Genomic DNA, 54855 nt, shown 5'->3' on the forward strand with positions numbered 1-54855 from the left:
GCTGCGACACAGGTGGGTCCGGTGATCGCCGGCTCGCCCGAGGCGCAGGTGCAGGCGATGTTCGATTATGGCGATGCGCTGGGGATCTGCTTCCAGATCGTCGACGATTACCTTGATTACGGCGGGGGCGGCGGCGGCATCGAGGCGAAGACCGAGGCCAGCGCCTGAACCGATCCGGCTTTCTCCCAGCCGGCCATGCCCTGCGTCCAGACCATCGTGTCGCGGTCGAACTGACCCTGCGCCATCATCTGCTGCAGCTGCGACGTGCCGAAGGGCCCGGTCGTCTGGCCATTCACCGCGACATGGAATTGCGCGGCGGCGGGCGGCGGCGGCGGAGGGGGCGGTGCGGCAGCAGCGGGCTGCTGCGTCTGGGCGTTCATATTGCCCATCGCATTGGCCACCTGCTGGGCCATGCCCATGCCCATGCCCATCCCCATGCCGGCGCCCATGGCGCTGTCGCCGCCGGCACCGGCCGCGGTCTGCATCGCCTGCGCAGCCGAGAACTGGGTGTATTTGTTCAGATCGCCCACGATGCCCATGGACGAACGCTGGTCGAGCACCTTCTCAACCTCGGGCGGCAGCGAGATGTTCTCGATATAGAGCTCGGGGATGCCGAGGCCGTACTCGGTCAGCGTCGGCGAGATCGCCTCCGAGACGATCTTCGACAGATCGCCGGTATTCGCGGCCATATCGAGGGCCGGGATGCCCGAGGCCGCCAGCGACTGGCTGACCTTCTGCACGACGATGTTGCGGATCTGGCCCGAGATCTCGTCCTCGGTGAATTCGCCATCCGTGCCGACGATCTCGGTCATGAACTTCGCGGGGTCGGTCACGCGGATCGTGTAGCTGCCGAAGGCCCGCAGGCGCAGCGCGCCGAATTCCGGGTCGCGCAGCATGATCGGGTTCTGCGTGCCCCATTTCAGGCCGGGGAAGCGGCGGGTGTTGACGAAATAGACTTCGGATTTGAAGGGCGAGTTGAAGCCATGCGACCAGCTTTGCAGCGCGGTCATGATCGGCATGTTGTTGGTCTCAAGCTCGTAGAGACCCGGACCGAACACATCGGCCATCTGCCCTTCGTGGATGAACACCGCCGCCTGGCCCTCGCGGACCGTCAGCTTGGCACCCATCATGATGTTGTTGCCGTAACGCTCAAATCGATAGACCAAGGTGTCCCGGCTGTCGTCGAGCCATTCGATGACGTCGATGAACTGGCCCTTGAGGAAATTGAAGACCATGGGTCACTCCTGCTGAAAAATAGTCTCGTAAAGATGGGCGTTAACTTGCACCCGCCACAAGCTCTGACGCAATGGTAAAAACCACGGGCCGGGCTTCACGTTCTGTCATGCCGGGCTGCAGACGCGGATCGTAATGGATCTGCAGCATCAGCAGGTCCATCGCGGTCAGGAAGGCGAATTGCTGGTCGTCGTTGAAAATCGACGGCCGCGCCCGGTCGCTGTCCGACGCCAGCCCGAGGCCCTGCGCCAGCTCTTCGTGATAGCAGGCCTCACGCGTGAGATCCGGGTGTTCGGCGCGGATCACCGCGACGGCCTCGGTGTAGCGGGCCGAACCATCGCGCGAGAAGGCGAGGGCGATACAGAAGGTGTCGCGCGGCATGTCGGTGATCAGGCGCACCGCGCCGTCGTCGATGCCGGGGATCAGCGCGCGCAGCCGGTCGCCGGCGCCGCGGCGCTCGGATTCCGACAGCACGAGGACATGGAAATTGCCATCCGTCTGCCCCAGCGGCGTGACGGACACGGAATGCCCGGTCGCCGTGGCCAGTTGCGAGGCCAGACGGCGCACGCGGCGATAATCGTCGACGCGCATCTGCCGACCGCTGGAGGCCCCGAATTCGAGGCTGTAGCGTACCGGCGACTCCCAGCGACGCAGCAGGCTGGCCCGGCCCGAGCGGCGGCCAGAGCTGGCGTGTTCCTCGTGCAAGGCGATGTCGATATAGGTCTCGGCCAGACGCGCGGGCGTGAGGGTCACATCCTCGGACCCGTCGTCCGTGCGCATCAGCCGGCCTTCGACGCGGCGCTCTTCGATCTCTTCGTAATAGGCGCGCAGATCCGCCGACAGCGGATCAACCGGCAAGACCTCGGCCGGGCGGGCCGGGGCGGCCTGCGGCACCGGACGCGGATCGCCCACGCCCAGCGAGGTACAGCCGGCCGCCGCCAGAGCCGTCAGCCCCAGCGCCGCCAGCGTGCGGATGGTCATGAGAGGTCGCGCCTCACGCCGCCGGGGATGGAGCGTTTTCACGAGCCTTTGCCGCTGCGAGAGAGTCCCGCAATTCGGCCTCCATCTTCTGAAGTTCCTGTTCGGCGGCGGCGCGCTTGGCCTTGCCCTCGTCGGCGATCTGCAGGCTGTCCTGAATGGTGCCGATCAGCGCGTCGTTGGCTTGCTTGACGGCTTCGATGTCGAAGACACCGCGTTCCATCTGCTCGCGCACCGTGCGGTTCGTCTCACGCAGGTTCTCGGCGTTGCGGGTCAGCAGCTCGTTGGTCAAGTCATTGGCCGCCTTGATCGATTCCGCCGCTTCCTTCGAGCGTTGGATGGTCAGCGCCTGCGCCAGCTGGGTCTCCCACAGCGGCACGGTGTTGACCAGCGTCGAGTTGATCTTGGTGACCAGCGACTTGTCGTTCTCCTGCACCAACCGGATCGAGGGCAGCGACTGCATCGTCACCTGCCGAGTCAGTTTCAGGTCATGCACCCGGCGCTCCAGATCGTCGCGGGCGGCGCGCAGGTCGCGCAATTCCTGCGCGACGACGATCTTCTGATCCTCGGGCGCGGCATCGGCTTCGGCCTGCTTGGCAGGGATGGTGACCGCGTCCAGTTCCTTCAGCTTTTCCTCGCCGGCGGCGATGTAGAGCGCCAGCTCCTGATAGAAATCGAGCGTCTTCTCATAGAGCAGATCGAGCGACTTGATGTCCTTCAGCAGCACAGTCTCATGGCCCAGCAGGGTCTCGGTGATCTTGTCGATCTGGCCCTGCACGGTCTCATAGCGCGCCATGAAATTGGCCAGCGGCGCTGCCTTGCCGGTCAGACGCTCCCACCAGCTGCGCTCGCGGCGGGTGTCCAGCTCGCTGACCGAGAAGCCACGGATCGTGGTGACGATCTGGCGCAGGCTGTCGCCGGCCGGGCCCACGTCCTTGTTGCGCACGTCGTTCAGCATCGCTTGGCTGATCGTCTGCAGCTCCATCTGCGCCCGCGCGCCGAAGCCGATGATCGACGAGGTCTCGGTCATGTCGATCTCGGACATGCGCGAGCGGATCTCGGCGGCGACCGGCGCCTCGGCCTGCTCAAGCGGCACAAGCTCGCCCACGGGATCGGGCAGTCGCACCAGCGCGGCCTCTTCGACGGCGGTGGTCAGTTCGTTGGCCTGTTGGCGAACCTGCTCGGACATCGGGGCATCCTTTCTGGAATGAGTTCTCAAAATATCGGGTCAGGAGGTCGGGGTCACGGGCAGCGCAGGACGCAGCCCCTCACGTTCAAGGCGCTCGCGCAGGACGTCGATCTCGATCTCCAGCTCTTGCCGGTCGGAATCGCGCAACGTCTCGGTACGCAGCATGAAATTCTGTTCCAGATCGTCCAGCAGCGCGACGTATTCCACGCGGGCCTGGGCATCTTTCTCGCGCTCGTAGATCTCGACGAACTTGACCGTCGCATCGCGCGCGCCCTGCAGATAGACGCTGAGATAGCGCCGGGCCGAGGTCAGGTTCTGCGGGTCGTCCTCGACGACACGCAGCAGGTCGCGAACGTGGGTCTGGAACTCCTGCAGACGGGCCTCCAGCTTGCGGTCACGCGCGCGGAGCATGGCGTCGGACATCGCCGAGAGATAGGCCTCGGCTCCCTCGACGGCACGGGCAACGCGGTCGGTCTGGAACTCGTCAACGCCTTCCATCCCCTTGTCACGCAAGGGATCGGGGCCGAAGGACAGGAAGTGCAGGACCGCGCCGAGGCCACCGAAGATCACCGGCACGGCCATGCCGCCGTCCGCACCGAAGCCGGCCAGCGCCAGGCCCAAGCCCATCGCCACAGAGCCGAAGATCTTGCGCGGGATCGCGGGGCGGCGGGCGACGCGGCGTTGGTCATAGGCGTCTTGGGCGATCACCCCTTCGCGCGTCATCCAGGCCGAGAACAGCAGCACGGCGAAGACGCCCAGATGCTGCGCCATGCCGGCGGGATCGCGGAAGAAGGCGCTGAAGGCCCAGAGGAACGGCAGCATGAACAACAGGTTCACGCGCGCGCCCACGGGGCTGACCCGCTTTACCGCGCGGCGCTTGCGCGGGCTGGTCGAGGTGTCGGGGCGAGGGTCGCCACCGGGGGAATTCGGTCCACCGAAACGCCGTGCCATGCCTCAGCCCCCCACGAACCAAGTGTAAAGGATCAATCCCAGCAGGATCAGATAGGCGATATTCTGCAAGCCACGCGTTGTCACTGTCACATCCCTGTCGGCGCCCGGACTTGGGGCCCTCCGTCATCCCCGATATCGGGGCGCCCCCAGCATATAGGAGCGAATGTCGAAACTATAAGACAGGTGCGTCGGGATTGGAAAGCACCGAGGGCCGATCAATCGCGCGGCTTGCCGCGTCCGGGCCGTCCCTTGGGCAAGTCCTTGCCCGGTGTGCCGGATTTCGCGCCGCCGGGGCTGACCATGGTGCCGCGCGCCGACTTGCTGCCCCAGCTCTTGGGCTTGGCCGTCTCGCCATCCGGGCCCTTGCGCGGGCCGCCATGGCTGCGCATGCCCCAGGACTTGCGACCGGGCTTGTCCTCGGCCTCGGGCGTGGCTGCCGGGCCGCCGGGCTTTCGCGGGGTGCGCGGGGGCATCTTCTGCGCCAGCGGTGCCGCGCGCCCCTCGGCCACCTCGTCCGAGGCAAGGCCCAACTGATCCTTCAGCACGCGCGGACGCAGCTCCTCGACCGCGCCGGAGGCCAGATTGCCCAGCTGGAACGGGCCATAGGCCGTGCGGATCAGGCGGTTCACGGTCAGGCCGACGCTATCCATGGCGCGACGGATCTCGCGGTTCTTGCCTTCACGGATGCCGACGGTCAGCCAAGCGTTCGCGCCCTGCTGCCGGTCAACGGTCACCAGCATCGGCTGGAAACGCTCGCCATCGATGACCACGCCTTGCTTCAGGGGGGCCAGAATCGCCTCGGTCGGCGTGCCGTTCACGCGGACACGGTACTTGCGCAGCCACCCGGTCGAGGGCAGCTCCAGCCGCCGCTTCAACTCGCCATCGTTGGTCAGCAGCAACAGACCTTCGGAATTGAGGTCAAGCCGACCGACCGACATCACCCGCGGCATGCCTTCGGGCAGGTTGTCGAACACCGTCTCGCGGCCCTTCTCGTCGCGCTCGGAGGTCACGAGGCCCAGCGGCTTGTGATAGAGCCAGACGCGCGTCGGCTCCTTCGCACCCAAAGGCTTGCCGTCCACCGTGACCTTGTCGCGGGGCGTGACGTTCAGCGCGGGGCTGTCGATCACCGTGCCGTTCACCGCCACGCGGCCCTCGGCGATCATCGTCTCGGCCGAACGACGCGAGGCGACACCGGCGCGGGCCAGCACCTTGGCAATCCGCTCGCCGGCGCGGGTCTCGCCGGTCTTCACGGGCGTCGTGGTCGGGCGCTTGGTCGAGCTGGGGCGGCTGGGCGGTTTGGTCATCGGAACAATCGTTGAGAGGCGAGGGGAAGGGCAGGGGCCTTGCGCGGCGGGGCACAAGAGGGCATCCAGTCCCATCAACCGTTTCTGGCCGCCCATGTCAATGAAGCCCGCCTTTTCCGACAGCCCGATGCAGCTGGCCCTCGCCGAGGCGCGGGCGGCCGCGGCGCGTGGCGAGGTGCCGGTCGGCGCGGTGATCACCGATCCCTCGGGCGCGGTCGTGGCGCAGGCCGGCAACCGCACGCGCGAGCTGAACGACCCCACCGCCCATGCCGAGATACTGGCCCTGCGCGCCGCCTGCGCCGCGGCGGGTTCCGAGCGTCTGCCCGGCCACGCGCTGTGGGTGACGCTGGAGCCCTGTCCGATGTGCGCCGCGGCGATCGGCTTCGCCCGGGTCGCCCGGCTCTATTACGGGGCGTCCGATCCCAAGTCGGGCGGGGTGGCACAGCCGCCCCGAGTCTACACCCATCCGCAATGCCATCACGCGCCCGAGGTCTACGATGGCATCGCCGAGGACGAGGCCGCGGCAATGCTGAGGCAGTTCTTCGCGGCGTTGCGCAAATAGCGCAGTGTCACTCAACCCATGGGTGAAAATGTCAGGCAATGGCGGCGCAAGCTATGCCCTCATTCCGCGCGCAGGGCGCAAATTATGCCCGTTTGCGCTCGCAACGGGCCCTTTCGGGCTATCCAGGCGGGTTAGGCCCTTGGCCTTGGGGATAAAACGGATTGCGTGAAAGCGGCGTTTTCAGTAAATTCCAAACAAAAGAATAACCGAGGCATAGACCGCGGCACAGGCAGGAACACGGGACGGACCGGGCATCGGTGCAGGCATCAAGACCTGCCGTCAGGACCCCGTCGGGTTAAGGCCCGTGCCGTAGGGCAACGGCAGAGCAGGCATTATGATTGGTAGGTTTCGGGCTCATGGCCCTTTCCGTCGCGTTGCGACGACTCGCAAGGTTGCGCCCGGACTTCTGGCGGCGCTGACAGGGCTGGCCGTTCTGGCGGGCTGCAGCCAGCAACAAAGCGACATGACCGCAGGCGGCATCTACCGCTTCATGGGGTCGACGCGAAATCCTGACATGGAAACGCTTGAGAACACGGTGGAATACACTGTCGTTCCGTCCTCGCGCGCCATGGTCAGCGCGCCTCAGGCGCTGGTGGTCTTCGAGCGCAACCTCGGTGGCGCGATGGAGCAGCGGATCATCCTGCCCAACGACACCGCCGTGCGGGGCGACAACGTCATGCATATCCGCGCGCAGACGTCGCGCAGTGCGGAACTCAACAGCTTCGATTTCGACGAGATCGCCGCGCGCTTCGGAGCGATGCCGGCCCCGTTCGAGCGGGTGAACGCCTCCAGCCTGCAATCCGGCACCGACAGCCTTGGCACCTATGTCTACGCCCGCGAAACGGTCGGCGCGAATACGCTCTGTGTGCTGGTTCTGCGCCGCCTCGGCGTGGGCGCGCGCCCGCTGCCGCGTGGCACTCAGGCGCTGGACGTCGTGATGCGCAACTGCGTCGCGGGTTCGATGGAGCAGGCGCTGGCCCCGATGAGCGACCGCTCGCTGGGTGTGACCGGGGCGCAGGGGACGGTCTACACCATGTCCCCCCACGCCGCGCCGCGCGGGTGACCCAAGGGTTAGCCGCGACGCAGCATCGCGCGGAAATCGCCATGCTGCGCCGCAGGATTGACGCAATGCTGACGAGTTCGCCGTTCAGGTTAACGATAAGTAAAGAGTAGAGACAGGGATACGGGCGATGATCAGAATGATTGGCACACGGGCACTGACGCCCAGCAACAAGGTGACCTTGTTGCTGTGGCTGATGCTTCTCGTGTTGGTGGCTGGCCTTGTAAGCGTGCCGACCTCCATTCAGGTGCAGGCCACGCTGGGCATCGCCGCGGTGATCGCCGTCGCGGTGCTGAAGCCCATCGCCATGGAGAACATGGTCGCCCGCTTCGCGATGATGGCCATCGCCTCGACGCTGGTGCTGCGCTACTGGGCGTGGCGCGTGACCGAGACGTTGCCGGCGGCCTCGGACCTTGTGTCCTTCATCCCGGCGATGATCCTGTTCACCGTGGAAACCTACGCCATCGGCGTGTTCTTCCTCTCGGCCTTCATGACCGCCGACCCGGTGAAGCGGCACCTGCCGCCGCGGGTGGCCGCCAAGGACCTGCCGACGGTCGACATCCTTGTGCCGTCCTACAACGAACCGATCGAGATGCTGGCCGTGACCCTGTCCGCGGCCAAGAACATGCACTACCCCGAGCACAAGCGCACCGTCGTTCTGTGCGATGACGGCGGCACCGATCAGCGCTGCAACAGCGACGATCCCGAACTGGCCGAGAAGGCCCGCAAGCGCCGCCGCGACCTGATCCAGCTCTGCAACGAGCTGGGTGTGATGTATTCGACCCGGGCCAAGAACATCCACGCCAAGGCCGGCAACATGTCGGCCGCGCTGGAGAAACTGGACGGCGACATCGTCGTGGTGTTCGACGCCGACCACGTTCCTTCGCGCGATTTTCTGGCCCGCACCGTGGGCTATTTCGTCGAGGACCCGAAACTCTTCCTCGTGCAGACGCCGCACTTCTTCCTCAACCCCGATCCGATCGACCGGAACGTGGGTTTTGCCGATGATTGCCCGCCGGAAAACGAGATGTTCTACCACCTGTCCCACCGCGGTCTCGACCGTTGGGGCGGGGCGTTCTTCTGCGGCTCGGCGGCGCTTCTGCGCCGTCGCGCGCTGGATGAGGCCGGTGGCTTCGCCGGCGACACCATCACCGAGGACGCCGAGACCGCGCTGGGCATCCACGCCCGCGGCTGGAAGTCGCTCTATGTCGATCACGCGATGATCGCTGGTCTGCAGCCCGAAACCTTCGTGTCCTTCATCGAACAGCGCGGCCGCTGGGCGACGGGCATGATGCAGCTTCTGATCCTGAAGAACCCGCTGAAATACCGCGGTCTCAGCCTGACGCAGAAGCTGTGCTACCTGAACTCGATGACCTTCTGGCTGTTCCCGCTGGTGCGGATGACCTTCATCCTCGCGCCGCTGGCCTATCTGTTCTTCGGCCTGCAGATCTTCGTCGCCACGATCGAGGAAGTCGCGGTCTACATGACCAGCTACATGGCCGTGAACTTCATGATCCAGAACGCGCTTTACGGTCGCGTCCGCTGGCCGCTGGTCTCCGAGATCTACGAGACGGCGCAGGCGCCGTACCTGTCCTCGGCCATCTTCAAGACGATCTGGAACCCGCGCGGCGCCAAGTTCAACGTGACCGCGAAGGACGAGATCCTCGAAGAGGATTTCGTCTCGCCGATCTTCAAGCCGCTCCTGTTCATCTTCGCGCTGACCCTGCTGGGCGTCGTCGCCGCGGCAACGCGTTGGGTGATGTTCCCGGGCGACCAGAACATCATCTTGGTCGTGGGCGGCTGGGCTGTGTACAACTTCCTGCTGGTGGGCGCCGCGATCCGCTCGATCGCCGAGCGCCAGCAGCGCCGCGCCGTGCCCCGCGTGCCGGTGAACGTGCCGGCCACCGTGGCCTTCGGCGTGGAGCGTCCGGTCTTCATGAACGCTGCCGTGGTCGATGCCTCGACCTCGGGCTGCCGGATGATCGTACGCACCCGCACCGGTGCCGATGGCATGCCGATCGGTCTGCCCAAGGAAGGCGACACCTTCTACTTCACGCCGGAATTCCCCAAGTCGCCGCATCTGGAGAACGCCGTGCGCGTGCAGGTGAAATCGGTGGTGCGAGAGGGCGATACGGCTTCGCTGGGCGTGAAATACGACCCCGATCAGCCGATGCTGGTGCGCGAGACCGTGGCCCATATGATCTTCGGCGACTCGGCCTCGTGGGAGACCATCCGCGCCACGCGTCACAAGAAGATGGGCCTGCTGCGCGGCATGTATTACGTGCTGAAGCTCTCGCTGGGCGGCATCTATCACACGATGAAGGCCCTCGCGGCCGAGCCGGCCCGCCTGCAGCGTGCCAAGGCGCGGGAGAATCAGGTCGTGGTGGTGGAGCAGAAGCCCGCGCACCTGCTGGCCTTCGGCGAGACCTTCGATCCGCCGCAGGCCGAGCGTCCGATCTCGTTGCTGCAAGCCGCGCTGGCCCAGAACGCCACCCGCTTCAGCGCCGAGGACACCGTTCAAGGCGGGGAGGCCTATTGATGCGCCTCTTTCTCCTGACACCCCGTCCCCTCGTGCTGGCCGCTGCGCTGACGGCGCTCGGTGGGGCCATGATCCCCGGCCTGCCGGCCGTGGCGCAAAACAACGGGCAAGGCTTCATCCCGCTGCCCTTGGGCGACGACAACGCCACGCCCGAGGCGCTGGCGGATTTCGAGCGCCTGAACGCCGAACGCCTTGAGGCCGAGCGTCACCGCGGCAACTTCGTCGAGCCCGCCTCGGCTGATCCGCGCATTGTCAGCCCGCTGCGCCCGATCGAGGCACGGGGCCGTCCCGCCGGCAGCGCCATCCGCTTCGACGGCGAACGCCGGACGCTGCAATTCGCGCTCTTCGTGCCGCAGCCCGATCAGGCGCAGGCGCTGCGCCTCTCGACGCTGTCGTCGATCAACGTCCTGCCCGAACGCTCGCATTACCGCGTCTTCGTCAACGACACGCTGGTGGGGCAGGGGCAGCTGGAGAACTTCACCGAGTTCGGCACCGTCGACTTCCCGCTGGGGCCGGCCTCGTTGCTGCCCGGCATGAACAACGTCCGCATCGAGCTGGTGCAATACCACCGGATCTATTGCGGACCGGAAGCCTCGTTCGCGCTGTGGTCGGATATCGACCTCGCAAATTCGGGCGCCGTGCTGGCCTCGTCCGAGGGGATCTCGGGGCCGGACGGCTTCCTGATGGGCCTTGCCGCGGCCTCGGCCACCGGCTCGGGGATCGAGATCCGTGGCGCGGAAGGTCTGGGCGACTACCGCGAGGAATGGGTGTCCGGCATCACCCAACGCATCTCGTCCGCGCTGGGCGGCGATCCGATCCCGTTCCGCTTCACCGATTACTGGTCGGTGCAGGGCGCCGCGCGCTCGGCCTCGCGCATCACCTTCCTGCCGTCGACGCAAAACCGCCTGTCGTTCCGCGTGGCCGGTGACGGCGCGCAGGTGATGGTCGTCGAGTTCATCCCCGGCGAGCGCCCGCATGCCCTGCCGGAATTCGAGACCGTCCTGCCGCAGGTGGCTGAGCGCGCCGCGCCGCATCTGATCGCGACCGAGGTGCCGGTGCCGTTCTCGGACTTCGGCTTCACCGGGACCGAGATCTACGACCACTACACCCGCATCGACACGCGCTTCCGTCTGCCCGACGATTATGTCGTGCTGACCAACGCCAAGGCCGAGATCGCGCTGGATTACATCTTCGTGCAGGGCCTGCCGGATCAGTCGATGCTGCTGGTGCATATCAACGGCGAGAACGTCCGCCTGCTGCCCCTGTGGCGCGAGGGCGGCGAGCTGATCGAGCAGTTCCCGGTCCGGTTCGAGGCCAAGCTGCTGCGCTCGGGCATCAATACCATCAGCTTCGAAGTGCTGATCCCCGGCAACCCGGCGGATATGCCCTGCGCCTTCAACGACACGCCGATCCTCGGGATTGGCGAGGGCTCGACCCTGACGGTGCCGTTCAGCCCGTCGATGTACCTGCCCGATATGCACATCGCCTTCGCCGGCCTGACCCCGTCGAGCGTGATGACCAACGAGATGACCCAGCGCGCCTATGACGCCGACGACGTGGTGACCCTGCGTGCGGCCCTCAGCGGCGGCGAGCGTCCGGACGCGGTCGCGCTGAACTCGCGGCTGCATCTTCTGTCGCTCGATGACCTCGGCTCGGTGCCGACCGGGGGCTATCAGTTGAGCCGCCGCGCGCTTGACGCGGCGCTGATCGACCACGGCCAGACCGCCGCCGCGCAACTGGCGGCCGAACAGCCCGCCCATGCGTTGCTGCGCCGTCGTGAAGGAGCGGACAGCACCGCTGCGCTGTCGCGTGGCTGGGCTTGGCTGGAAGATGGCTTCTACCGGGCGCTGCAATGGCTGCAGCCGCAGACCGGCATGCGCCTCGACCAATGGCTCGAGCAGCAGGACGCGCAGGCGGTGCTGATCCAGCTCGACCCGTCGCGGCCCAACCAGCTGTGGATGGTCCGCGCACCCGACAGCGACATCAGCGCGATTGCGTCGGCCGTCGTCGCGGCCCGCACCACGGCCGAGGGCCCGCGCGGTCAGGTCTCGGTGCTGGACCGCAACGGCCAGTGGGACAGCTGGACGGCGCCGGATCGGCAACCCGTCCTGCTTGAGCCGCTGGGACCGGGCAACATCCGCCATGTCGTCGGCAACTTCGTCTCGGCTATGCCGATCCGCTATGTCGCGGGCCTGTTTTTCCTTGCCCTTGTCTCGGCGCTGTTCGCGCTGAAACTGGTCATCGCCACGCGGGAGCACAATTCATGAACCGGCGCGATTTCATGACCCTTCTGGGCGCCATGCCCGTCTTCGCCGCCTGCACCCATGGCGCCGGCGCGCAGGGCCTCCTGACCACGGGCCAGTTGTCCGAAAGCGCCGCCCCCGTCTGGGCCGCGTGGAAAGAGGCCTATCTGCAACCCGATGGCCGCGTGGTCGACGGGGTGCAGAACAACGCCAGCCACTCGGAAGGGCAGGGCTATGGCGCCCTGCTGGCCACCGAATTCGGCGACGAGGAAGCCTTCACGCGCATCGTCTCGTGGACGGAATCGACGCTGGCGATCCGGGGTGACGGCCTTCTGGCCTGGCGCTATCTGCCTGAGCAGTCGAACCCGGTGCCGGATCTCAACAACGCCTCGGACGGCGATCTGTTCTACGCCTGGGCCATGGTCCGCGCGAGCCAGCGTTTCGCCAACCGTAACTACCTTCAGCGCGCCCAGCAGATCGCCGCCGCGCTGGCCGATCACTGCATCGTGCCGTCGCGCGCCGATGCCGCCGAGATGATCTTCCTGCCCGCCGCGCAGGGCTTCGTCCACGAGGACCGCGTGGTCTTCAACCCCAGCTACATCATGCCGCTGGCGATGCGCGAGGTTGCCTCGGCCACGGGCGTCATCGAACTGGCGCAGACCGCCCAGCACGCCGAGGGCATCCTGCTGCGGCTGGCCGATGCCGGCCCGGTGCCCGACTGGATCGAGGTCACGGCGCAGGGCATGACGCCCGCCAACGGCTTCTCGAACGACGCCGGCTACGAGGCGATGCGCGTGCCGCTGTACCTCGTGTGGTCGGGCCTCAACCGCCATCCTGCGGTGACGCAGATGATGCGGGTCTATGACCGCACCGTGCAGCCCGGCGTGCCGGTGCCGACGCGGATCGACCCGGCCTCGGGCTCGGTGCTGGAGGCCTCGAACGATCCCGGATACCGCGCTCTGGCGGCGCTGGTGTCTTGCGCGGGCACGACCGGGGCCGTCGGCTCGGATATGCCGGCCTTCGATCCCCGCCAGCCCTATTACCCGGCGACATTGCAGATGTTCGCGATGATTGCCGCCAACCAGGTGAGTCCCGAATGCGTGCCGATCTGATGAAAACCGCCCTTCGTCCCCTGCTGGCCGCCACCGCGACCGCGCTGGCCCTGACCCTGACCCTGCCGGCCCCTGCCATGGCGCAGGAGCCCGGTGCCGAGGATCTGCGCGCGCTGATCTATTACCTCGACCATGACGACCAGCGCTCGGTTCAGGCCGAGATGCGGCGCCTGCGCTCGCAATTCCCGCGCTGGACGCCGCCCGCCGATGTGACCGAGCTGCGCGCCCGCACCCAGACGGCAACCGCCACGGTCGATGTGCAGCCGATCTGGGGCCGCATCGAGCGTCAGGATTATGCCGGCGCCCGCTCGCTGATTGCCGAAGCCCGCGCCCGCGTGCCCTCGTGGTCGCCCGATGCCGAGATGCTGCGGGTTCTGGAAACCAACGAGCAGCAGGCCGCTTTCGACGCCGCCTATCAGCGTCGTGATCCGGCGGCCGCGCTCGCCGCGGTGCGCCGGGTGCCCGCGCTGATGCGCTGTGACAGGATCAACAACGCCTGGCGTCTGGCCGAGCTGTACCAACAGGCCGATCAGGCCTCGAGCGCGGTGGCCACCTATCGCGGTGTGCTGTCGTCCTGCTCGCGGTCCAGCGACGTAATCCCGACGCTGGAGAAGGCCAATGACGTCGCCAGCTGGGACCAGATGACCGAGCTGTTCGCGCTGGCCCGTCAGACCGGGCCGGGCAATGCCGGTCAGCTGGATACGCTGGAAACCCGCCTGCGCGCCGGCCGCGGCGGCCGGGTCGCCACCACCGCCCGGACCTCGACGACCACCGCAGCGGCCGCGCCCGCCGCCGCCCCGGCGCCGCGCGCCAGTGCCGCCCCGGCGGCGCCCGTCGCCAGCGCCGGCAGCGCGATTGCCGCCGCACCCGTCAACACCGGCAGCCTGCCCCTGCGCGGCGATGGCCGCATCGCCCGTGTCCGCGCGCTGAAGGAACAGGGCAACTGGGGCGCGTGCCTTGCGGAATCGGCCAACCCGCGCTCGATCGAGATCCTGTATGAGCGGTCGTGGTGCGCCTATTCGCTGGAGCGCACCGGCGAGGCCCTGTCGGGTTTCACCACCACCGTGCAGCGCGGTCAGGGTCTGGGGGCCGAGGTCGGTCGTGACGCCCGGTTCGGCATGACGCTGGCCTATCTCAACATGAACATGACCGAGGAGGCTGCGCGCATCGCCGCCGCGACGAACCTCACCCAGACCCAGCGGGTCGAGGTGGAATCGACGATCCTCGACCAGCGTGGCGTGCGGGCCTTCCACCAGCGCGAATACACGCAATCGATCGCCTATCTCACCGCGCTGGAGCAGCTGACCGGCACCCTGCGTCGCGATCTGGCGATGCTGCGCGGCTATGCCTATCTGCGCAACGATCAGCCGCAGCAGGCGTTGTCCGAGTTCCAGCGGCTCGATGGCCAGCTGTCGACGGATGAAACCCGCTCCGCCATCGCCTCGGTGCGTGGCATCCTGAGCGGGGGCTGAGGCGGCCATGCGGCTCGTCCTCCATATCGGCGCCCATGGGACCGACGGGGGACAGATCGCCGGCTGGATCGACAGAAATCGCGGGGCGCTGGAGGCCGACGGGATCGTCGCTCCGGCGCCTCGTCTGTTTCTGGGCCGCCTGTCCGAGGTTCTGGACCAGCAGCGCGACGCCGACCCCTTGGCCCGCGAGGAGGCGCTGTTGCGCGGGCTCGGCGCCTCGGGGCAGCGGCGGCATATGTGCGTCAGCACGCCGGGGCTTCTGGGCAGCGTCAGCGATGTCCTCTCGGACGAGGGGTTCTACCGCCGCGGCGTCGTCCCGCGCCTGCAGGGCCTGTCTGCGCTGTTCCCGCGCACCCGCCTGCGGCTGTTGTTGTCCCTCCGCGCCGCGCGGGGGTTGATACCCGCACTTTTGCCCGATGAGCCGGGCGCGGCCGAGGCGATCCTGCCCCTCATCCCCGACGACACGCTGCCTTGGTCGCGGCTGGTCGGCAGCCTGCGCCGTCATTTGCCCCGCGCCGAACTGGTGGTCTGGCGGCACGAGGATCTGCCCACGGTCTGGCCGCAGGTCTTGTCCGAGATCCTCGGCCCCAATGCCGCGCTGCCGCCGCAGGGTCTTCTGGATTTCGCGCAGGCCGGTCTTGGCCACGAGGCACGGCTACGGATGCGGCGCTATCTGGCCGAGGCCTCGGCCCCGCCAGCCAATGCCGGGCAGCTGCGCCGCATCGCCGAGGCCTTCGCCCATCGCTACGGCACCGTCGCCACGCCCGAGCCGGTCACCCGATTACCCGGCTGGATCCGCAGTCGGCTTGAGGATCTGGACGCGGGCTATGACACCGAATGGGCGGATCTGGCGGCGCAGCAAGGGGTTCGTGTCCTGCTGCCGCCGGGCACGAATAGCGGCGCCAGTCGCTCATAGCGGCCGGTCGATCCCGTCATAGACCGCCTGCAGGGCTTCGATCCGGCTGCGATAGGCTTCCGTCAGGCAGGGGACATCCGCACCGCAAGCCTGTCGTTCTGACAGCCAGGCGCGTTGGTCATCGGCCATCGCGCCACGCCGTCCCATCATGAACAGCCCGCGCAGGAAGCGGTACATCGTCGCCATTTCCACATCCATGTCGTTGAGGCTGCGGCTGTCGCAGATGGCCTGTTCATCGGCGGCAAGGCCGGTTTGCGCGCAGTCGAAGCTGGCGGCCGCCGCCGGGGGCACAAAGCCGACGAGGCACAGGATGATGGCAGGAAGGGCAGGGCGGCGCATCGGACGACTCCGGTGGTTGATGCCTTCAGCCTAGCCCTGGGTTGCGCCGCGCGATAGCGGGCTCACGAAACCTTGCAGAAAGTCCTTGATCCTCCAGTGACTGGAGGATTTATCCAAAGAGCGCCCCAATCGGAGACGCCTCATGGAAGACCTCGCCCCCACCGTAGCGCAACCGGACGTGCTGCTGGCCCGCACGCCCCTACTGGATTTCGACCACCCGTCGATCACGGCGCTGATCGCCCGGCGCGGCTGGACGGGTCTCACGCGCTACGACCGCATCGGCGCCGCCTATGCCTTCGTGCGCGACGAGATCGCCTTCGGCTACAACCGCGACGACGCGATCCCGGCCTCCGAGGTTCTGTCGGACGGGATCGGCCAGTGCAACACCAAGGCGACCCTGCTGATGGCCTTGCTGCGCGCCTTGGACATCCCCTGCCGTCTGCACGGCTTCACCATCCACAAATCGCTGCAACAGGGCGTGGTCCCGCCGCTGGTCTACCCCATCGCCCCCGACAACATCCTGCATTCCTGGATCGAGCTGGAACACGACGGCACGTGGCTGGATCTGGAGGGCTTCATCCTCGACGCGCGCTATCTCTCGGCGCTGCAATCGACATTCGGCGACGGGGCCCTGTGTGGCTACGGGGCGGGGACGGAATGCCTCGGCCAGCCCGAGGTCGCCTGGAAGGGCACCAGCACCTATATCCAGCGCACCGGGATCAACGCGGACCTCGGGCTGTGGGACAGCCCGGATGCGTTCTACGCGCGCCATGAACAGGCCTTCGGACGCCTGCGCGGTTGGCTCTACCGCAACCTGATCCGTCATTGGATGAACGCAAGGGTCCGAAAGCTGCGGCGCCGGGCGGCGTAAGGGCCGGAACGGGGGCGTCGCGGCGGGCATGCGGCGCCTCTTCGCGGGGGATCCGAGTTATCCCCAACTATTTCGGGATTCCTCGGCATATCGCCGCTTGTCCACAGGAAATTAAGCTTTACAGGGTTTCGCAACTCGCCCACCATATCTAGTAAGAAAGGCGACACAGATCGCCGCAAATTGCCAAGACCCACAGCAATAGTGGGCGCGGCGCCTGTTGAGGCTAGAACAGGAAAGTCCAGGACATGCCCCTGTCCGAGCACGATTTTTTGACGGATGAAGTCCATCCGATCGATATTGTCGAAACACTGGCTGAACACCACGCCTGGGAATTCGATCGCGTCGGCGACGACCAGATCGCCATGGCAGTCGAAGGCCAGTGGCGCAGCTATTCGCTGACCCTCGCCTGGTCCCATCCCGACGAGACCCTCCGCCTGATCTGCACCTTCGAGATGGAGCCGCCGGCCGACCGCATGCCCGCGCTCTATGAGGTGCTGAACCTCGCCAATGACATGGTCTGGTCGGGCAATTTCACCCATTGGGGTCCGCAGAACCTGATGGTCTGGCGCTATGGGCTGGCCCTCACCGGCGGGCAGACGGCCACCACCGAGCAGATCGACGCGATGATCCAGTCGGCGGTCAGCGCCTGCGAGCGGTTCTACCCGGCGTTCCAGCTTGTGGCCTGGGCCGACCGCGCGCCCGAGGACGCGCTGAAGCTGGCGATCTCGAAAGCCTACGGCCGGGCCTGACGGCCCTTTCCCCTGCCGGTCGCGCTCGCTAGGGTGCGGACAACAATGGGGGTTCTGGCATGAACATGGATGATATCGCCGCGCGCGGCCTGGTGCTTCTGGGCTGCGGCAAGATGGGCTCGGCGCTGCTGGAGGGCTGGCTGAAACAGGGCCTGCCCGCCACCTCGGTGCATGTGCTGGAGCCCCGGCCCTCCGATTGGCTGAAGGCCACGGGCGTTGCGATCAACCAAGGCGTCCCGTCCGATCCCGCCGTCGCGCTGCTGGCCGTGAAGCCGCAGATGATGGGCGAGGCGCTGCCGTCGCTGCAGGCTTTGGGCGGCGGCAAGACGCTGTTCATTTCGATCGCCGCCGGGACCTCGCTGCAGACGCTGGAGGACAGCCTCGGCGCCGGCACGCCCATCGTCCGCGTCATGCCCAATACCCCCGCCGCCGTGGCGCGTGGGATCAGCGCGCTCATCGGCAACGCCCATGCGACCGAGGCGCATGAGGCCCTCGCCGGCAGCCTGATGGCCGCCGTGGGCGAGGTGGTCACGCTGGAGAATGAGGGTCAGATGGATGCCGTCACCGGCGTCTCCGGCTCGGGTCCGGCCTATGTCTTCCACATGATCGAGGCACTCGCCGCCGCCGGTGAGGCGCAAGGCCTGTCGCCCGAGCTGGCGATGAAGCTCGCCCGCGCGACCGTCTGCGGGGCCGGGGAGCTGGCGCATCAGTCACCTGAAAGCGCCGCGCAGCTGCGCGTCAATGTCACCTCGCCGGGCGGCACCACCGCCGCCGGCCTCGCGCAGTTGATGGATGCCGAGAGCGGCCTGCCGCCCCTCATGCGCCGCACCGTCGCCGCCGCCACCGACCGCTCGAAGGAGCTGGGCAAATGACCATCAGTTTCGATGATTTCATGGCCGTCGACATCCGCGTCGGCACGATTATTGAGGTCGAGGATTTCCCTCAGGCCCGCAAACCCGCGTGGAAACTCACCGTCGATTTCGGGCCTGAGATCGGCGTGAAGCGCTCCTCCGCGCAGATCACCGTGCATTACGGCAAGGAGGATCTGTTGGGCCGTCAAGTCATGGGCGTGGTCAATTTCCCGCCGCGCCAGATCGGTCCCTTCATGTCCGAGGTGCTGGTGCTCGGCCTGCATGACGACGCCAATGCCGTGGTCCTGATCGGCCCCGAGCGCAATGTCCCCAACGGCGCGAGGATGTGCTGATGAAACTGTTCATTTCCCGCCCGATGCCGGCCCCGGTGCTGACCGCCGCCGAGACGGCCTTCGACGTCACTTGCCGCGACAGCAATGCGCCGCTCAGCCACGACGAGATGGTCGCCGCGCTCAGCGATTACGACGTGGTGTTGCCGACCTTGGGTGACCTGTTCAAGGCGCCGGTCTTCGAGGCCGTGCCGCAGCCCCGCGCCAAGTTGCTGGCCAATTTCGGCGTCGGCTACAACCATATCGACGTCGCCGCCGCTCGCGCCGCCGGGGTCGAGGTCACCAACACCCCCGGCGCCGTCACCGACGCGACCGCCGATATCGCGCTGACCCTGATGCTGATGTCCGCCCGCCGCGCGGCCGAGGGCGAGCGGCTGGTCCGCTCGGGCCAATGGCAGGGCTGGCACCCGACGCAGATGCTGGGCCTGCACCTGTCGGGCAAGACGCTGGGCGTCGTGGGCATGGGCCGGATCGGGCAAGCGATTGCCAAGCGCGCGATGCACGGCTTTGGCATGAAGATCGCCTATTTCACCCGCTCGCCCAAGGACTTGCCTGACCTGCCGGGCGCGCAGCCGGTCACCGATCTGCACGCGCTGATGGGCCTTTCGGATGTCGTGGTCATCGCCGTCCCCGCCTCGCCGCAGACGCACCACCTGATTGACGCCGCCGCCTTGGCCGCGATGCAGCCGCATGCGCATCTGATCAACATCGCCCGCGGCGATATCGTCGAGGAAGCCGCCCTGATCGCCGCGCTTCAGGCGGGCAAGATCGGCGGCGCCGGCCTCGATGTCTATGAATTCGAGCCCAAGGTGCCCGAGGCCCTGCGCAAACTCGACAATGTCACGCTGCTGCCGCACCTCGGCACTGCCGCGCTGGAGGTCCGGACCGAGATGGGCCTGATGGCCGTCGCCAATGCCGTGGCCTTCAAGGACGGCGAGGCGCTGCCCAATGTCGTCTGAGCCCTCGGCCCTGCGCAAGCTCGGGGCGGCGCTGCTCAACGCGACGCTGATGCTGGCCGCGCTGGTGCTGCTGCTGGCCGTGGTGCTGGTCTGGCAGGTGCGGGGCCTTGCCTCGGACCTGCGCGAGGGGCTCCGGACGGAACTCGTCGCGCTCCAGCCGCAGATGCAGGCGACCCGAGAGGCCGCGCGCGCCGCGCTGGAGGAGCTGCCAGCCACCGCGCCCGCCCGTGAAGACCTCGCCGCCCTCGTCGATCAGCTGGAGGCCCGCCCAACTGCCCCGCAAGACACCGAGTCGCTGCTGCGCCGCATCGCCTTCGCGGTGATCGCCATTGCCGCGCAGGGTGTGCTGGAGGGGCTGATGACGGGTGAAAGCGCGCGCTGATCTCTCACTCTGCCTCAAATACGCGCTTTCCCGCCCCGGCAGAGAGCGCGACACCGGGTCACTCTGGCATTTCCACCGGCAAGGCGTATCCTCAAGGCAAGGAGGATTGCCATGACCATGATGCCCGATCCCGAACCCGGCCTGCCCAAGCTGGTGAAGCTCTACATCCGTCAGATCGGCGTGGGCTTTGCGCTGTCGGCTGTGTTCGTCTCGCTGCTGTTAGGCTTCGACGTGGCCCATCTGCGCAGCCTGATGCTGTCGACGGAGGGGGGCTACATCGCCGCCTTCCTTCTGTTCTTCTTCAACGGTCTGGTCTTCGCGGGCGTGCAGTTCGCCATCAGCATCATGCGGATGGCGGACAAGGATGACCAAGGCCCCCGGGGCGGCCATCGCCAGCGCGTGTACCTCGCCGAGCCGGTGCCGGTGCGCATTGACGCCAGCCGTCGATAACAGCGCCAACGGATAGCGCGGGCCCGCACGCGACCGGCCCGGATAGACAGAAACCCGCCCGCCGAGGCGGGTTTTTCTTTGGCGAAAAGGGAAGGGGTGGCGGGCCCGCAGCGACCGTATCAGGCTGAAATTTCCCGAGAGCCTGACGAATCAGGTGGGCGCCAGATACCGGGACCAGGATCCCGGCAGAGCCAGCCCCCAAGGAAATGCTTATCGGCCACTGGAAAAGTGCCGTCCTCGAGAAGAGCAGAACCCGCCTGTTCCAGATCTAGGGCCGCAGGCCGCCGCCATCAAGGCCCCCTGACACCGGAGGATGCAAAAGACTGGCGTGGCGCATGTTCATGGTTTATTCTCGCGTCCATGCCTGACGACCTCCTTATGCCCGGACAACGGATCGCGCGCGGTGTGTCGCGCCTGTTGCGCAGCCATGATTTCGCCTGCCTTGAGGAGGTGGTGCCGAAGCCGGGCCTGCGCGTCGATGTCATGGGGTTGGGGCCCAAGGGCGAGATCTGGGTCGTGGAATGCAAATCCAGCCGGGTGGATTACACCTCGGACCGGAAATGGCAGGGCTATCTGGAATGGTGCGACCGGTTCTTCTGGGCCGTACCGCCCGATTTCCCGACCGAGATCCTGCCGCTGGAGGAAGGCCCCGGTGCAGGGCTGATCCTCGCCGATGGTTACGGCGGCGAGATCGTGCGGATGGCGCCCGATACTCCGCTGGCCGGGGCGCGCCGCAAGGCAATGACGCTGAAATTCGCGCGGATGGCGGCGCTGAGGCACCACGGGCTGCGCGATCCGGGCCTCTGACGGCCGGGAAAGCGCCGGAACGAAAACGCCCCGCCGGAAGAGGCGGGGCATCTGTTTGTGGTCGAAGAGAGCCTTATTCCGAGGCGGCTTCCTCGGCCGGGCCGACGCTGACCAGATAGGCCCACATATCCTCGGCGCCGCTGTTCAGGCGGAAGGACATGGTGCCGCGGCGCGCGCCTTCACCGCCGTGGTGGCCAAGGAACTCGACCGGGTTGGCGACATATTCGACGAACAGCTCTTCGTTCCAGACCATGTCCGGATTGGCGGCGGCCATCGAGGTCATCAACTCGCTGTAGTTGAAGCCCTCGACCGAGCCGGGGTGACGGCCGGCCACGCCATACAGGTTCGGGCCGGTACGGCCGCCGCGCTGGATGGTGGTGCCGTCATCGGCAACAATCGAATGGCAGCTGCGGCAGCCGCGCCAAGCGGCCTCGCCAGCCTCGGCATCGCCCTCGGCGAGGGCGGCGGTGGCGCTCAGCGACAGCAGGGCGGCGGCGGACAGGATCAGGGTTTTCATCGGCGACATTCCTCCGGCTTCGCGGGGCACGCCGGCCCCGCCTTGGCTTCCTGCCCCGGTATATCAGCCGCGAAAGCGACGGGTCTAGGGAATGCAGCGATATGTCACAGCGCCGCGCCTTACGGCTTCAGGCGGAAGCCGCGCGCGAACCAGGTCCAGGACAGCAGCGCCAGCGCCAGCGCCGAGCCAGCGGTCACGGCGAGGCCCAGCCAGGGGTTGCTGTCGGACACGCCCAGATAGGCGAAGCGCGCCCCGTCGATCAGGTAAAAGAACGGGTTCAGGTGGCTCAAGGCGGCCATCACCGGGGGCATGGCCTCCGTCGAGTAGAAGGTGCCCGACAGGAAGGACAGGGGCGTCACCACGAAGTTGGTGACGGCGGCGATCTGATCGAACTTGGCCGCCAGAATGCCGGCGACGATCCCCAGCGCGCCCAGCAGCGTGGCCCCGGTCACCGCGATCAGCACCAGCCACAGCGGATGGCTGGGCCAGACACCCAGCGTCAGCCCGACCGCCAGCACGATCACCACCGAGACCATCAACCCGCGCGCCACACCGCCGGCCAGATAGCCCATCACCAGCTCGGAGGGCGACAGCGGCGGCATCAGCGTATCGACGATATTGCCCATCACCTTCGCACCCACGATCGAGGACGAGGTATTGGCAAAGGCGTTCTGGATCACCGACATCATCAGGATGCCGGGCACGAGGAAATGCAGGAAGGGCACGCCCATCACCGGCGGGCGGCCCGCCATCGCCAGCGAAAAGATCCCGAGGAACAGCCCGGCCGTCACCAAGGGCGCCGCCAGTGTCTGCTGCCAGACGGCGAGGAAGCGCTTGGTCTCACGCTGCGCCAGCGTCCAGGTGCCGCGCCAGTTGTTGCGTCCGAAACGGCGCGCGCCCATCGCCCGAAGTGCGGTGATGCGGGCCGCGGCGGGCGCGGCAGGGTTGGATTGGCTCATTGGGGGGGCTCCTGGTCGTCTTTTGCAGCGTCGGATACGGGTTTTGCGGCAGCGCGCAGGGGGCAGGGGTTGTCCCCGGCGGCGCCTCCTTGTATCTCACCTGCTCACAGATAGAATAGGGGCGAAAGACGGCCAGCCCCCGGGGCCAAGAACCCCGCCCTGTGCCAACCAATTTCTTGCGGAGCGCCACGAATGTCCTGGACCGACGAACGCGTCGAATTGCTCAAGAAGATGTGGGCCGAGGGGAAGTCCGCCTCTCAGATCGCCAAGGAACTGGGCTCGGTGACGCGCAATGCCGTGATCGGCAAGGTGCATCGCCTGGGCCTGTCCAGCCGGAATGCCGACGGCAGCGCGGCCGAAGCCCCGGCGAGCCCGGAGCCCGCCGCCCCGGCCGCCAGCCCGGCGCCCGCCGCACCAGCGGCCAAGCAGCCCGAGCCTGCGCCGGCCCCGCAGCCCGCGCCGGAGCCTGCCCCCGCCGCACGCCCTGCCGCGGCCGCCGCGCCGCAGCCGGCCCCGGCGGCCCCGACGCCGCAGCCCGCCACGCAATCGGCCACCCCGGCCGTGATCCCGGGCCGCCGCCCGATCGTGCCCGCCGGCCAGCCGCTGCCGCCGCAGCCCTCGGCCAACGAGATCTCGCCCGAGGCTCTGGCGACAGTGCGCGAGGTGGAGAAAACCGCCCGCAAGCTGTCGCTGATGGAGCTGACCGAGCGCACCTGCAAATGGCCGATCGGCGATCCGGCGACGGATGATTTCTGGTTCTGCGGTCTGCCCTCAGTCGCGGGCAAGCCCTATTGCGAGGCGCATGTCTCGGTGGCGTTCCAGCCAATGCAGGCCCGTCGCGACCGTCGTCGCTGATCTGACGGCGATCTTTGTGGACGATGTTGAGAAGGGGGGCTGTCTGCCCCCCTCTTTGCATGCGCAAATTCACCCCCCGAGGATATTTCCGGAGTAAAGATGCGCCCGTCAGTGGGGATGGTCTTCGGACCACTCGCCGAGGGCGCTGCGGAGTTTGCGGATCAGGACGTTGCGTGCCTTCTCGTCGCCGGCGTCTGTCAGGGCCTCGTTGAGGTCGAGGAACAGTTTCGAGACGTCATTGTGCCAGTCGAGATTGGCCACGGCTTCAGGGCGGATGCGGGGGGGCGGGGTGCTGGCGTCCTGCGGCAAGGCTTGCGGACCCGCCGGGGTCAGGCGCCAGCCTTGATCCAGCGAAGGGCGGATGACCGGGACGGTCAGCGCGGCGCTTTCAGCCTCGGCGAGTGTGTCCATGGCGGGCGGTTCGCCGTGGGTCAGGAACAGGCCGTGGCGAATGGGGGCGCGGGCGGCGAGCCAGGCTTGTAGTTCGGGGCCGTCGGCATGGCCGGAATAGAGGTCGATCGCGCGGATGCGGGCGCGAACCTCCAGTGCCTCGCCTTGGATGCGCACGGATTTGGCGCCGTCCAGCAACAGGCGGCCCAGCGTCCCCTTCGCCTGATAGCCCGCCATCATCACCGTCGCCGCCTCGGACCAGAGCCAACGTTTCAGCCGGTGGCGGATGCGCCCGGCCTCGCACATGCCCGAGGCGGCGATGACGATGTGGAAGCCCTGCACATCGTCGAGCCGCTTTGACTCCTCGACATCCTGAGTGAAATGCAGGTTCGGCGCATGCAGCCCCTTGGCCAGTGCGTTGCCATGCTCCAGCGTGCGGCGGTGGCGGTGGAAGACCTCGGTCGCGCGGGCGGCGAGGGGGCTGTCGACGTAGATCGGGATCTCGGGCAGCAGGCCCTCCGCCATGGATTGCGTCAGATCCGCGATCAGCTCCTGCGCGCGCTCGACAGCGAAGGAGGGGATCAGCAGGGCCCCCGCGGGGTTGATCGCGGCGCGCACCTCCTCGGTCAGCAACTTGCGCCGCACCTCGTCCGAGGCCGAGAAGCGGTCGGTGCCGCCATAGGTGCTTTCGCAGATGACAAAATCGACGCCCGACGGGCCCTCAGGGTCCGGATGCAGCAGCTTGAAGGCGGGGCCGAGGTCGCCCGAGAACAAGAGGCTCATCGGCTCGCGATGGCCGGGGATCATCACCTCCAGCTCGATCGAGGAGGAGCCGAGCATATGCCCGGCGTTCCAGAACCGTGCCCGGGTGCCGGGCAGGACCTGCACCCACTCGCCGTAATCTTGGCCCCGGAATTGCGCCATCGTGCGGTCAACATCGGCGCCATCGTAAATCGGCTCGACGGCCTGTGAGTTCCAACGGGCGCGGCGGCGGTTCAGCTGCTGCACCTCCAGTGCCTGAATATGCGCCGAGTCGGGCAGCATGACGCCGCACAGATCCACCGTCGCACGGGTCGCGTGAATCGGCCCCGCGAAGCCGTCATGCACCAGCTTCGGCAGCAGGCCCGAGTGGTCGATATGGGCATGGGTCAGCAGCGCCGCGTCGATCTTGGCGGGGTCGAAGGGCAGGGGGCGGTAGTTCAGCGCCTTTTCGGTCTTCGAGCCCTGAAACATGCCGCAATCGATCAGCAGCGTTCCGGTCGCGGTCTCCAGCCGGAAGCAGGAGCCGGTGACGCCGCGCGCGGCGCCGTGAAAGGTCAGGATGGGGAAAGACATGGGGCACCTCCGGCCCCATGATCGCGCCAAGTCCGCGTCCGGGCAATGAAAAACCCCGGCGCGAGGGCCGGGGTCGTTCGGGGGGCATTGGGCTCAGTCCTTGCCGCGGAACGGCTCGACGTATTGCAGCGCCATGTCCCAGGGGAAGAAGATCCAGGTGTCCTGGCTCACCCCGGTGATGAAGGTGTCGGTCTGCTTCTCGCCTTCGGGCTTGGCATAGACACAGGCGAAGTGGGCCTTGGGATAGAGCGAGCGCACCAGCTCCAGCGTCTTGCCGGTATCGACGAGGTCGTCGACGATCAGGATGCCTTCGCCGTCGCCCATCATCTCTTTGTCGGGCGATTTGATGACCTGCGCTTCGCGGCGCTGGTCGGCTTTGCCGCCGCCGGCGTGGTAGGATTTCACGCTGATCGTATCGACGGTGCGGATGTCCAGCTCGCGCGAGACGATCATCGCCGGGGCCATGCCGCCGCGGGTGATCGCGACCACAGCACGCCAGTTGCCGTCATCCGGACCACGGCCCTGCAGACGCCAGGCCAGCGCGCGGGCGTCGCGGTGCAGCTGGTCCCAGCTGACATGAAAACCTTTCTCATGGGGCAGACGATCGTTCATGCCGGTCTCCTTTGGTCCAAGTTCTGCACGCCGGGCCCTGAGCGGGCCGCCGGAAATGACAGGCGGGGCGTCGATGCGCCCCGCTATAGCCGAGTTTTTCGCGTCTGCCAGCCCGGAAGGCTTGGCGGCGCGTAACGTCACGTGTCCTTGCGGCCCGTGACGACGTCGATGTCCGGCGCGTCGACCGCTTTCATGCCGACGACATGGTAGCCCGCGTCGACATGCAGCGTCTCACCCGTGGTGCCCGAGCCGAGGTCCGACAGCAGGTAGAGCGCCGATTTGCCGACCTCCTCCTGCGTCACGTTGCGGCGCAGGGGCGAGTTCAGCTCGTTCCACTTCATGATGTAGCGGAAGTCGCCGATGCCCGAGGCCGCGAGCGTCTTGATCGGGCCGGCAGAGATGGCGTTGCAGCGGATGCCGTCCTTGCCCAGATCCTCGGCGATGTATTTGACCGAGGCTTCCAGTGCCGCCTTGGCCACGCCCATCACGTTGTAATGCGGCATGACCTGCTCGGCGCCGTAATAGGTCAGCGTCAAGAGCGAGCCGCCCTTCGGCATCATCGCGGCGGCGCGTTGGGCAACGGCGGTGAACGAATAGACCGAGATGTCCATCGTCATCAGGAAGTTGGCATGCGAGGTGTCGACGTAACGGCCGCGCAGCTCGTTCTTGTCCGAGAAGCCGATGGCATGGACGAGGAAGTCGATCTCGGGCCATTCGGCCTTCAGCGCTTCGAACATCGCATCGACCGAGGCCATGTCGGCCACGTCGCATTCAAAGAGGCGCGGGGTGCCCAGGCTCTCGGCCAGCGGGACGACGCGCTTCTTGAGGGCCTCGCCCTGATAGCTGAAGGCCAGTTCGGCACCTTGCGAGGCCAGCGCCTGCGCGATGCCCCAGGCAATGGATTTGTCGTTGGCGAGCCCCATGATGAGGCCCTTTTTGCCCGCCATAAGTCCTGCTGACATCGCGGTCTCCGGATCCGTGGTTTACGTAACGTGCAGCTTTAGGACAAAGGTCTCGTCGCATCAAGGGTATGCGCTCTTGCAAGGCGTAGGGGAAACCTGCCAGTGTCGCGCCCGATAGATGACTATTCCGGGGACCGATAATGGCCGAGGACATGCAGGACGCCGCCCGCAGCGGTATCTTTGCCGGAGACGATCCGTTTCTGATCGCGCAACGATGGCTGGCCGAGGCCGAGGGCACCGAGCCCAACGATCCCAATGCCATCGCACTCGCCACGGTTGATGACGCCGGTCTGCCGAATGTGCGGATGGTCCTGCTGAAGGAGATCGAAAGCGCCGGTGCCGGGGAGGGCGCCTTCGTCTTCTATACCAATTACACCAGCCGCAAGGGGCAGGAGCTGGAGGGCGCCGGCAAGGCCGCTTTCGTGATGCATTGGAAATCCCTGCGCCGTCAGATCCGGGTCCGCGGCACCATCTCGCGTGAGGACGGGGCACAGGCAGACGCCTATTTCGCCTCGCGTTCGCTACAGTCGCGTCTGGGGGCCTGGGCGTCAAAGCAGTCGCAACCTCTGTCGTCGCGTGGGGCACTGATGGCCGAGGTCGCGAAGAAAAGTCTAAAATTCGGCACAAACCCGCCGAGGCCGGAATTCTGGGGTGGCTTTCGTCTCCTTCCGGTTGAAATTGAGTTTTGGGCAGATGGCGCGTTCCGTCTGCACGACCGTTTCCGCTTCACGCGCTCGAATGGCGCAAAAAACTGGGATGTTGAGAGGCTCAATCCGTGAAATTCACGCTTCGTGAAACGACCGGGCCTTGCAAAGCCTGCAAAATGCGAAGATGCTGGCGCCAGGTTGGTTGTTGTTTGGTTGGGAACTAGAATGGTCGAAGTAGAGCGAGGCCTTCCGCGCATCCGTGGAAGCGTCAAGTGGTTCGATCCGGGCAAAGGCTTCGGATTTATTGTCGCCGATTCCGGCGGGCCGGATATCCTGCTGCATGTGAATGCGCTGCGGAATTTCGGTCAAAGCTCGATCTGTGATCGGGCGGGTATCGTGGTGAGCGTGCAGCAGACACAACGCGGTCTGCAGGCGGTCGAGGTCTTCGAGGTGACGCCACCCGACGATTTCGAGCCCGAGGAGACCGACGACGAGCCGGTCGATCTGTCGCTGGAGCTTGAGCCTGCGCGCATCAAGTGGTTCGACAAGATCAAGGGCTTCGGCTTCGCGAATGTGTTCGGCCGTCCCGAAGATGTCTTCATTCACATGGAAGTGCTGCGCAAATCCGGCTTTGCCGAGCTACAACCCGGTGAGGCTGTGGGTCTGCGCATCGTCGATGGCGAGCGGGGCCGCATGGCGGTGTCCATCTCGTCGTGGGAAACGGCGCTGCACAAGGAGTGAGGATTGATGGGGCGTAACGCGTTTGCCGGCGTCGTGCTGGCGATGATCATGGTGCTGGGACTGGCAATGGCCGGCCCGGCGCAAGCGTCGGAATGCAGCGACAGCCGCGTGCAATTGCGCGGCGATTTCGGTTCCGCCGCCTTTACCGTGGACATTGCCGATACCGACGCGGAACGCGCCCAAGGCCTCATGCATGTCCCCTCCATGCCGCGCTTCAACGGCATGCTCTTTGTCTTCGAGCGCCCGCAACGCGCGGTGTTCTGGATGGAGAACACGCTGATTCCCCTCGACATGCTGTTCATCGACGCCGCGGGTGTGGTGCAGCGCGTGCATTCGAACGCCGTGCCGATGGACCGCACGCCGATCGACGGCGGCGAAGGCATCACCTACGTGCTGGAGATCAACGGCGGCATGGCCGAGCGTCTGGGCATCGAAGCGGGCGCCGAGCTGCGTCACCCGGTTCTTGCGCAGGACGGTGCTGCCTGGCCCTGCGAGTAAGCGCGACGCGCCATCCGATTTCGGAATAGCTCAAGGCCCCGCCGGTTCCTCGGCGGGGCCTTCTGTTTGTCGCACGCCGTTTGGCTCTTTCCCATCCGCGCGGCGTGGTCTAAGACGCGCTCAGTCGGGGCGTGGCGCAGCTTGGTAGCGCGACGGTTTTGGGTACCGTAGGTCGTAGGTTCGAATCCTATCGCCCCGACCATCTTCCAGTCTTAGCCCACACGTTTGCCGGCCACCCAGGTGCCGCGCAGCGATCCCGCATTGCCGAAGCGGCGCACGCGGATCACATCGGCCCGCAGCCCCTCGGCCAGCATCCCGCGGTCGGCCAGCCCCGTCGCCCGTGCCGGTGCGGCGGTCACGGTGGCGATGCCGCGGGCCATGTCGTCCCACAGATCCCCCAGCATCAGCGCGGCGTTCAGCAGGGACGAGGGCACGTAGTCCGACGACAGCACCTCCAGCACCCCGGCGCGCGCCAGATCGGCGGCCGCCACGTTGCCCGAATGCGAGCCCCCGCGCACGAGGTTCGGCGCCCCCATCATCACCGCGATTCCCGCCTTGGCGCAGGCCGTCGCGGCCTCCAGCGTGGTCGGGAACTCGGCGATCTTCGCCCCATGCGCGGCCGAGGCAGCCACATGCTCTGCCGTGGTGTCGTCATGGCTGGCCAGCGTCGCGCCGTAGTGCCGGGCAGCGGCCACGGCGGCGGCCTCATGCGTCGCGCGGACCCGGTTCCCCAAGGCCGTCTGCGCCTCGACATGGGCGAGGAATTCCTCTTCGGTGAGGCCATGCTTGCCGCGCATATAGGTCCGCAGCTGCCCCAGATCCGCGAATTGCCGCTGGCCCGGCGTATGATCCATCAGGCTGACGATGCCCACCCGGTCCTCGGGGCCGAATTTCTCCAGCTCCCGCGTCAGCGTCTCGGAACAGACCTCGGCCCGCAGGTGGATCCGGTGCGAGATCCGCAAGACACCCGCTTTGTGTGCCTCCAAGATCTCATCAGCCATCTGCCGCGCATATTCGCCCGCGCCCTTCGCGCGTGTCACCAGCGAGCCCACGCGCAGGGCGTCGAACACCGTGGTGATCCCGGTCGAGGCGAGTTCCGCATCATGCGCGAGGATCGCCTGCCCATGCGGCCAGCTGACGCCGGGGCGGGGGGTCAGGTGGCGCTCCAAGTTGTCGGTATGCAGCTCGATCAGGCCGGGCATCACCAGATCGCCGTCGCAGTCGATGGCGCCGGCGGGCACCGCGCCGCCCTCGTCGATCTGGCGGATGACGCCGCCCTCGATCACCAGCGTGCCGGGCGTCACCCGGTCGGGCAGGACCAGCTGGGCATTGGCAAGGATCACAGTCTCGGTCATGGTCAGTCCTGTCGCAGGGGAGCCGCCTCTGCGGTCCCGGTTTTCTCTGGCCGCGTCATCGTCTTGTGACGCAAGCCGCGCATCGTCCCGCCATGAAACGCTACGCATTGTATTACGCGCCGCCCGCCGGCGCCCTGGCCGAAGCGGCCGCCCGTTGGCTGGGCCGCGACGCCCTCACCGGCGCCGAGTTCGCCCAACCGCATCCCGACCTGTTCGGGCTTTCCGTCAGCGCCCGCCGCTACGGCTTCCACGCCACGCTGAAGGCGCCCTTCCGGCTGGCCGAGGGCCAGAGCGCCGAGGATCTGGTCGAGGCCGTCTCGGTCTTCGCCGCCGGCCTCTCGGCCTTTGCGATCGACGGGCTGGAGGTGGCCGAGATGGCCGATTTCCTCGCCCTGCGCCCGGTTGGCGATACGGCTGCGCTCGATGCCTTCGCGGCGCAGGTCGTGGCCCGGTTCGAACGCTTCCGTGCGCCGATGAGCGCCGAGGACCGCGCCCGCCGCCGGCCCGAGCTGATGACCGAGCGCCAGCGCGCGCTTCTGGACAGCTACGGCTACCCCTACGTGATGGAAGAGTTCCGCTTCCACATGACGCTGTCGGACCGTTTGTCCAGCGCGCAGATGGCCGAGTTGCGCCCGCTTGCCGAGGCGCATTTCGCCCCGGTGCTGGAACGTCCCTTTGCCATCGGCGGCATCGCGGTCTTCGGCGAGGATCAGGACGGCGTGTTCCACCAGCTTCACCGCGCCACGCTGGGCTGAAGCGCGGCCTTCAGACGCGCGATGCCCTGTTCGGGCGTCGCGTCGTTGACCACTTCGATCACCGGCAGGCCGCGGGGCAGGGGCTCCACCTCGCGCGCGAGCCGTGCCGCGATCTGGCCGACGCTTTCGCGGCCCCGCGCGGCGAGGCGCTCGGCCAGCACCTCGGCCGGTGCGGTGACGAGGATCACCTGCAAGCCCGGGAACGCCGCCGCCGCCCGCCCCAGCGCCGCGCGTGAGCCGTTGAAGACGACGTCGCGGCCCGATTTCAGCGCCACCAGCTCGGTACGCGGGATGCCATAGGCCAGCCCATGCGCGCGCCAGATCAGGGCGAAATCGCCTCGCGCTTCCCGGGTGGCAAAGTCGCTCTGGGTAACGCCCTCGAAGGGCTCGCCCCCCGCGCTTTCGGGGCGGGTGATGACGCGCCGGACCCAATGCGGGCCGTCCGCGCCGCAGACCCCCGCCAGCAGCGTGTCCTTGCCCGCGCCCGAGGGCCCGACCACCGCGAACAGCCGTCCCGTCACTGCGCCACCCCGAAACCCGTGACGTCCACAACCCGGTCACAGACCTGCGCCCGCGCGTCCTCGTCGTGGAAGATGCCGAGGATCGCCGCCCCGCGCGCCTTGGCCTCGCGGATCAGGTCCAGCACCACGGCGCGGTTGCCGGCATCCAAACTTGCGGTGGGTTCATCGAGCAGCATCGCCGGCCAGGTATGGATGAAGCCGCGCGCGATGTTCACCCGCTGCTGCTCGCCACCCGAGAAGGTGGTGGGCGAGAGCGACCACAGCCGCTCGGGAATGTTGAGCCGCGCCAGCATCGCCCCCGCGCGGGACAGGGCTTCGTCCTTGGGTACACCGAGGGACAGGAGCGGCTCGGCCACCACCTCAAGCGTCGGCACCCGCGGCACGACGCGCAGGAACTGGCTGACATAGCCCAAGGTCGAGCGCCGCAGCGCGATCACTGCGCGCGGCTCGGCCCCCGCCACTTCGGTCTCGCCCACCATGATCGAGCCTCCGTCGACGCGGTAATTGCCCCAGATCATCCGCATCAGCGTCGATTTCCCGGCCCCCGAGGCACCGATCAGCCCGACGCATTCGCCGGGCCCCACCTGCAGCGAGGCCCCCGCCATTACCGGCAGCACCGCGCCCCCCTGATTGTGCAGGGTGAATTCCTTGGCCACATTCCGGACCGTGATCATCTTTACTCTCCAAATATCCACGGGAGGGGTCCGGGGAGGGGGCGTGCCTCCTCCCCGGGGTCTCACACCTGCAGGACCGAACTCACCAAAAGCTGCGTATAGGCGTGTTGCGGATCATCGAGCACCTGATCGGTCAGCCCCTGTTCCACCACATCGCCGCCCTTCATCACCATCAGCCGGTCGGCCAGCAGCCGCACGACGGCAAGGTCATGCGTGACGATCACCGCCGACAGCCCCATCTCGCGCACGAGGCCGCGCAAGAGGTCCAGCAGCCGCGCCTGCACCGAGACATCAAGGCCCCCGGTCGGCTCGTCCATGAACACCAGCCGCGGCCCGGTCACGAGGTTGCGGGCGATCTGCAGCCGCTGCTGCATGCCGCCCGAGAATTGCCGGGGCCGGTCGTCCACCCGGTCGGCGGCGATCTCGACCCGGCCGAGCCAGTCGATGGCCTCGGCGCGGATATTGCCGTAGTGGCGCGCGCCCACGGCCATCAGCCGCTCGCCGACATTGCCGCCGGCGCTGACGCCCATCCTGAGCCCGTCGCGCGGGTTCTGATGCACGAAGGCCCAGTCGGTGCGCGCCAGCATCCGCCGCTCGGGCTCGGACATGGCCAGCACGTCGCGCGGCCCCTCGGCGCGGGTGTCGAAGACCACGCGGCCCGTGTCCGGCGCTAGATGCCCGGCGAGGCAGGACAGCAGTGTCGACTTGCCCGAGCCGCTCTCGCCGACGATGCCCATGACCTCGCCCGGCCAGAGGTCGAAGCTCACGTCCTTGCAGCCGATGCGGCCAGCATAGGTCTTGGTGATGCCCTCGACCTTCAGAAGCGGGGTCTCGGTCATGCCGCATCCTCCTGCGGGGACAGCCGCCCCGTATGACCCGCCTCGCGGCGGCTTTCGCAATGGTCGGTGTCCGAGCAGACGAACATCCGCCCGCCTTGGTCGTCGGTGATCACCTCGTCGAGGTAACTGCCCTCGTCGCCGCACAGATCGCAGGGATGGGGGGCTTTCGACGCCTCGAACGGGTGGTCTTCGAAATCGAGCGAAATTACCTGCGTATAGGGCGGGATCGCGTAGATCCGCTGCTCGCGCCCGGCGCCGAACAGCTGCAAAGCGGGCGAGTTCGACAGTTTCGGATTGTCGAATTTCGGGATCGGCGAGGGGTCCATGACATAGCGCCCCTCGACCTTGACCGGATAGGCATAGGCCGTGGCAATGGCGCCGTTGCGGGCGATGTCCTCGTAGAGCTTCACATGCATAAGGCCGTATTCCTCGAGCGCATGCATCCGCCGCGTCTCGGTCTCGCGCGGCTCCAGAAAGCGCAGAGGCTCGGGGATCGGCACCTGATAGACGAGGATCTGCCCCTCGGTCAGCGGCGTCTCGGGGATGCGGTGGCGGGTCTGGATGACGCTGGCCTCGGTCGTGCGCTCCGTCACCGCAACGCCGGCGGTCTTCTGGAAGAACTTGCGGATCGAGACCGCGTTCGTCGTGTCATCCGCGCCCTGATCGATGACCTTGAGCTGGTCCTCGGGCGTCAGACACGCCGCCGTCACCTGCACGCCGCCGGTGCCCCAACCATAGGGCATCGGCATCTCGCGCGAGGCGAAGGGCACCTGATAGCCCGGCACGGCGACGCCCTTGAGGATCGCGCGGCGGATCATGCGCTTCGTCTGTTCGTCCAGATAGGCGAAATTGTAATGCTCGCTCACAGGAGGCCCTCCTCAATAAGCGCTGCTTCCAGCGCGTCGGGGGTGGTGAAATGGTGGGCGCGCCAACCGCAGGCACGGGCGCCCGCGACATTGGCCAGAGAGTCATCGATGAAGAAGCAATCCTCGGGCCCGACCGCGGCCCGCTCGCAGAGAAGCGCGAAGATCGCCGGGTCGGGCTTTATGACGCCTTCCTCGCCCGAGACCACGGTCACGCCAAAGGACGTGCCCAGCCGCGGATGGGTCGCGACGCCGATGGGCCATGTCTCCGCCGACCAATTGGTGATCGCGTGGATCGCATGACCCTTGGCGCGCAGGCGGTCCATCAGGGAGAATGTCCCTTCGATGGGCTCCTGGATCGTGCGGGCATAGATCTCGGGGTAACGAGCGAACAGCGCGGCATCCGCGGGATCGGCGATCTCGGTTGCCATGTCGGCAAACTGCTCGCCCTGGTCGCCCCTCAGGTTCCGCGCCGAGAAATCGGTGCGGCTGAGGAAAGCCAGGGCGGCCTCGCGGCTGCCCAGTTCGGGCAGGAAGGCCTCGACCGGTTCCCAGCGGACCAACACATTGCCGATGTCGAAGACGATGCAGCTCATTCCGCCGCCTCCCGCCCAGCCATCGCCTCGCGGCGCATCTTGCGCACCAGCTCCAGCTCGGACTGGAAATCGACGTAATGCGGCAGCTTGATATGCTCGAGGAAGCCAGTCGCCTGGATATTGTCCGAATGCATCAGCACGAATTCCGCGTCCTGCACCGGGGCGCCGGTGTTCTCCTCGCCCAACTCCTCCCAGCGCAAGGCCCGGTCGACCAGCGACATCGAGATCGCCTTGCGCTCGGATTGCCCGAAAACGAGGCCATAGCCCCGCGTGAACTGGGGCGGCTGGGTCTTCGAGCCCATGAACTGGTTGACCGTCTCGCATTCGGTGACGGTGATCTCGCCGATCTCGACGGCGAAGCCCAGCTCGGGGATGTCCATCTCGACCGCGACCTCGCCGATGCGCAGCTCGCCCACGAAGGGATGGGTGCGCCCATAGCCGCGCTGGCTGGAATAGGCGAGCGACAGCACGAAGCCCTCATCCCCTCGCGCCAGCGCCTGCAGCCGCAGGGCGCGGTCGGCGGGCAGCTCCATCGGCTCGCGCGTGAGGTCCCGGGGTGTCGCGTCCGAGGCGGGTTCGGCCTCGATCAGCCCCTCGCGGTCCAGAAAGCCCGTGACCCGCGGCACGGGGCCGAGCGGTTGGGCTTTCGGGGCCTCGGGCGCCTCGCCCTCGGCGGCCAGCGCGAAGTCGATCAGCCGGTGGGTATAGTCGAACGTCGGCCCCAGCACCTGCCCGCCGGGCAGATCCTTGTAGGTGGCCGAGACCCGGCGCACGGCGGCCATGGCGCCGGTATCGATGGGGCGCGAATGGCCCAGACGGGGCAGGGTGGTGCGATAGGCGCGGATGAGGAAGATCGCCTCGATCAGATCGCCGCGCGCCTGCTTGATCGCCAAAGCGGCGAGGTCGGGATCATAGAGCGAGCCCTCGGCCATGACGCGATTGACCGCCAGCGCCATCTGCTCGCGGATCTGCGCGAGGCTGAGTTCGGGGACCGAAGGATCGCCCCGGCGCTCCTCGGCGAGGAAGGCATGGGCGTTGTCGATGGCGCGCTCGCCACCCTTGACGGCGACATACATCAGACGGCCTCCACGAGGGTCGAGCGCGGCAATCCGGCGATCCGGTTGCCCGCGGTCAGGTAGGTGTCAAAGCCCAAGGGGAACAGTGCGCGGTTCATCTGGAACGCGCGGGTCTCGGGCAGCGAGAGGGTCGCCTCGCCGTCGATGCCAGGGCCTCTCAGCGTGGCGCCGTCGGGCGTCAGGTCCGGCATCTCGACGATCAGCGTCGCGGCGCGGTCGGGGTATTCCGGCGTGCCGATGGCGAAGCGGGTGACCGGCTGAAGATCGTCCCAATGCCCCAGCGCGAACATCGCCTGTTCGGCCGCGACCAGCGGCGCGCCGGTGTGGAAGGTGATCCAGTCGCGCAGGTCCGGGGTGTCTAGGCGCCCGGCCAGATGCACCGGCGTCGTGCCGTCGAACAGCACCAGAGCGGCGGCACCGGCGGCGGGCGACAGGGGCGCGGGCGGCTCGGCGCCGGCCATCTCGACCAGCGTGCCGGGCTGCGACAGCGCGCTCAGCAGGGCGCGGAAATTCTGCGCGGATTGCACGGGGGCGTCGGTGAAGCCGCCCTTCATGGCGATCGGGTTCATGCTCAATCCTCCCCGCGGACCATGGTGAAGAATTCGACCTTCGTGGCCCCGGCCTTGGCGGCGCGGGCCTGACGGCGGGCGGCTTCGGCCTCGGCCAGCGGCTTGAGCACTGTGGCTCGCAGGCTGTCGTCGCCCTGCAGCAGCGCATCGATCACCGCGGCGCGGCGGGCATGGGCCTTGTCGCGGCCCTGCACATGCGCATGCCCAACGGCGCCCGAGGCCAGCTGCACCGAGCAGCGCGTGACGCTCATCTCGCCCAGATTGAAGGGCGCGCCGGTGCCGCCCTGACGTCCGCGCACCATCACCGCCCCGGTCTCAGGCCCGCGCAGCAGCGCGTGCTCGGGCAGGTCGGGGAACAGCGCGGCGAGGCGCGTGGCGTCGGCGCGGGCGAGGAGGCCCATGGCCTTGGCTCTGTCATTTGTTTCAGTAGACATCTTGCCCATTTGTCTAGACTACTATACAACTAGACATCTGTTAGCATGACCATCCTGACCATTGCACGTGAAATTTGCATGACAGCTCCCGATTACCCGCTCTGGCGCCAGATCGCCGACACACTGAAGGACGAGGCCGCGGCGCTGATGCCCGGCGATCAATTCCCGACCGAGGCCCGGCTCTCGACCCGCTTCGGCGTCAACCGCCACACCGTACGGCGGGCTTTGGCGGCCTTGGCCGAGGAGGGGGTGGTCCATGCCCGTCGCGGCGCCGGGGTCTTCGTCGCGGCCCGTCCGACCGAATATCCCCTGAGTCGCCGCGTCCGTTTCCATGCCGCGCTGAATGCGACCGGGCGGGTGCCGGGGCGCCGGGTCCTCAGCGTCGAAACCCAGCCCGCCAGCCCGCGCGAGGCCGAGGTGCTGGGCCTTTCCGAAGCGACGCCGGTTCTCTGCGTCGAGGGGCTGACCCTGTCCGACGGCGTGGTCATCGGCCATTTCCGCTCGGCCCTGCCCAAAGCGCGGCTGCCGGGATTGGAGGCGCCCCTGCGCGAGGGGAAGGGGATGACCGAGAGTTTCCGGCTCTGCGGCGTCGAGGACTACACCCGCGCCTGGACGCGGCTGACGGCACGGGTTGCGGACGGGATTCTGGCCGGGCATCTGCAGCTGAAGCCGGGGGCTGCGGTGATGCGGGCGGAATCGCTGAACCTCGATCCCGAGGGGCGGCCCTTGGAATACGGCATCGCCCATTTCGCCGGTGAGCGGGTCACGCTGACGGTCGCGCCCGAGGATTGACCTCTGTCATCGGGCGGTCACGACCCCGTCGCGCGCCTGTCATGCGCCGGCGCTAGAGGGGGCGCTTCTGACCGGAGACCCCCATGGCCCTGCTTCCCCCGATCCGCCTGACCGGCGCCCGCGTGCTGCGCGACGGCGCCTTTTGTGACGATGCCCTGACCCTCGCCGAGGGGATGATCGCCGATGGCCCCGCGCCCTCGGTCGACCTGACGGGCTATTGGGTGATGCCGGGGATCGTCGACCTGCATGGTGACGGGTTCGAACGTCACCTGACCCCGCGCCCCTCGGCCCCGTTCGACAAGACCCGCGCCCTGCGCTCGGTCGCGGCGGAGCTGGCGGCGAATGGCGTGACGACGGCCTGGATGGCGCAGAGCTGGAGCTGGGAAGGCGGCTTCCGGGGCGCTGACTCCTGCGAGGCGCTGCTGGTGGCGCTGGATGGCGCGAAGGAGGGCCTGTTGCCCGATCTGCGCGTGCAGATCCGACTTGAGACGCATGTGCCCGACGAGCATCCCCGCCTGCTGGAGGCCGTGCGGCGGCATGGCGTCGATTACGTCATCTACAACAACCACCTGCCCGAGGGGCTGGAACTGGCCGAGCGGGCGCCGCAACGCTTCGCCGCCTGGGCCGCGCAACAGGCGCGCACGCCGCAGATGCTTCTGACGATCATCGAGGAGGCCGACCGCGTCTCGCACCGCGTGCCCGAGGCCTTGGCGGCGCTGTCGCAGGAGTTCGCGGCGTTGGGCGTGGTGACGGGCTCGCATGACGACGGCGATGCGGTGACGCGGGCCAGCTACCGGGCGCTGGGCGCTTCGGTCTGCGAATTCCCGACCTCCGTGGCGGCGGCCGAGGCGGCAAAGGCGGCGGGCGAGCCGGTGCTGATGGGCGCGCCGAATGTGGTGCGCGGTGGCAGCCAGTCGGGCAATGTCGCGGCCGAGGCGCTGGTGGCAGCAGGGCTCTGCGATGCGCTGGTCTCGGATTACTATTACCCGGCGCTGTCGCAGGCGGCCTTCGCCTTGGCGGCGCGCGGGGTGATGGGGATTGAAGCGGCCTGGGAGCTGGTGTCCACCGGCGCGGCGCGGGTCATGGGGCTGTCGGATCGCGACGATCTGGCCCCGGGCAAGCGCGCGGATCTGGTGGTGGTGAACCCAGAGACGCAGGCGATCGAGGCGACGATCTGCGCGGGCCGGCTGGCCTTTGCACAGGGCGGCGCGGCGGCGCGGCTGATGGGGCCGGCGCTGATGGCGGCGCAGTAAGGGGCGCGCGGCGGTGGGGTGAAACCCCACCCCACGGGTGTTGCACCAAGGCCCGGAACAAGCCGCAGGCGCCGGGACAGCGCCGGCCCGTCCCGGCGGGCTGGCGCTTTGGGTGCCGCCCGCGCTGAACAATCGTTCTGCGGGTCTGGTACCATAAAGCGCAAAGATCAGACGTTGCAGCGCCATCCCACGGGCCGGCGCTGTCCCTGCGCCCGTAGGGTGGGGTTTCACCCCACCACCGCGTCATCCCTCGTATTTCTCCAAAAACGCCTCGGCCGGCAGCGCACGGAAATCGGCCAGCGCCACCTTCAGCCGCTCATGCGACCAATCCCACCAGGACAGGGCCAGCAACCGCTCGGCCACCGTCTCCGTGAACCGCGACCGGATGGGTTTCGCCGGCACCCCGGCCACCATCATGAACGGCCCCACATCCTTGGTCACCACGGCGCCCGAGGCGACGACCGCCCCCACGCCCACCGTGACCTCAGGCTTGATCACCGCCCCATGGCCGATCCAGCAATCCGCCCCCAGGACCGTTCGCCGCGCCGCGCGGGCCTCGAAGAAGGCCGGGTCATCCTCGACATCGTCCCAGTAATAGGATGACCGATAGAGGAAATGATGCTGCGCCGCGTTGCGCCAGGGATGGTCGGTCGGCCCGATCCGGGTCATCGCCGCGATGTTCGAGAACTTGCCCACCGTGCAATTCGCGATGTCCGAGAAGCGGTCGCAATAGGCGTAATCCTCGAAGGCCGAGTTCAGCACGATGCTGCCCTGACCGACCTCGCAATAAGCGCCGAAGGTCGAGTTCACCACCTTCACGCCCTCATGCAGGAAGGGCGCATCCTTTGACAATTTCGGCATCTCAGCGTCCCGTGTCGCCCTTGATCAGCTTCTTGCGCAGCCAGCCGGACAGCGCGTCCATGGCGATGACCATCAGCACGATCAGGATGATGTAATAGGTGACCTTTTCCCAGTCCATCGTGGTCTGGATCGCCTGCGTCAGCAACAGACCGATGCCGCCACCAACGATGGCGCCGATGATCGTGGCAGAGCGGGTGTTGCTCTCGAAGAGATACAGCACCTGGCTCAGGAGCACCGGCATGACCTGCGGGATCACCCCGAAGCGATACCGCTGCACCGAGGAGGCGCCGGTCGAGCGGATTCCTTCGATCTGCTTCTGATCGACATTCTCCAAGGCCTCGGAGAACATCTTGCCGAAGGAGCCGGTGTCCGTGGTCAGGATCGCCAGTGCACCGGTCATCGGGCCGGGGCCGAAGGCGCGCGACAGGATGATGGTGAAGATCAGCGCATCCACCCCGCGCACGAAGTCGAAAATCCGGCGCATCAGGAAACGCGCGGGCTTCGAGGGCGAGAAGTTCTTCGCCGCGACGAAGGCCAGCGGCAAGGAGATCACCGCCGCGCCGAAGGTGCCGAGGAAGGCCATCAGGATCGTCTCGCCCAGGGCCCAGACCACCACGCCGTGGCGCCAGATGTCATTGGTCCAGAAATCGTCGAGCGCCAGCAGCAGGTTCGGCACGGCGGGCTCGATGCGTGGGCCGCTGACGAAGGAGGCGAAGACCTCGCCCCAGCTCATGGCATGGAAGGGGCTGTCGAGGTCGAAGAAGAACAGCTCCCAGCCGGGGAAATAGCGGAAGACCTCGGTGCGCGAGCGGGTCATCGACAGGCGGCCGGCCTCGGTCGTGAGGCTGACCCGGCTGTTCGAGGCGTTGATCCACTCGGGCACGGTCTCGGTCGGCAGGCTCATCTCGATGCCGTCGCCCAGCGTCAGGACGATGTCACCGTAGCCCGGGTGGTGATAGGTCACCACGGGGCCATCATAGCTGACCGAATGGCCCATCGGCAGCGCGATCTCGGCCTGATCGCCATCGAGCTGCACCCAGTCCGGGCGCAGCTCTTCGGTGAAGACCATACGGCGCGAGCCTTCGATGGAAACCTCGGTCCCGCCCCGGCGGTTGTCGCGGGTGACATGGACCTTGTAGCTGATCGCGTCGCCCAGAAGGATGGCGGCGTTCTCGATCCGGGCGCGCTGGGCGAGGCCCGCGATGTCGAAGGCGACGGTGATATAGGCGAGGTATCCCAGCACCAGAAGAGGCAGGCCGAGGGCGCGCAGGCGCTTCCAGCGGAAGCGGTCCAGCATGGCGGTCTGAAGGGCGATATCGGCCATGTCAGCCTCCGTTGACCAGCCGGTTGCGCACCAGGCTGGAGAGTTGGTCGAAGACGACGATGGTGACGAAGAGCACGATGAAGATCGCCGCGGCCTCGTCGAACTTGCCCTGGCCGAAGGTCATGGCGTTCTTCAGCTCGTAGCCGATGCCGCCCGCGCCGACGAAGCCGAGGATCGCCGAAGCACGGATGTTGATCTCGAAGCGCAGAAGCGCGTAGCTGAAATAGTTGGGCGCGACCTGCGGGATGACACCCAAAGCCATACGCTGACCCCAGCGCGCGCCGACCGAGGACAAGCCCTCCAAGGGCTTCAGGTCGACGTTCTCGTTCACTTCCGAGAACAGCTTGCCCATCGCGCCGGCCGTATGGAGCGCGATGGCGATGGCGGCGGGGACGGGACCCGCGCCCAAGACGAAGATCAGGACCAGCGCGATGACGATCTCAGGGACCGCGCGCAGGATGTCGGACACACGGCGGAAGACGCCGATCAGCCGCGGCCAGGGCGCGAGGCCCCGCGTGGCCAGCAATGCGAGGAAGCCGCCCATCAGCGTGCCCAGCAGGGTCGAGACGGCGGCGATGTTGAGCGTTTCCACCAGCGCCGGCAGCACGTCGATCATATGGCCGGGCAGGTTCTGTGCCTTCTCCACGGCCTCGGAGATCATCGCGGCGGGGAAGTCGAAGATGCGGTGCAGCCCCGCGAGGAAATCGCCTGCGTTGCGCTCCTCGGCGACGCGGAAGCCGGTCGCGAAAAGGACGATGAACAGCAGCAGGAACAGGCCGGAATAGATCCGGCGACGCCGGGTCAGCGCGAGATAGGACGCGCGCAGCTCGGCTCCGTTGTCGGGGGCGGCGGAAAGGGTCATGGGGGGATCCGGATAGGCGCCGGGCCCCGCACAATGGCGGGGCCCGGCAAGAAAGGGGGTGAGGATCAGTTCGACTGGGCCTGACGCACTTCGATGATGGTCTGGTAGGCGTCGTGGGTGATCGGGGCGAAGCCCGCGGTCTCACCGGCCGCCACGCCGTAGAGGCAGTCGGCGTCGGTGTCACCGAGGTTGGCCAGCAGCTCGGTCACGGTGGTGCGGACGTCTTCCGGCAGCGCGGTGCGCAGAACGAACGGGCCTTCCGGGATCGGGTTCGAGCGCCAGATTTCGACCAGATCGTTCATGTCGACGAGGCCCGCATCGGCAGCACGGCGCAGCGCGCCCGAGTTGTAGCCGTCTTCCCACTCGCCCAGGCCATCGGCCCAGGTCACGCCGGCATCGACCGAACCGTTCGACACGGCGATGATGGTCTGCTCGTGCCCGCCGGTGAAGACGACCTCACCGAAGAAATCGCCCGAGTCCATCGAGTGGCCGGTGACGCGCGGGATTTCGATCGACGGGATCAGGTAGCCCGAGGTCGAGTTGGGATCGCCGAAGCCGAAGCGGCGGCCTTCGAGGTCGGTCAGCGAGGTGATGCCGCTGTCTTCACGGGCAAAACCGATCGAGAAATACGAGAACGAGCCGTCGAGGTTGGTCTTCACCAGCACCGGGGTGACGGCGTTGTTGTCGGCCAGATAGGTCGCGGCATAGCCCGAGGCACCGAGCCAGGCGGCGTCCAGCGTACCACCCAGCAGGCCCTGGATCACGCCGTTGTAGTCGGCCGGGGTGAACAGGCGGGTGGGAACGCCGAGGGCTTCTTCGACGTATTCGCGGAAGCATTCGTTGTTGGCCAGACGGTCTTGGGCGTTTTCACCGCCGAGGATGCCGATGTTGAACTCGGCGATTTCCTGGGCTTGGGCCACGCCAGCGAGCGCGGTGGTGACAGCAAGGGCGGCAGCAAGGGTCTTCATCGGATTTCTCTCCGTTGCGATGAAAGGGTCTTGAAGGGGTCAGAGCAGCGAGGCCGCGATGGCCGCCGCGCGGGGACGGCTGGCAATCGGCAGGGGCTCGTGCGTGATGTGGGGCGGCGTGACCGGCAGGTCGGCGCCGATTTCCGTCGAAGTGGCGGATTCGTTGAAGCTGTCATCGGCGCCATAGATCTCGCGCGCGGCCTCGGTGGTCAGCTCGGCGGGCGTGCCGTCGAACACCAGCTTGCCGTCGCGCAGACCGATCACCCGGTCGCAATAGCGCCGCGCCGTATCCAGCGTGTGCAGGTTGGCGATGACCATGCGGCCATCCTCGGTGTTGATGCGCTTCAGGGTATCCATCACCAGCTGCGCGTTCATCGGGTCGAGGGACGCGATGGGCTCGTCGGCGAGGATGATCTTCGGGTCCTGCATCAGGGCGCGGGCGATGGCGACGCGCTGCTGCTGGCCGCCTGAGAGGGCTTCGGCGCGTTTCGGTGCCTGCTCGGCGATGCCGAGGCGGTCGAGGATATCCAGCGCCTGCAGGATGTCCTCGCGGCTCCAGAGGTTGAAGATCGAGGCGAAGGTCGAGCGCGCGTTCAGCTTGCCATGCATGACGTTCGAGGCGACATCCATGCGCGGCACGAGGTTGAACTGCTGGAAGATCATCGCGCATTGGCTCTGCCACGCGCGGGCCTCGGCGCCCTTCAGCGACAGGATGTCTTTGCCATCGACCAGGATCTCGCCCTCGGTGGCATCGGTCAGGCGGTTCATCATGCGCAGGAAGGTCGATTTCCCGGCGCCGGACCGGCCGATGATGCCGACGAATTGCGGCTGGTCGATTGTGAAGCTGACGGAATCGACGGCTTTGCGTTGACCAAACACACGCGAGACATTGCGGACTTCGAGCACGAGGCGCCCCCTTTTTGCGACGCCGCCTTTTGGCGCCGGGGGTGTAACAGCGACGTGTCCCGATGGAGTCACTTTTGTAAAAAACGTCTCCTTCACGTTGCCCTCGGTCCTGTCGGCGCCATCTGCTATGATCCTGCTGTCACTTGGCGCTAGAACGGGCAGTTCGCGGGCTTGTGCCGCGCTTCGCTGCTGCGCAGAAAAAGTGACACGTGGGGCCGATATTTTTCGACGGATTGCTTGATCCCCTGCGTGGAGAAAGCGACGTCCTTTTTTGAAGACCTGACCGATCGGAGTTCACCATGCGGTTCGCCCGCGGGTTCAAACCCTTCCTCGCGGCGCCCGGCGCGCTGCTTCTCGCCTTTTCCGTTCCTGCTTTTGCGCAATTCGGTGGCATGGCCGCAGGCCCGACGACCGTGGGTGTCGTGACCTTGGAAAACGCGGATGTGCCTGTGACGACCACGATCCCCGGTCGCGCCGTGGCCTACGAATCAGTGGATATCCGCCCGCGCGTCGGTGGTACGATCTCCGAGATCGTCTACCAGCCGGGCCGCCGGATCGAGGCCGGCGACGTGCTGTTCCGCATCGAGAGCGAGACCTACGAGGCTGACGTGGCCGCCGCCCGCGCCTCGGTCGCGCTGGCGGAAGCGGCGGCGGCAGCGGCGCAGGCGACCGTCACCCGCTACGAGGCGCTGGAAGGCACCGGCGTCACCACCGAGACGCTGGAGAGCGCGCGGGTCTCGGCCCTGCAAAGTGCCGCTGACCGGTCCTCGGCCCGGGCCACGCTGCAATCGGCCGAGCTGGACCTGCAACGCACGCAGATCACCAGCCCGATCTCGGGCTATGCCACGGTGCCGACGGTGTCAGTGGGGGCCTTGGTCACGGCGAACCAGACGGATGCGCTGGCCTCGGTCACGCGGCTCGATCCGATCTATGTCGATATCGAGGAATCCTCGCGCCGGATCGGCGAGATGCGCGCCCGCATCGACGCCGGCGCCGTGCAACCCGGCGAGCGTCTGGGCCTCAGCCTGACGCTGGAAACCGGCGAGACCTATCCGACCGAGGGCGAGATGGTCTCGCCCGGCGCCTCGGTCTCGACGAGCACGGGCACCGCGACCTTCCGCATCCGTTTCGATAATCCCGAGCGCCGGATCATGCCGGGCCAGTTCCTGCGCGTGGATGTGACGCTGGGGACGATGCAGGCCGTGCTGGTGCCTCAGATGGCCACCTCGCGTGACAGCTCGGGGCAGCTGACGGCCTTTGTCGTGGCAGATGGCGTGGCGGAACAGCGCGTGTTAACCGAAGAGGGCAGCTATCAGAACGCCTGGGCCGTGACCGAAGGGGTTGTGGCGGGCGAGACGCTGATCGTCGACGGTTTGCAGAACCTGCGCGCGGGGGCCGAGGTGGCGCCCGTTGAGGTGGTGATCGCCGACAACGGCGTGGTCACCCGCGCGGATGGGGCCTCCGAGGCCTTCGGGCAGCAAGCCGCCCCGGTTGACGCTCCGGCATCGGGGAACTGACGCATGGGACGCTATTTCATCGCGCGGCCCGTGTTCGCCTCGGTGCTCGCGCTTCTGGTCATGTTGGCGGGGGCTTGGTCGCTGACCTCGCTGCCGGTTTCGCAATATCCTGATATCGCGCCGACGACCGTCCGAGTTTCGGCCAGCTACAGCGGTGCCACGGCGGAAGCGGTGCAGAACTCGGTCACGCGTGTCTTGGAAGACGCCATGACCGGGCTCGACGGCTTCCTCTATATGACCGGCTCGTCGCGGCAGGGTTCGGCTTCGCTGTCCTTGGTCTTCGACGATAGCGTCGAGCCGACGGATGCGCAGAACGATGTGCAGTCACGGGTCAGCCAAGTGCAGCGGCAATTGCCGGCGGCGGTGCAAAGCTCGGGCGTGACCGTCTCGCGCTCGACCTCGTCGATCCTGATGGTTGTCGCCTTGGTCGACACCACCGGCGAGCGGTCGACGGTCGAACTCGGGGACCTCGTGTCCGAGGTGGTCGAGGGCCCGATCCAGCGCACCGACGGGGTGGGGGGCATCTCCAGCTTCTCGTCCGGCTATGCGATGCGCATCTGGCTCGATCCCCTGTCGCTCGCCCGCTATGGCCTCACGCCGTCTGACGTAACCTCGGCGGTCGAGGCGCAGAACACCACGGTGTCGGTCGGCTCGCTCGGCGATCTGCCCACGACAGAGGGCCAGCAATTCACCGCCACCATCACCGCGCAAAGTCAGCTCACCAGCGTCGAGCAATTCGAGCGCATCCTGCTGCTGACCAATGAGGACGGTGGCACGGTGCGGCTGGGCGATGTCGCCCGCGTCGAGATCGGCATGGAAAGCTATTCCGGCGGCTCGCGTTTCAACGGCCTGCCGGCCGCGGGCTTCGGCGTGAACCTCGAGACCGGGGCGAACGCGGTCGATACCGCCGCCGCCGTGCGCGCGACGATGGAGCAGATCCTTCCCGCGCTGCCCGAGGGCGTCGAGTTCCGCATCGCCAACGACACCTCGCCCTTCGTCGAGCTGTCGATCGAACAGGTCTATCACACGCTGATCGAGGCCGTGGTGCTGGTGTTCCTCGTCCTCGTCGTCTTCCTGCAGAGTTGGCGCGCGACGCTGGTGCCGCTGGTCGCGGTGCCGGTCGTGCTGCTGGGCACCTTCGCCGCGCTGCAGGTCACGGGCTTCACCATCAACACGCTGACCATGTTCGCCATGGTGCTGGCCGTGGGGCTTCTGGTCGATGACGCCATCGTTGTGGTGGAGAACGTCGAACGCTTGATGGAGGAGGAAAAGCTGTCCGCACTTGAGGCGACCAAGGTCAGCATGGGTCAGATCAGCTCGGCGCTGGTGGGCATCAACGTGGTGCTGGCCGCGGTGTTCCTGCCGATGGCCTTCTTCGGCGGCTCGACCGGGGTGATCTACCGGCAATTCTCCATCACCATGGTCGCGGCGATGACGCTGTCGCTGTTCGTGGCTTTGGTCGTCTCGCCGCCGATGTCGGCGCGCCTGCTGCGCCCGAAACCCGAGAACGGCGGCATCGCGCCCGCGCGCTGGTTCAACCGGGGCATGGACGCCTTCCAGAACGGCTATGCCGGCGGGGTGAAGGCCTCGCTCAAGGCGCCGATCCTGATGGTGGCCGTGCTGGCCGCCGTGCTGGGCGGCGCGTGGTGGGTCAATGAGCGCCTGACCTCCTCCTTCATCCCGACCGAGGATCAGGGCGTGCTCATGGTCATGGTCTCGCTCTCCGAAGGGGCCACGGCGCAGCAGACGCTCTCGGTCGTCGAGCGGGTCGAGGAGTACATGCTCACGGAGGAATCCGAGGCCGTCGACGCGACCTTCGCGGCGCTGGGCTGGGGCTTTGGCGGCAGCGGGCAGAACTCGGCCATGCTGTTTGTGCGCCTTAAGGATTTCGCGGTGCGCGAGGGGCAATCCGAGCTCTCCGCCAGCGCCGTCGCGCAGCGGGCGAACATGGCCTTCGGTACCAACCGCTCGGGCCGGATCATGGTCATGCAGCCCCCGGCGATCATGGGGCTGGGCAATACCGGCGGCTTCTCGATGTATCTGGTGGACCAAGGCGGCAACGGTGTCGATGCGCTGATCGAGGCGGCAACGCAGCTGGAAACCATCGCCGGACAGGATGCGCGCCTGACCAACGTCAACGCGCGCGGGACGGATGCCGATGTGGCGCTCAGGCTCAATATCGATCAGGAGAAGGCCGAAAGCTTCGGCATCTCGCTGTCCGGGGTGAACGCGATGCTCTCGGTGATCTTCTCGGGCGACGAGGTCAACGACTTCGTGCTGGGCAACTCGCTGCGCCCGGTGATCGTGCAGGCCGATGCGCAGTACCGCATGCAGCCCGAGGATCTGCTGTCGTGGTACGCCGTCAACAACGCGGGCGAGATGGTGCCGTTTGCCTCCTTCATGGACACAAGCTGGGAGCCCGTCGCCCCCTCGCTGCAACGCTACGGCGGCTCGGCGGCGGTGGAGCTGTCGGGCTCGGCCGGGGCGGGCGTCAGCTCGGGCGTGGCGATGGACGCGATGGAGGAATTGGCCGCGCAGATCCCCGGCGGCTATTCCGTCGCCTGGACCGGCATCTCGTATCAGGAACGCCAGTCAGGCGATCAGGCGCCGTTGCTTTATGCGATCTCGGCGCTGGTGATCTTCCTCGCTCTGGCCGCGCTCTATGAAAGCTGGGCGATCCCCTTCTCGGTGATGCTGGCGGTGCCGGTGGGCGTCTTGGGCGCGCTGGCGGCGGCCTATGTCTTCGGCCAGTCGAACGACGTGTATTTCAAGGTGGGGATGCTGACGACGATCGGTCTGGCCGCGCGCAACGCGATCCTGATCGTGGAATTCGCGGAAGACCTCAGGCGGCAGGGAAGAACCGTCACCGAAGCCGCGATCGAGGCCGCCCGCCTGCGTCTGCGGCCGATCCTGATGACGGCGCTGACCTTCATCCTCGGGGTGTTGCCGCTGGCGACAGCCTCGGGCGCGGGGGCGGTATCGCAGAACGCCATCGGCACCGGGGTGATCGGCGGAATGGTCGCCTCGACCTTCCTCGGCATCTTCATGGTGCCCGCGCTCTATGTTCTGATCCTGCGACTCCTCGGACAAGACAAGAAGAAGGCAGCCGAATGATTCCCGCGACCCGATTGACCCTGCTGCCCGTCCTGCTGGCCCTTTCCGCCTGTGCGGTCGGGCCGGATTACCGCGCACCGGACATGACCCTTGCCGCCAGCTTTGCCGAGGGGGCGCCGGCCCCCATCGGTGACGTCGCCACCCAGCAATGGTGGCGGGCGTTCAACGACCCGCTCCTGACCGAGCTGGTGGAACAGGGCCTCGCGCAGAACCTGTCGATCCGCACGGCCCTGTCGCGCGTCGACGAGGCCGAGGCGGCGGCCCGCGCGGCAGGTGCGCCAGCCTATGTCACCGGCGGCATCAGCGGCTCGGCCCTGCGCTCGGACGCTGGCGTGACCAGCCGCAGCGCGTCCTTCAACCCGTCCCTCGTCATCGACCTGTTCGGGGCGGAACGTCGGGCCCGTGAATCGGCCATTGCCTCGCTGCAATCGGCGGAGCTCGGGGTGGGCGAGGCGCGGCTGGCCTTCGTGTCGTCGCTCGTGTCGAACTACATCGACCTGCGCTATTACCAAGAGGCGCTGGCGATCACCCGTCAGACCCTGTCCAGCCGTCGCGAGACCTTGTCGGCGGTGCAACAGCAACGGCGCGCCGGCACCGAGACGTTGCTGAGCGAAGCACAGACCCAAGCCGCGCTGGACGAAGCCCTGGCCTCGCTGCCGTCGCTGGAGAGCGGCTTCTACGCCGCCTCCTACGCCATCGCCACCCTGCTGGCCCAACCGGCGCAGGTGCTGGAATCCCGGTTGGAGCGGGGGGCCTCGCAACCCGTGCCGCGCGGCTCGGACGCGGGCGCGGGTGTGCCGGCGGACCTGTTGCGCAACCGTCCCGATGTGCGCGCGGCCGAGCGGGATTACGCAGCGGCCGTGGCCTCGCTGGGCGCGGCCGAGGCGGCGCGGTTCCCGTCGGTCAGTCTTGGCGGCACGATCAACAGCGGCGGTAGCTGGACCTTCGGCCCCTCGGTTTCGATCCCGGTGTTGAACCAGCCGGCGCTGGCCGCTTCGCGCGATCAGGCCGCGGCGCGGGCCGAGCAGGCCGAGCTGGCGTGGCAGGCGGCGGTGCTGTCGGCGGTCGAAGAGGTGCAGGTCGCGCAAGACGGCTATCTGCGCAACCGCCGGGCGGTTGGCGCGTCGCAGCAATCGACGAGTTCGTATCGCCGGGTGGTCGAGCTGTCCGAGCAGACCTTCCAGGCCGGGACGACGACGCTGCTGGACTTTCTGGAGAGCCAACGCTCGCTGGCCAGTGCCAACCTGTCGCTTGCGTCCGCACGGCGCAATATGGCGGCAAGCTGGGCGTCGCTGCAGGTGGCAGCGGGCCGGGGCTGGGCCGGGCCGTGGAACCAATGAACTGAAACGCAAAAGGCCGGCGCAAGCGCCGGCCTTTTTCTTGGGATCAGCCCTGCGGCTGGCCGATCTGTGACAGCTCGAAGGGCGTGGTCTGGTAGATCTCGTTGATCCAGTTGCCGTAAAGCAGATGCGCGTGGCTGCGCCAGCGGTTCAGCGGCTTCCGGCTCGGGTCATCCTCGGGGAAGTAATTCACCGGCATCTGGATCTCGGCGCCTTCGACCTGATTGGATTGCAGGTCGCGTTGATATTCCTCGTTCAACGTGCCGCTGTCGTATTCCAGATGGTTGAAGATATAGAGCGCGCGGTGATCCGGGTCGTCGACGAAGGCCGGCCCCACCACGTCCGAATTGAGCAGGACATTCAGGCCCGCCGCCTCGATCTCGTCGCGTTTCATCTCGGTCCAGCGGCTGACCGGCATCACCAGATCATCCGAGAAACCCCGCAGATAAGGCGAGGCGGGCGAGAGGTTCGCATGCCGGTAGCAGCCGAACAGCTTGTGATCGAGCACATGCTTCTTCACGCCGTGGAAGTAGTTGATCATCGCCATCCCGCCCCAGCAGACGCCGAAGGTGGAATGCACGTTGGTCTGGGTCCATTCGAAGACCTCGCACAGCTCGTCCCAATAGGTCACCTCGTCGAAGGGCAGGTGCTCGATGGGGGCGCCAGTGATGATCAGGCCGTCGAATTTCTCGTCCTTGATCTCCTGGAAGGGCTTGTAGAACTCTTCCATGTGCTCGGCGGCGGTGTTGCGCGTCTGGTGCTCGGACATGCGGATCAGGCGGAAGTCGATCTGCAAGGGCGTCGCGCCGATCAGGCGGGCGAACTGGTTCTCCGTCTGGATCTTCTTCGGCATCAGATTGAGCAGGCCGATCTTGATCTGGCGAATGTCCTGCCGCGCGGCGCGGGTGTCCGACATGACCATGACACCCTCGTTCGAGAGGACATCATAGGCGGGCAGGGTGGAAGGCAAGGTGATGGGCATCGGATATTATCCGTCGTGTGATCTGGCTGTGACAGGGGTCCGCAGCAGGCGGGCCGCCCGGATCACGCCGCTTGATGGGCGCGCTTTTCCAAGGCCTCGGCGATCAGGGCGCGGAAGTCTTCCGGGCTCTGGACGCGGGCCACGTCGTCGGCGGCGACCTTGAGCCCCCAGTGCGCTGCCATCGCCGCGTATCGAGGCTGGCGATGAGCCAGCGCGCGGGCATAGGTCCAGCGGACGAAGGCGTCCGGGTCTACCGCCCCGGGCATTCGTCCACTTTCGGCCAGATACTGGTTCCAGCAATCCAGCAGGAACTCGGGCCTGTAATACATCGGCTTGGGCGCGCGGTCGAAGCGCTTCACCAACTCGGCGGTGTGATCCTGAGACCCCTCGATCCACACCAGCAGCAGATGCCGCGACAGCACGCTGAGGACGGGATCGGCGCGATTTTCGGGGTTCACCACTTCGCAGATCGAGCCCGAGGTATCGCAGATGAAATCGCGATAGCCGTAGATCTCCTGCGCGCGCTCGATGAAGCGCGGGGTATCGAGCAGCGCCGATACCTCGGCGTCATGGTGCTGGGCCTGACGGCGGCGGTATTCCTCGAACGGAACGCCGCCCTTGGCGGGATCGCCGGGCTTGCCCAGATAGGTCGACAGCGGTGCGAGGTTGTCGAAGGTGATGTTCGAGCGGATGCGCACGCTGTCGGACAGCAGCAGCTCGCGCAGCAGGGGAACCTTCATCGCCTCGCGCTTGAAATTGTCGGCGATGGCCTCGCCCATGTAGCGGGTGCCGATGCGGTAATCGACCGAGTAGTGGAACCAGCCGCCGTCGCGCAGGATCGACGAGATCCGCGTCTTGCCGAGGCCGGACATACCGAACAGCAGCACGTTCTTGTGCGCCGCCGCCAGCCATTCTGCCTTGGTTTCGTGGATCATCTGCCCGTCCATTTCGCTACCTATATGCCGTCGTCGTCAGCGGGGTTCAAGCCGGGTCACGCCGACACCGCCCGCGCGGGCGAGATCGGGGTCCAGCGTCATCGGGATGTATTCGCCGCGCCGCCACAACACGCCAAGATCGTCGTAATGGCGGCTGAGGGGATGGCCGCTCTCGCCCGTGGAGACGATGAACACGCTCGCCTCCGGATCGGCCATGTCATAGACGCCGCGATAGCCCGCGCCATGGACGTTGAGGAACGGTTCCGGCGCACCCGGAGGGCCGCCGCGCGTCAGGCCCCGCAGCAGGGTGTTGTCCCCGCCCGAGGTCGATTGGCGGATGTTGACGAAGTGACGCAGCAGCGGCACTTCGCCCAGCACCGGGTGATCATGCGTGGCCTGATGGGCATCGCCCCAGCGCCAGCTTTCGATCGCCGGGCCATAGCTGCGCGACAGCTCCAGCAGCGCCGCGTCCAGCGCCGTGCGGGCGATGTCGACGCAGCTTTCCACCACGGCCGATTGCACCACGTCGCACCACACTCCCGCGCCGTCCTCGTTGCGGAACACCCGGCTGAGGAACTGCGGCTCCATATGGGTGAAGGTGTCGGCGGTCGGCCCCAGCTCGTCGCGGATCAGGCGGAACTGCAGTTCGCGCATCCAGGCGGCGTAGATCAGCGGCTCGGGCAGGTGCTCGGACATCTCGCCGTTCCAGTCGGCCAGCATCTGCAGGGCCAGCTGGCGCTGCGCCTCGGGCGTGCCGGGCTCGGCGGCGTCGCCCTGGAACCACAGCTCGGCGCCGACCAGCGGCAGCAGGGTGCGCGCAGCCTGGCTGACAGTATCGAGCTGCGCCTCGATGAAGCTTTCGCGCGTGTGCACCGTGCGCTGGCGCATCAGCCGGATCCAGCGCTGGATGCGCACGGTGTCGCCCCAGTCGAAGCTGACATGCAGCGGGAAGGGCCGGTCGAGCGGCTTGTTGTTGGTGTTGCCCAGGAGGCCGGTCTCGGGATCAAGGAACCGCGGGTTCGAGGAATAGGGGAAGAACCCGTCCCAGCGCGCGGCGGGGTCGGCGCCGGGCGAGGGCATGCGGCCCTGCGTCGGGCTGTCGGCCGAGCGGCGCGGCATGCGGCCGATCATCTGCATGGCGATGTGTTCGCGGTCGATCAGCGTCAGGTTCTGCGCCGGTGCGACATAGGCCTCGCCGGCGGCGATGGCCTCGTCCACGGATTGCGCGCGCATGATGCCGATGGCCGCGCTCATCGAGGTGTCGTCGCCGGTAAGCGCGGTCCAGCTCAGCGCCGCGACATGGCCGGGCGGGGTGATCGCGGCCAGCGAATAATGGCTGCCGGGCAGGATCGGGCCGTTTTCCGACCAGCGGGTGGTGATGGTCACCGGGTCCGCATCCGCCACATAGATGATCGAGCGGCGGGTCTCGAAATCGGCCCAGCCGTCCGGTGTGCGGTATTGCTGGGAATTCTCGGGGTTCACCTCTTCCATGAAGAGGTCCTGATCGTCGAGATAGGCGGTGGTCAGGCCCCAGCCCAAAGTCTCCGACCGCCCGGCAAGGATCGCCGGAATGCCGGGGATGGTGCCGCCGGTCACGCCGCCCGTCGACAGCTGCAACCGTGCCAGATACCAGATCGACGGGGCCGAGAACGGCAGGTGCGGGTCATTGGCCAGAAGCGTGCCGCCATTGGCCGAGCGCGAGGTCGCGGCGGCAAAGGCGTTCGAGGCCCCGGCCATCGCCCACGACCGGAAGGGCGTCATCTCCTCGCCCGGCGCCATTCCGGGGACTGAGGGGGCCATGGCCAGCTGGCTGTCCGTCAGCGTCGGGAACAGCGCGGCGAAATCGGGCAGGGCGGCGAGGCCCGGCGTGTCGTCCTGATGCATCAGGTCGCGGGTGCGTTCCTCGCCGATCAGCGCCGAGAGACGGGCGTGTTGCACCTCGTTCTCGATATGGCCGGACAGCTGCACGGCCATCAGCTTGACGATGGCGATGGAATCAGCGGGCTGCCACAGGCCGATCTCGCCGGGGAACAGGAAGTACTCCGGCGCGCCACGTCCCAGTGCGCGCTCGTTCACGAGGTTGATCCAGGCGTTCACGCCGCGCGAATAGGCATCGAGGGCCATCGTCGTGTCATTGTCCTGCACCTCGGCCGATTGCTGGGCCAGCGTGTACAGGTCCAGCCGGCGCATCAGTTCGTCCGTGCGGATCGTGCGCTCGCCAAAGACCTCGGACAGGCGGCCCTGCACGGTGCGGCGCAGGATCGTCATCTGCCACAACCGGTCCTGCGCATGGGCAAAGCCCAGCCCGAAGAACACATCGGCGTCCGTGGGTCCGAAGATATGCGGCACGGCCCAGGTGTTGCGCGCGATCTCGACCTCGCCGGAGATGCCCCGCACGCTCCAATTCGCATCGTAATCGGGGATCGAGCGGGACAGGAAGTAATAGACCCCCACCACGATGACGACCGACAGAACGACCAGCGCTGTGGCTACGCGCAGCAGCCAGCGGAACAGGGTGAGCATGGAGAGGGGCCTCGTCGTGTTGACCTCGGAACCAGTCTCGTTTCCTATGACTTCGGGCGCGCGAGCGCAATTCAAACGATTTTCAGGAAGGGGCTCCAATGGCCAAGGTTGCATTTCTGGGCTTGGGGGTCATGGGCTATCCCATGGCAGGGCATCTGGCGAAGGCGGGGCACGAGGTGACCGTCTACAACCGCACCTTCGCCAAGGCCGAGAAATGGGTGGCCGAGCATGGCGGCCGCGCCGCCAAGACCCCGCGCGAGGCGGCCGAGGGGCAGGATTTCGTCATGGCCTGCGTCGGCAATGACGACGATCTGGCCGGCGTCTGCCGCGGTGCGGACGGTGCCTTTGCGGGCATGTCGAAGGGCGCGATCTTCGTCGACCACACGACCGTCAGTTCCGGCATCACCCGGACCCTCGCCGGTGAAGGTGCCGAGGCCGGGATCGGTTTCGTCGACGCGCCGGTCTCGGGCGGGCAGGCGGGAGCCGAGAATGGCGTCCTGTCGATCATGTGCGGTGGCTCCGAGGGCGATTATGCCGCGGCCGAGCCGGTGATGCAGGCTTACGGCAAGATCGTCAAACGCATCGGCGAGTCGGGCGCGGGCCAGATCGCCAAGATGATGAACCAGATCTGCATCGCGGGTCTCGTGCAGGGCCTGTCCGAGGCGCTGCGTTTCGGCGAGAAGGCCGGCATGGACGGCAAGGCCGTGGTCGAGGTCATTCAGGGCGGCGCGGCCGGCTCGTGGCAGATGGTCAACCGCCATGCGACGATGCTGGACGGCAAGTTCGACTACGGTTTCGCCGTCGACTGGATGCGCAAGGATCTGGGCATCTGCCTGCAGACCGCCAATGAGATCGGCGCACCGCTGCCGATGACCGCGCTGGTCGACCAGTTCTACAAGGATGTGCAGCAGATGGGCGGCGGGCGCTGGGACACCTCCTCGTTGATCGAGCGTTTGCGGAGGC

General features: G+C 67.2%; 54 protein-coding genes, 1 tRNA gene and 1 pseudogene (1 of these 56 only partly in view). 28 read left to right on the plus strand and 28 right to left on the minus strand.

The genetic code is table 11. From position 1 onward, the window contains the following. Positions 1-126: pseudogene (locus BCY78_RS24550) on the plus strand (polyprenyl synthetase family protein); the annotation flags it as partial. On the opposite strand, the gene BCY78_RS06170 reads toward BCY78_RS24550, so the two are convergent. The 5 genes from BCY78_RS06170 to BCY78_RS06190 form a co-directional block, all read right to left on the minus strand. Beyond that, a complete protein-coding gene (locus BCY78_RS06170) occupies positions 117-1235 on the minus strand; it encodes an SPFH domain-containing protein (protein WP_068299389.1) in 1119 nt (372 codons plus the stop codon). The pseudogene BCY78_RS24550 and the gene BCY78_RS06170 sit on opposite strands and share 10 nt — an antisense overlap. Positions 1236-1275: 40 nt before the next feature. Continuing rightward, positions 1276-2214 (minus strand): DUF2927 domain-containing protein, encoded by a 939-nt coding sequence (locus tag BCY78_RS06175; RefSeq protein ID WP_068299396.1) that lies wholly within the window; start codon positions 2212-2214, stop codon positions 1276-1278. Between the two features lie 13 nt (positions 2215-2227). Continuing rightward, positions 2228-3400: a toxic anion resistance protein gene (locus BCY78_RS06180; RefSeq protein ID WP_068299397.1), complete on the minus strand. Its 1173-nt coding sequence runs from the start codon at positions 3398-3400 to the stop codon at positions 2228-2230. A gap of 39 nt (positions 3401-3439) precedes the next feature. After that, positions 3440-4351, minus strand: coding sequence for a 5-bromo-4-chloroindolyl phosphate hydrolysis family protein (locus BCY78_RS06185; RefSeq protein ID WP_068299401.1), 912 nt, complete (start codon positions 4349-4351; stop codon positions 3440-3442). A 215-nt stretch (positions 4352-4566) separates the two neighbouring features. Beyond that, the gene (locus BCY78_RS06190) at positions 4567-5655 is read right to left on the minus strand and encodes a pseudouridine synthase (RefSeq protein ID WP_083194852.1); all 1089 of its coding nucleotides are present in this window, start codon (positions 5653-5655) and stop codon (positions 4567-4569) included. A gap of 100 nt (positions 5656-5755) precedes the next feature. Between BCY78_RS06190 and BCY78_RS06195 the strand changes: the two genes are divergently transcribed. The 7 genes from BCY78_RS06195 (at position 5756) to BCY78_RS06225 (ending at position 15559) form a co-directional block, all read left to right on the plus strand. Next, positions 5756-6217 carry a nucleoside deaminase gene (locus BCY78_RS06195; protein WP_139103101.1) on the plus strand — a complete coding sequence of 154 codons (462 nt, stop codon included), beginning with the start codon at positions 5756-5758 and terminating at the stop codon, positions 6215-6217. A gap of 514 nt (positions 6218-6731) precedes the next feature. Continuing rightward, positions 6732-7280 carry a cellulose biosynthesis protein BcsN gene (locus BCY78_RS06200; protein WP_139103098.1) on the plus strand — a complete coding sequence of 183 codons (549 nt, stop codon included), beginning with the start codon at positions 6732-6734 and terminating at the stop codon, positions 7278-7280. A 136-nt stretch (positions 7281-7416) separates the two neighbouring features. Beyond that, positions 7417-9816, plus strand: coding sequence for a UDP-forming cellulose synthase catalytic subunit (bcsA, locus tag BCY78_RS06205; protein WP_068299925.1), 2400 nt, complete (start codon positions 7417-7419; stop codon positions 9814-9816). Next, entirely contained in the window at positions 9816-12083 is a 2268-nt protein-coding gene (locus tag BCY78_RS06210) for a cellulose biosynthesis cyclic di-GMP-binding regulatory protein BcsB (protein WP_068299406.1), read from the plus strand. The genes bcsA and BCY78_RS06210 overlap by 1 nt, the downstream gene beginning before the upstream one ends. Then, positions 12080-13171, plus strand: a complete 1092-nt coding sequence (locus BCY78_RS06215) for a glycosyl hydrolase family 8 (protein WP_233499360.1) — start codon at positions 12080-12082, stop codon at positions 13169-13171. Before BCY78_RS06210 ends, BCY78_RS06215 begins: the two co-directional genes overlap by 4 nt. Beyond that, a complete protein-coding gene (locus tag BCY78_RS06220) occupies positions 13156-14643 on the plus strand; it encodes a hypothetical protein (RefSeq protein WP_068299409.1) in 1488 nt (495 codons plus the stop codon). The genes BCY78_RS06215 and BCY78_RS06220 overlap by 16 nt, the downstream gene beginning before the upstream one ends. 7 nt (positions 14644-14650) lie before the next feature. Then, on the plus strand, positions 14651-15559 hold the full coding sequence (locus BCY78_RS06225; protein WP_068299411.1) for a hypothetical protein: 909 nt from the start codon (positions 14651-14653) through the stop codon (positions 15557-15559). On the opposite strand, the gene BCY78_RS06230 is transcribed toward BCY78_RS06225, so the two are convergent. Continuing rightward, on the minus strand, positions 15554-15898 hold the full coding sequence (locus BCY78_RS06230) for a lysozyme inhibitor LprI family protein (protein ID WP_068299412.1): 345 nt from the start codon (positions 15896-15898) through the stop codon (positions 15554-15556). The genes BCY78_RS06225 and BCY78_RS06230 overlap by 6 nt on opposite strands. 142 nt (positions 15899-16040) lie before the next feature. Here BCY78_RS06230 and BCY78_RS06235 point away from each other — a divergent pair, with 142 nt between their 5' ends. The 8 genes from BCY78_RS06235 to BCY78_RS06270 all read left to right on the plus strand — a co-directional run bounded on the left by BCY78_RS06235 (position 16041) and on the right by BCY78_RS06270 (position 21317). Next, positions 16041-16769, plus strand: a complete 729-nt coding sequence (locus tag BCY78_RS06235; RefSeq protein WP_068299413.1) for a transglutaminase family protein — start codon at positions 16041-16043, stop codon at positions 16767-16769. 245 nt (positions 16770-17014) lie between these two features. Further along, positions 17015-17518, plus strand: coding sequence for a YbjN domain-containing protein (locus BCY78_RS06240; RefSeq protein WP_068299416.1), 504 nt, complete (start codon positions 17015-17017; stop codon positions 17516-17518). A gap of 59 nt (positions 17519-17577) precedes the next feature. Beyond that, the gene (proC, locus tag BCY78_RS06245; protein ID WP_068299419.1) at positions 17578-18390 is read left to right on the plus strand and encodes a pyrroline-5-carboxylate reductase; all 813 of its coding nucleotides are present in this window, start codon (positions 17578-17580) and stop codon (positions 18388-18390) included. Next, positions 18387-18722, plus strand: coding sequence for a tRNA-binding protein (locus BCY78_RS06250; protein ID WP_068299420.1), 336 nt, complete (start codon positions 18387-18389; stop codon positions 18720-18722). Before proC ends, BCY78_RS06250 begins: the two co-directional genes overlap by 4 nt. Further along, entirely contained in the window at positions 18722-19678 is a 957-nt protein-coding gene (locus BCY78_RS06255; protein WP_068299421.1) for a D-glycerate dehydrogenase, read from the plus strand. Before BCY78_RS06250 ends, BCY78_RS06255 begins: the two co-directional genes overlap by 1 nt. Continuing rightward, entirely contained in the window at positions 19668-20060 is a 393-nt protein-coding gene (locus tag BCY78_RS06260) for a hypothetical protein (protein ID WP_068299423.1), read from the plus strand. Before BCY78_RS06255 ends, BCY78_RS06260 begins: the two co-directional genes overlap by 11 nt. Before the next feature lie 111 nt (positions 20061-20171). Next, complete coding sequence (locus BCY78_RS06265; RefSeq protein ID WP_369808693.1) at positions 20172-20510, plus strand: hypothetical protein; 339 nt, start codon at positions 20172-20174, stop codon at positions 20508-20510. A gap of 360 nt (positions 20511-20870) precedes the next feature. Then, positions 20871-21317, plus strand: coding sequence for an MmcB family DNA repair protein (locus tag BCY78_RS06270; protein WP_068299426.1), 447 nt, complete (start codon positions 20871-20873; stop codon positions 21315-21317). A gap of 73 nt (positions 21318-21390) precedes the next feature. On the opposite strand, the gene BCY78_RS06275 is transcribed toward BCY78_RS06270, so the two are convergent. Further along, the gene (locus BCY78_RS06275) at positions 21391-21834 is read right to left on the minus strand and encodes a cytochrome c family protein (protein WP_068299930.1); all 444 of its coding nucleotides are present in this window, start codon (positions 21832-21834) and stop codon (positions 21391-21393) included. 119 nt (positions 21835-21953) lie between these two features. Continuing rightward, positions 21954-22793, minus strand: a complete 840-nt coding sequence (locus BCY78_RS06280; RefSeq protein WP_083194853.1) for an ABC transporter permease — start codon at positions 22791-22793, stop codon at positions 21954-21956. 192 nt (positions 22794-22985) lie between these two features. On the opposite strand from BCY78_RS06280, the gene BCY78_RS06285 reads away from it, so the two are divergent. Continuing rightward, positions 22986-23648, plus strand: coding sequence for a GcrA family cell cycle regulator (locus BCY78_RS06285; protein ID WP_068299429.1), 663 nt, complete (start codon positions 22986-22988; stop codon positions 23646-23648). Positions 23649-23756: 108 nt separating this feature from the next. On the opposite strand, the gene BCY78_RS06290 is transcribed toward BCY78_RS06285, so the two are convergent. The 3 genes from BCY78_RS06290 to fabI form a co-directional block, all read right to left on the minus strand. Continuing rightward, on the minus strand, positions 23757-25373 hold the full coding sequence (locus BCY78_RS06290) for an MBL fold metallo-hydrolase RNA specificity domain-containing protein (protein WP_068299431.1): 1617 nt from the start codon (positions 25371-25373) through the stop codon (positions 23757-23759). Between the two features lie 93 nt (positions 25374-25466). Further along, a complete protein-coding gene (gpt, locus tag BCY78_RS06295) occupies positions 25467-25985 on the minus strand; it encodes a xanthine phosphoribosyltransferase (protein ID WP_068299433.1) in 519 nt (172 codons plus the stop codon). Positions 25986-26122: 137 nt separating this feature from the next. Next, a complete protein-coding gene (gene fabI, locus BCY78_RS06300) occupies positions 26123-26947 on the minus strand; it encodes an enoyl-ACP reductase FabI (protein ID WP_068299435.1) in 825 nt (274 codons plus the stop codon). Positions 26948-27087: 140 nt separating this feature from the next. Here fabI and pdxH point away from each other — a divergent pair, with 140 nt between their 5' ends. From pdxH to BCY78_RS06320, 4 genes are all read left to right on the plus strand, one after another. Next, positions 27088-27726, plus strand: a complete 639-nt coding sequence (gene pdxH / locus BCY78_RS06305) for a pyridoxamine 5'-phosphate oxidase (protein ID WP_369808694.1) — start codon at positions 27088-27090, stop codon at positions 27724-27726. 93 nt (positions 27727-27819) lie between these two features. Next, a complete protein-coding gene (locus tag BCY78_RS06310) occupies positions 27820-28335 on the plus strand; it encodes a cold-shock protein (RefSeq protein WP_068299436.1) in 516 nt (171 codons plus the stop codon). 6 nt (positions 28336-28341) lie between these two features. Beyond that, positions 28342-28833: a DUF192 domain-containing protein gene (locus BCY78_RS06315; RefSeq protein ID WP_225299042.1), complete on the plus strand. Its 492-nt coding sequence runs from the start codon at positions 28342-28344 to the stop codon at positions 28831-28833. Positions 28834-28958: 125 nt separating this feature from the next. Continuing rightward, positions 28959-29035: transfer RNA gene (locus BCY78_RS06320), tRNA-Pro, on the plus strand. 10 nt (positions 29036-29045) lie between these two features. Here BCY78_RS06320 and BCY78_RS06325 read toward each other — a convergent pair. Next, complete coding sequence (locus BCY78_RS06325) at positions 29046-30188, minus strand: alpha-D-ribose 1-methylphosphonate 5-triphosphate diphosphatase (protein WP_068299439.1); 1143 nt, start codon at positions 30186-30188, stop codon at positions 29046-29048. 92 nt (positions 30189-30280) lie between these two features. On the opposite strand from BCY78_RS06325, the gene BCY78_RS06330 reads away from it, so the two are divergent. Then, complete coding sequence (locus BCY78_RS06330; protein ID WP_068299443.1) at positions 30281-30943, plus strand: DUF1045 domain-containing protein; 663 nt, start codon at positions 30281-30283, stop codon at positions 30941-30943. Here the strand turns inward: BCY78_RS06330 and phnN are convergent. The 8 genes from phnN to phnG all read right to left on the minus strand — a co-directional run bounded on the left by phnN (position 30922) and on the right by phnG (position 36515). Further along, positions 30922-31464: a phosphonate metabolism protein/1,5-bisphosphokinase (PRPP-forming) PhnN gene (phnN, locus tag BCY78_RS06335; RefSeq protein WP_068299444.1), complete on the minus strand. Its 543-nt coding sequence runs from the start codon at positions 31462-31464 to the stop codon at positions 30922-30924. The genes BCY78_RS06330 and phnN overlap by 22 nt on opposite strands. Then, positions 31461-32138, minus strand: a complete 678-nt coding sequence (gene phnL, locus BCY78_RS06340; RefSeq protein ID WP_068299447.1) for a phosphonate C-P lyase system protein PhnL — start codon at positions 32136-32138, stop codon at positions 31461-31463. Before phnL ends, phnN begins: the two co-directional genes overlap by 4 nt. 62 nt (positions 32139-32200) lie before the next feature. Next, positions 32201-32977 carry a phosphonate C-P lyase system protein PhnK gene (gene phnK / locus BCY78_RS06345; RefSeq protein ID WP_068299450.1) on the minus strand — a complete coding sequence of 259 codons (777 nt, stop codon included), beginning with the start codon at positions 32975-32977 and terminating at the stop codon, positions 32201-32203. Beyond that, positions 32974-33843, minus strand: a complete 870-nt coding sequence (locus tag BCY78_RS06350; RefSeq protein ID WP_083194854.1) for an alpha-D-ribose 1-methylphosphonate 5-phosphate C-P-lyase PhnJ — start codon at positions 33841-33843, stop codon at positions 32974-32976. Before BCY78_RS06350 ends, phnK begins: the two co-directional genes overlap by 4 nt. Further along, positions 33840-34436, minus strand: a complete 597-nt coding sequence (locus BCY78_RS06355; protein WP_068299453.1) for an HAD family phosphatase — start codon at positions 34434-34436, stop codon at positions 33840-33842. Before BCY78_RS06355 ends, BCY78_RS06350 begins: the two co-directional genes overlap by 4 nt. Further along, entirely contained in the window at positions 34433-35512 is a 1080-nt protein-coding gene (locus BCY78_RS06360) for a carbon-phosphorus lyase complex subunit PhnI (RefSeq protein WP_068299455.1), read from the minus strand. Before BCY78_RS06360 ends, BCY78_RS06355 begins: the two co-directional genes overlap by 4 nt. Next, positions 35512-36081 (minus strand): phosphonate C-P lyase system protein PhnH, encoded by a 570-nt coding sequence (gene phnH, locus BCY78_RS06365; protein ID WP_068299457.1) that lies wholly within the window; start codon positions 36079-36081, stop codon positions 35512-35514. Before phnH ends, BCY78_RS06360 begins: the two co-directional genes overlap by 1 nt. 2 nt (positions 36082-36083) lie before the next feature. Beyond that, a complete protein-coding gene (phnG, locus tag BCY78_RS06370) occupies positions 36084-36515 on the minus strand; it encodes a phosphonate C-P lyase system protein PhnG (RefSeq protein ID WP_068299939.1) in 432 nt (143 codons plus the stop codon). A 78-nt stretch (positions 36516-36593) separates the two neighbouring features. Here phnG and phnF point away from each other — a divergent pair, with 78 nt between their 5' ends. Together phnF and BCY78_RS06380 are read left to right on the plus strand one after the other, a co-directional pair. Next, on the plus strand, positions 36594-37307 hold the full coding sequence (gene phnF / locus BCY78_RS06375; protein WP_068299459.1) for a phosphonate metabolism transcriptional regulator PhnF: 714 nt from the start codon (positions 36594-36596) through the stop codon (positions 37305-37307). Positions 37308-37390: 83 nt separating this feature from the next. Then, on the plus strand, positions 37391-38560 hold the full coding sequence (locus tag BCY78_RS06380) for an alpha-D-ribose 1-methylphosphonate 5-triphosphate diphosphatase (RefSeq protein WP_068299464.1): 1170 nt from the start codon (positions 37391-37393) through the stop codon (positions 38558-38560). A gap of 243 nt (positions 38561-38803) precedes the next feature. Here the strand turns inward: BCY78_RS06380 and BCY78_RS06385 are convergent, their stop codons facing one another. The 5 genes from BCY78_RS06385 to phnC all read right to left on the minus strand — a co-directional run bounded on the left by BCY78_RS06385 (position 38804) and on the right by phnC (position 43481). Further along, a complete protein-coding gene (locus BCY78_RS06385; protein ID WP_068299467.1) occupies positions 38804-39421 on the minus strand; it encodes a chloramphenicol acetyltransferase in 618 nt (205 codons plus the stop codon). A gap of 1 nt (position 39422) precedes the next feature. After that, positions 39423-40745, minus strand: coding sequence for a phosphonate ABC transporter, permease protein PhnE (phnE, locus tag BCY78_RS06390; protein ID WP_068299470.1), 1323 nt, complete (start codon positions 40743-40745; stop codon positions 39423-39425). A 1-nt stretch (position 40746) separates the two neighbouring features. Further along, complete coding sequence (phnE, locus tag BCY78_RS06395; protein ID WP_068299473.1) at positions 40747-41607, minus strand: phosphonate ABC transporter, permease protein PhnE; 861 nt, start codon at positions 41605-41607, stop codon at positions 40747-40749. A gap of 65 nt (positions 41608-41672) precedes the next feature. Then, complete coding sequence (phnD, locus tag BCY78_RS06400) at positions 41673-42575, minus strand: phosphonate ABC transporter substrate-binding protein (protein WP_068299475.1); 903 nt, start codon at positions 42573-42575, stop codon at positions 41673-41675. 39 nt (positions 42576-42614) lie between these two features. Further along, a complete protein-coding gene (gene phnC / locus BCY78_RS06405) occupies positions 42615-43481 on the minus strand; it encodes a phosphonate ABC transporter ATP-binding protein (RefSeq protein ID WP_083194855.1) in 867 nt (288 codons plus the stop codon). Between the two features lie 299 nt (positions 43482-43780). Between phnC and BCY78_RS06410 the strand changes: the two genes are divergently transcribed. Genes BCY78_RS06410 through BCY78_RS06420 form a run of 3 tightly spaced genes read left to right on the plus strand, consistent with a single transcriptional unit; the run spans position 43781 to position 49452 of the window. Continuing rightward, positions 43781-44998, plus strand: coding sequence for an efflux RND transporter periplasmic adaptor subunit (locus tag BCY78_RS06410; RefSeq protein ID WP_068299478.1), 1218 nt, complete (start codon positions 43781-43783; stop codon positions 44996-44998). A 3-nt stretch (positions 44999-45001) separates the two neighbouring features. Next, positions 45002-48112, plus strand: coding sequence for an efflux RND transporter permease subunit (locus tag BCY78_RS06415; RefSeq protein WP_068299484.1), 3111 nt, complete (start codon positions 45002-45004; stop codon positions 48110-48112). Next, positions 48109-49452, plus strand: coding sequence for an efflux transporter outer membrane subunit (locus BCY78_RS06420; RefSeq protein ID WP_068299485.1), 1344 nt, complete (start codon positions 48109-48111; stop codon positions 49450-49452). The genes BCY78_RS06415 and BCY78_RS06420 overlap by 4 nt, the downstream gene beginning before the upstream one ends. A 46-nt stretch (positions 49453-49498) precedes the next feature. Here BCY78_RS06420 and metA read toward each other — a convergent pair whose 3' ends face one another. The 3 genes from metA to BCY78_RS06435 all read right to left on the minus strand — a co-directional run bounded on the left by metA (position 49499) and on the right by BCY78_RS06435 (position 53892). Next, positions 49499-50434, minus strand: coding sequence for a homoserine O-succinyltransferase (gene metA, locus BCY78_RS06425; protein WP_068299488.1), 936 nt, complete (start codon positions 50432-50434; stop codon positions 49499-49501). A gap of 62 nt (positions 50435-50496) precedes the next feature. Further along, entirely contained in the window at positions 50497-51369 is an 873-nt protein-coding gene (locus tag BCY78_RS06430) for an ATPase (RefSeq protein WP_068299941.1), read from the minus strand. Between the two features lie 36 nt (positions 51370-51405). Next, the gene (locus tag BCY78_RS06435) at positions 51406-53892 is read right to left on the minus strand and encodes a penicillin acylase family protein (protein ID WP_068299490.1); all 2487 of its coding nucleotides are present in this window, start codon (positions 53890-53892) and stop codon (positions 51406-51408) included. Positions 53893-53990: 98 nt separating this feature from the next. On the opposite strand from BCY78_RS06435, the gene BCY78_RS06440 reads away from it, so the two are divergent. Further along, on the plus strand, positions 53991-54855 hold the 5' portion of the coding sequence (locus tag BCY78_RS06440; protein WP_068299497.1) for an NAD(P)-dependent oxidoreductase. The gene runs 8 nt beyond the window's last position; the window shows 865 of its 873 coding nt (coding positions 1-865); its start codon is at positions 53991-53993; the stop codon falls past the right edge of the window.

The organism is Pararhodobacter sp. CCB-MM2 (genome assembly GCF_001691415.1).
In the GTDB taxonomy this organism is placed as follows: domain Bacteria; phylum Pseudomonadota; class Alphaproteobacteria; order Rhodobacterales; family Rhodobacteraceae; genus Pararhodobacter.

What these genes read in the sequence shown, in the direction of transcription:
- BCY78_RS06170 (WP_068299389.1), bottom strand. Translation starts at nt 1,235, where the DNA reads ATGGTCTTCAATTTCCTCAAGGGCCAGTTCATCGACGTCATCGAATGG.
- BCY78_RS06175 (WP_068299396.1), bottom strand. Translation starts at nt 2,214, where the DNA reads ATGACCATCCGCACGCTGGCGGCGCTGGGGCTGACGGCTCTGGCGGCG.
- BCY78_RS06180 (WP_068299397.1), bottom strand. Translation starts at nt 3,400, where the DNA reads ATGTCCGAGCAGGTTCGCCAACAGGCCAACGAACTGACCACCGCCGTC.
- BCY78_RS06185 (WP_068299401.1), bottom strand. Translation starts at nt 4,351, where the DNA reads ATGGCACGGCGTTTCGGTGGACCGAATTCCCCCGGTGGCGACCCTCGC.
- BCY78_RS06190 (WP_083194852.1), bottom strand. Translation starts at nt 5,655, where the DNA reads ATGACCAAACCGCCCAGCCGCCCCAGCTCGACCAAGCGCCCGACCACG.
- BCY78_RS06195 (WP_139103101.1), top strand. Translation starts at nt 5,756, where the DNA reads ATGAAGCCCGCCTTTTCCGACAGCCCGATGCAGCTGGCCCTCGCCGAG.
- BCY78_RS06200 (WP_139103098.1), top strand. Translation starts at nt 6,732, where the DNA reads ATGGAAACGCTTGAGAACACGGTGGAATACACTGTCGTTCCGTCCTCG.
- bcsA (WP_068299925.1), top strand. Translation starts at nt 7,417, where the DNA reads ATGATTGGCACACGGGCACTGACGCCCAGCAACAAGGTGACCTTGTTG.
- BCY78_RS06210 (WP_068299406.1), top strand. Translation starts at nt 9,816, where the DNA reads ATGCGCCTCTTTCTCCTGACACCCCGTCCCCTCGTGCTGGCCGCTGCG.
- BCY78_RS06215 (WP_233499360.1), top strand. Translation starts at nt 12,080, where the DNA reads ATGAACCGGCGCGATTTCATGACCCTTCTGGGCGCCATGCCCGTCTTC.
- BCY78_RS06220 (WP_068299409.1), top strand. Translation starts at nt 13,156, where the DNA reads ATGCGTGCCGATCTGATGAAAACCGCCCTTCGTCCCCTGCTGGCCGCC.
- BCY78_RS06225 (WP_068299411.1), top strand. Translation starts at nt 14,651, where the DNA reads ATGCGGCTCGTCCTCCATATCGGCGCCCATGGGACCGACGGGGGACAG.
- BCY78_RS06230 (WP_068299412.1), bottom strand. Translation starts at nt 15,898, where the DNA reads ATGCGCCGCCCTGCCCTTCCTGCCATCATCCTGTGCCTCGTCGGCTTT.
- BCY78_RS06235 (WP_068299413.1), top strand. Translation starts at nt 16,041, where the DNA reads ATGGAAGACCTCGCCCCCACCGTAGCGCAACCGGACGTGCTGCTGGCC.
- BCY78_RS06240 (WP_068299416.1), top strand. Translation starts at nt 17,015, where the DNA reads ATGCCCCTGTCCGAGCACGATTTTTTGACGGATGAAGTCCATCCGATC.
- proC (WP_068299419.1), top strand. Translation starts at nt 17,578, where the DNA reads ATGAACATGGATGATATCGCCGCGCGCGGCCTGGTGCTTCTGGGCTGC.
- BCY78_RS06250 (WP_068299420.1), top strand. Translation starts at nt 18,387, where the DNA reads ATGACCATCAGTTTCGATGATTTCATGGCCGTCGACATCCGCGTCGGC.
- BCY78_RS06255 (WP_068299421.1), top strand. Translation starts at nt 18,722, where the DNA reads ATGAAACTGTTCATTTCCCGCCCGATGCCGGCCCCGGTGCTGACCGCC.
- BCY78_RS06260 (WP_068299423.1), top strand. Translation starts at nt 19,668, where the DNA reads ATGTCGTCTGAGCCCTCGGCCCTGCGCAAGCTCGGGGCGGCGCTGCTC.
- BCY78_RS06265 (WP_369808693.1), top strand. Translation starts at nt 20,172, where the DNA reads ATGACCATGATGCCCGATCCCGAACCCGGCCTGCCCAAGCTGGTGAAG.
- BCY78_RS06270 (WP_068299426.1), top strand. Translation starts at nt 20,871, where the DNA reads ATGCCTGACGACCTCCTTATGCCCGGACAACGGATCGCGCGCGGTGTG.
- BCY78_RS06275 (WP_068299930.1), bottom strand. Translation starts at nt 21,834, where the DNA reads ATGAAAACCCTGATCCTGTCCGCCGCCGCCCTGCTGTCGCTGAGCGCC.
- BCY78_RS06280 (WP_083194853.1), bottom strand. Translation starts at nt 22,793, where the DNA reads ATGAGCCAATCCAACCCTGCCGCGCCCGCCGCGGCCCGCATCACCGCA.
- BCY78_RS06285 (WP_068299429.1), top strand. Translation starts at nt 22,986, where the DNA reads ATGTCCTGGACCGACGAACGCGTCGAATTGCTCAAGAAGATGTGGGCC.
- BCY78_RS06290 (WP_068299431.1), bottom strand. Translation starts at nt 25,373, where the DNA reads ATGTCTTTCCCCATCCTGACCTTTCACGGCGCCGCGCGCGGCGTCACC.
- gpt (WP_068299433.1), bottom strand. Translation starts at nt 25,985, where the DNA reads ATGAACGATCGTCTGCCCCATGAGAAAGGTTTTCATGTCAGCTGGGAC.
- fabI (WP_068299435.1), bottom strand. Translation starts at nt 26,947, where the DNA reads ATGTCAGCAGGACTTATGGCGGGCAAAAAGGGCCTCATCATGGGGCTC.
- pdxH (WP_369808694.1), top strand. Translation starts at nt 27,088, where the DNA reads ATGGCCGAGGACATGCAGGACGCCGCCCGCAGCGGTATCTTTGCCGGA.
- BCY78_RS06310 (WP_068299436.1), top strand. Translation starts at nt 27,820, where the DNA reads ATGGTCGAAGTAGAGCGAGGCCTTCCGCGCATCCGTGGAAGCGTCAAG.
- BCY78_RS06315 (WP_225299042.1), top strand. Translation starts at nt 28,342, where the DNA reads ATGGGGCGTAACGCGTTTGCCGGCGTCGTGCTGGCGATGATCATGGTG.
- BCY78_RS06325 (WP_068299439.1), bottom strand. Translation starts at nt 30,188, where the DNA reads ATGACCGAGACTGTGATCCTTGCCAATGCCCAGCTGGTCCTGCCCGAC.
- BCY78_RS06330 (WP_068299443.1), top strand. Translation starts at nt 30,281, where the DNA reads ATGAAACGCTACGCATTGTATTACGCGCCGCCCGCCGGCGCCCTGGCC.
- phnL (WP_068299447.1), bottom strand. Translation starts at nt 32,138, where the DNA reads ATGATCACGGTCCGGAATGTGGCCAAGGAATTCACCCTGCACAATCAG.
- phnK (WP_068299450.1), bottom strand. Translation starts at nt 32,977, where the DNA reads ATGACCGAGACCCCGCTTCTGAAGGTCGAGGGCATCACCAAGACCTAT.
- BCY78_RS06355 (WP_068299453.1), bottom strand. Translation starts at nt 34,436, where the DNA reads ATGAGCTGCATCGTCTTCGACATCGGCAATGTGTTGGTCCGCTGGGAA.
- BCY78_RS06360 (WP_068299455.1), bottom strand. Translation starts at nt 35,512, where the DNA reads ATGTATGTCGCCGTCAAGGGTGGCGAGCGCGCCATCGACAACGCCCAT.
- phnH (WP_068299457.1), bottom strand. Translation starts at nt 36,081, where the DNA reads ATGAACCCGATCGCCATGAAGGGCGGCTTCACCGACGCCCCCGTGCAA.
- phnG (WP_068299939.1), bottom strand. Translation starts at nt 36,515, where the DNA reads ATGTCTACTGAAACAAATGACAGAGCCAAGGCCATGGGCCTCCTCGCC.
- phnF (WP_068299459.1), top strand. Translation starts at nt 36,594, where the DNA reads ATGACAGCTCCCGATTACCCGCTCTGGCGCCAGATCGCCGACACACTG.
- BCY78_RS06380 (WP_068299464.1), top strand. Translation starts at nt 37,391, where the DNA reads ATGGCCCTGCTTCCCCCGATCCGCCTGACCGGCGCCCGCGTGCTGCGC.
- BCY78_RS06385 (WP_068299467.1), bottom strand. Translation starts at nt 39,421, where the DNA reads ATGCCGAAATTGTCAAAGGATGCGCCCTTCCTGCATGAGGGCGTGAAG.
- phnE (WP_068299470.1), bottom strand. Translation starts at nt 40,745, where the DNA reads ATGGCCGATATCGCCCTTCAGACCGCCATGCTGGACCGCTTCCGCTGG.
- phnE (WP_068299473.1), bottom strand. Translation starts at nt 41,607, where the DNA reads ATGACCCTTTCCGCCGCCCCCGACAACGGAGCCGAGCTGCGCGCGTCC.
- phnD (WP_068299475.1), bottom strand. Translation starts at nt 42,575, where the DNA reads ATGAAGACCCTTGCTGCCGCCCTTGCTGTCACCACCGCGCTCGCTGGC.
- BCY78_RS06410 (WP_068299478.1), top strand. Translation starts at nt 43,781, where the DNA reads ATGCGGTTCGCCCGCGGGTTCAAACCCTTCCTCGCGGCGCCCGGCGCG.
- BCY78_RS06415 (WP_068299484.1), top strand. Translation starts at nt 45,002, where the DNA reads ATGGGACGCTATTTCATCGCGCGGCCCGTGTTCGCCTCGGTGCTCGCG.
- BCY78_RS06420 (WP_068299485.1), top strand. Translation starts at nt 48,109, where the DNA reads ATGATTCCCGCGACCCGATTGACCCTGCTGCCCGTCCTGCTGGCCCTT.
- metA (WP_068299488.1), bottom strand. Translation starts at nt 50,434, where the DNA reads ATGCCCATCACCTTGCCTTCCACCCTGCCCGCCTATGATGTCCTCTCG.
- BCY78_RS06430 (WP_068299941.1), bottom strand. Translation starts at nt 51,369, where the DNA reads ATGATCCACGAAACCAAGGCAGAATGGCTGGCGGCGGCGCACAAGAAC.
- BCY78_RS06435 (WP_068299490.1), bottom strand. Translation starts at nt 53,892, where the DNA reads ATGCTCACCCTGTTCCGCTGGCTGCTGCGCGTAGCCACAGCGCTGGTC.